The sequence below is a fragment of the Phaeobacter porticola genome (assembly GCF_001888185.1).
Classification (GTDB): domain Bacteria; phylum Pseudomonadota; class Alphaproteobacteria; order Rhodobacterales; family Rhodobacteraceae; genus Phaeobacter; species Phaeobacter porticola.
On sequence record NZ_CP016364.1, the window covers coordinates 3,124,239 to 3,179,368 of the forward strand.

Below are 55,130 nucleotides of genomic sequence, written 5' to 3' on the forward strand. Positions count from 1 at the left end.
GTGTTTCAGCCGCCTCCAAGACCGGGATTTTCCACAGCTCAGACAACAGTCGCAGCGTCGCCGCTGCATCTGATGATCCTCCCCCAATCCCAGAAGCAGGCGGCAGGTGTTTTTCCAACACCAAAGCCGCACCACGTCCCGGTGACAACATCTCCGCCGCTTGCATCATCAGATTGCCGACACCCGTTGGCACACCCGCAGCCATCGGTCCCACAACGCTGAGAGACAACTGATCAGAGCGCTCTGCAAAAATCCGGTCCCCGATATCGGCGAACACGACCAGCGAATCGAGCAGATGATAGCCATCAGCACGTCGGCCCGTCACATGCAGCGTCAGATTGATCTTGGCCGGAGCAAACCCCTCAACCGTCATGCGCAACCTTCAAAGGCGCAGCCCCTTCTTCGGCAAGCACCGCATCCAGGCCCAGCTCCAACTTACGGCGAATCCGCTCAGGATCCGCTTCACCATCGGTGTCTTCCGGGTCGATAAAGGACAAGGCCCGTTTCCACTGGAACTCAGCTTCCCGGGCGCGCCCTACGGCCCAATAAACATCTCCGAGATGATCGTTGACCACGGGATCGACCGGCATCAACTCAACCGCGGTTTCCATATGGCCAACTGCGTCCTGATAGCGACCAAGACGGTACAGCACCCAGCCAAGGCTATCGACGATATATCCGGCATCGGGGCGTGCGGCGACAGCGCGTTCGATCATCGACAGCGCTTCGTCAAGCTTTACCTGTTTCTCAACCAGCGAATAGCCAAGGTAGTTCAACACCTGCGGCTGATCCGGGCGCAACGTTAGTGCTGCACGGAAATCCGTCTCGGCCTGTTCCCAGTTCTTCAATCGCTCATGGCAGATACCACGGGCATAAAGCAGAAACCAACGCCCCTCGACACTGTCGTCCATAAGGCCCAGCGCCGTGTCATAGGCAGCAACTGCGCCGCTGTAGTCTTCCTGCTGCCGCAACAGGTCACCAAGATTGGTATAGACAGGAGCCTCGTTCGGGAAATCACGGGCCAGCTGTTGCAGCACTTCCGCTGCCGCATCTGGTTTGGCTGCGCGGCGCAGCGCCTCGGCGCGCCCCAATTCGGCCGCGTGGTAGTCAGGGTGATCACGCGGCACCTGTTTATAGAGGTCAATCGAGAGCGTGTAGCGGCCAAGCTGGTCAAACAACTCTGCCGCAAGCAGCAGCGCATCCACGTGATCCTCGCGCAAGGCAGCGGCAACACGGGCGTACATCAGCACGTAGTCATCCGCCATCTCGCCATTTAGCGCGGCACCCATGGTGAAGAACACTTCGGCAATGCCGTGTTTCGGATTGGCGGCCAGCGCGTAGGGCAGCGTCTCACCCGCCTTTAGACGCCGGGCCAGCGTGGCAAGACCGGGATCCAATTGACCGTTGAAGGCATCGGTCAGAACCTCCAGTGCCTGTTCATTACGCCCCAGCTGCGACAGGATTTCCAATCGGGCGATGACAGCGCGGCGCGATGTATTGGTCAGCTGGCCATCCTCGGCCGCAAACAGCGTCTCGGCCCCCTCGTAGTCGCCGACAGAGGCAAGCGCCAGCGCACGATGGTAACGTGCAAAGAGGCCAAGTCCTTCTTTCTTTGCCATTTCATCAAACTGCGCCAGCGCGTCCGAAACGGATCCAGCACCCAAATGCGCCCAGCCCAGCATAAGCCCGTCCACCAAGGCATTGATTTCATGCTGCGGTCCTTCGCGATCAATGATGGCCTGATAGGTTTCTTTCTGAACGGCATCAGCAGCCATCACGATATTGGCAACCTGACTGCGCGCGCCCATCTCCCGGAGTCGAGATGCCACCGATGCAGCCCCTTTGACATCCCCAAGCGCAAGGCGCGAAAAGACCACATGCTCCATCAGCAGCGGGTTCTGCGGGTCGCGCACCAACGCGCGGTTATAGTAATCGGCAGAAGCCTGATAATCGCTATCAAGCGTGGCCGCTCGCGCTGCCAAATACGCCCCGGCAAGCCCATCGGCCTGCACCAGGGTTGGCAGAGGAGTGACAGCGGCAAGAGCGGCTGCACAGGTCAGGCTGCGAAGAAATGGGACGGGCACGCGGGGCCTCCTCTTAATGACTGGTCGATATCTGCCTCGCCATAAAGCGTAGAGCGCCCTCCCCCAACACGCAATGGGGCAGCCCGTAGGCTACCCCTATTAATCCGGCAAGTACCTGCCGATATCCATCGCGATCTGATCACATGTTCGGGTAGTTGGGCCCGTCACCCCCCTGCGGTGTCGCCCAGGTGATATTCTGGCTCGGATCCTTGATATCGCAGGTCTTACAGTGAACGCAGTTCTGGAAGTTGATCACAAACTCCGGCTTGCCATCCTTTTCGACCACCTCATAGACCCCAGCAGGGCAGTAGCGCTGCGCTGGCTCTGCGTATTTCGGCAGGTTCACGTTGACCGGTGTGTCCAGATTGCCAAGACGCAGATGGCAAGGCTGGCTTTCCTCGTGATTGGTTGCCGCAAAGGCGACATTGGTTAGCCTGTCAAAGGACAGCGTGCCATCGGGCTTAGGGTAATCGATGGGTTTATGCTTGTCGGCCTCTTCGGTGGATTCGGCGTCATTCTTGCCGTGACCCAGCGTGCCGAACAGCGAGAAGCCAAGGGTATTGGTCCACATATCCAGACCACCCAACATGAGAGAGGCAGTCAGCCCCCACTTCGACCACATCGGTTTGACGTTGCGGACCTTTTTCAGATCAGCGCCAATCGCCCCCTCACGCACGTCGACCTCATAAGCTGCCAGTTCGTCACCCGAACGCTCCGCTTTGATTGCGTCAAATGCGGCTTCTGCTGCGGCCTTGCCCGACAGCATCGCGTTGTGGTTGCCCTTGATGCGCGGCACGTTGACCATGCCTGCCGAACAACCCAGTAGCGCCACGCCGGGCGCGACCAGTTTCGGCATTGCCTGCCAGCCGCCCTCGGTAATCGCACGCGCACCATAGGCCACCCGTTTGCCGCCCTTGAGCAGCTCGGCGACCATCGGATGATGCTTGAAGCGCTGAAACTCCATGTACGGATACAGATGCGGGTTCTTGTAGTTCAGGTGGACCACAAACCCCACGTAAACCTGATTGTTGTCGAGATGATAGATGAAGGACCCGCCGCCAGCATTGGAGCCCAGCGGCCAACCCATCGTATGGGTGACAGAGCCCTCTTTGTGCTTGGCGGGATCAATCTCCCAGATCTCTTTCATGCCAACGCCGTATTTCTGCGGCTCTTTGTCATCAGAGAGGCCGTATTTGGCGATCACTTCCTTGGAAAGCGAACCGCGCACACCTTCGGACAGGAACACGTATTTGCCGTGCAGTTCCATCCCCGGCTCAGTGTTGGGACCGTAAGAACCATCCGCCTCCAAGCCAAAGACACCGGCAACGACGCCTTTGACTTCGCCGTTGTCGCCGTAAACCAGCTCGGAACACGCCATACCCGGGAAAATCTCGACGCCCAGCTCTTCGGCTTGCTCCGCCATCCAGCGGCAGACATTGCCCATGGACACGATGTAGTTGCCGTGGTTGTTCATCAATGGTGGCATGGGGAAGTTGGGGATGCGAATCTGACCCGCTTCACCCAACATGTAGAAATTGTCGTCCTTGACCGGCACGTTCAGCGGCGCGCCTTTGTCCTTCCAATCAGGGATCAACGCATCCAGACCGCACGGGTCCAGCACCGCACCGGACAGGATATGCGCGCCCACTTCGGAGCCTTTTTCCAGCACCACAACCTGCAAGTCGCTGTCCAATTGTTTCAATCGGATCGCCGCAGACAGACCAGCCGGGCCTGCCCCAACGATCACAACGTCGTATTCCATCGCTTCACGTTCAATCTCGGCCATTGCGGGCTCCTTGGCTGTGGTTCAGGGCCAACCCATGCGGGTGGCGTGTCCTTGGCGTAATTTTGTTTCGCGGTTGCTTAGCGGGTGGCAGAGGCACTGGTCAATCCAAACTCTACGTTACACTGCTGTAGAACCCTCGATTGCGACAATTCGGGCGTCAGATTTCGTCATTTGGTAGCGAATTCCCGTCGTTCACCGTTTCTGAGGGCTTATCCCCCATCAGATAGCGCGGTCCCTGCCCTTTGGCAGCGGCCGCATCATCGGGATTGTACAGCTTGCAGGTGGGCAAGGACAGGCAGCCGCAACCGATGCAGCCGTCAAGGTTATCGCGCAAACGCTCCAGCGTTTCGATTCGGGCATCCAGATGGCTGCGAAAAGCGGTGGACAGATTGGTCCAGTCGGCCTTGGTCGGGGTACGACCCCCAGGCAGGCTTTTGAGAAAGTCGCGAATCTCCGGCAGTGTGAAGCCGAACTTCTGCGCGATCATAATAAAACTCAACCGCCGCAGATCCGCCCGGTGAAACCGCCGCTGCCCACCCGTATTACGCCAAGGCTCAACCAGCCCCTGTGCCTCATAGTAGCGGATTGCCGATACCGCCAGGCCCGTCCGCTCCGCCAGATAGCCGATGGTCAACCCGTGAGATGCAGCCATGAGATACTCCCTACCAGTCCCTGAGATTCCGTCGCGTCTCAGCCTGCGGACTGAGAAAAATCACAAAACACCAAAAAAGTGCTTGAGCTAAAGTTAGGTTTAGAAATTACGACTCTATCAGGCAAGAGAAAACACAAAGGAGCCTGACATGACCGTACGTCTTGAACACGCAAACATCACCGTGTCCTCTCCCGAGAGCACTGCCGCCTGGATGCAGGATGTTTTTGGCTGGCACATTCGCTGGCAGGGGGAGGCCATCAGCGGCGGCTACAGCCTGCACGTGGGCGAGGCTGACAGCTATCTGGCGCTGTACTGCCCCCCGGAACCCCTGGCCAAGGCCCCGACCAGTTATGCCATCAACGGGGGGCTCAACCACATCGCCGTTGTTGTCGATGATTTGGACGCCGTCGAAACACGGGTCCGCGCGGCTGGCTTCACGCCAGGCGAGCATCACGACTACGAACCGGGTCGCAGGTTCTATTTCCGAGACCGGGACAATATCGAATTCGAGGTGGTACAATATGATGCTTGATCTTCTTTGGCACAGCAGTCGCCCGCGCGCGGTTTTACCCACCCAGCGGCGGCACTCCCCCCCGACGATGCTCTCACAGCAGCGCGCGACGACACGCCAGCTGCAACGGATCCGACACTCTTCCCCGATCAGCCGTCTGATCAGCTTGCTGCAGCGGCTGGATCCCCGGCCACGGGTGCCCCGCCACAGCATCACCGGCAAAACATCCACCCTACCGGAGGTTCCCTGACCGCATAAAGACGCGGCCGCGATAGAGACAAAACCGGACCTAAGCTTGCCGACACATTGTCAGTTTTTTGCCACCCCTCAATCCGGGGAAGTCTAAAAAAGCGGAGTTTTCCGCCTGTTGGCATGAAATCGCTGTGGACAGGCAACCCCGCCCTCTTGCATTCGGCGGCAGGATTGGGTCAGGTAATTGCGACACAACCGGTTTGTCCCGCTGTCAGTTCGGCAGTGGGACAAACCGGTTTTCCTATAGACGCGAACCGCCACGACCGGTGGCAAAACCTGACACGATATCTGGACACAGACATGGAAAAGATCCCGATGACCCCCACGGGTCACGCCGCCCTAGAAGCTGAGCTGAAGAATCTGAAATCGGTAGAACGCCCAGCGATTATTAAGGCTATCGCCGAAGCTCGCGAACTGGGCGACCTGTCGGAAAACGCAGAATATCATTCCGCCCGTGAAAAGCAGTCTTTCATCGAAGGCCGCATCAAAGAGCTGGAAGGCATTCTCTCCCTGGCCGATGTGATCAACCCCGCAAAGCTATCGGGCGCGATCAAATTCGGTGCTAAGGTGACCGTTGTGGACGAGGACACCGACGAGGAAAAAACCTGGCAGATCGTAGGTGAGCATGAAGCCAACATCGAAGCGGGCCTGCTGAATATCAAATCACCCATTGCCCGCGCCTTGATTGGCAAAGATGAAGGCGACAGCGTCGAAGTTCGCACCCCAGGTGGGGATCGCGCCTATGAAATCCTCAAGATCGTTTTTGCCTGACCTCAGACCCCCGATCGGCGCCTGCAACGGGTGCCGATTGCTCCAGATCCACTGTCGTCTCCTGCGACATAAGCCACCCTTAGCCAACCTCTGTTTCCGAGCAACAGTATGACCCGTACCAGTTCCACCGCCGCCACGCCGCCCACCAGCGCCCTTGATACGTCGCCGGAACAATCGACCATTGGGGCAATCGAAGCCGCCGCACTTGGTCTCAGTGCACTGTGGTTTTTGGTGGTTGTGGCCATCTACGTTCTGGGCGGTGCGCAGGATCCCTCAGCGACTGTGGCGACCAGCTGGCCTGACGTGCTGCTGCGCGTTGCGGTCATTCTGCTGCCGGTACTACTGATCTGGGTAGGCGCCATAGCGCTGCGATCTGCGCGGGTAATGCGCGAGGAATCTGAGCGTCTGCACGCAGCCATCGACGGTATACGCAACACCTATATCGCTCATGCACAACAGGCTGCATCGGTCTCCGAACCCTCGGTTACCCGCAAGCTGGATGAAATCGCCGCCGCGACCCGCAAAACGGAAACCGCGTTGGCCACCTTTCACACCAGCCGCCGGGACCGCCCTATGCCCGGCATTTCGACACCCGCTGCCAACAGCGCGGACACGACGGACCAGGGCCTGTTAGCGCTGGGAACCCCAGCCGAAGATCTCGCAGCCCCGCTTCCGTCCGAGCAGCTGATCCGCGCATTGAATTTTCCTGAAACGGCCGAGGACGAAGAGGGCTTTGCCGCCCTTCGACTGGCCCTTCAAGACCGCAAGGCCGCGCAGATAATCCAAGCAGCACAAGACGTGCTGACTCTGCTCAGCCAGGACGGTATATATATGGACGACCTGCGCCCGGATATGGCCCGCCCCGAAATTTGGCGACAGTTTGCGCAAGGGACCCGTGGTCGCGCAGTGGCCGCCCTGGGCGGAGTACGTGACCGCAGCTCACTTGCGTTGACCGCAGCGAGGATGAAACAAGACCCGATCTTTCGCGATGCAGCACATCATTTTTTGCGTCGGTTCGATCAGATGTTGGCCGCATTCGAGGAAGACGCCAGCGACAGCGATATATCTTCGCTTGGTGATACCCGCACCGCGCGTGCCTTCATGCTCTTGGGCCGAGTCGCAGGCACCTTTGATTAGACGCGCCTGAACTTAGTTCCCCTAGACCCCGAAACTGGCATAGGGAATGAAACGCACGCGGTCTCCTGGCTTGATCTCGGCCGCACCATCCCCCAACTCCACCAGACCCTCGGCCCAGCTAAGCGAGCTGACACGCCCCGACCCTTCGGATTTGAACACCTCGACCTGTCCGGCACGAACACGGGCGCGCAAATACTCACGTCGCCCCGGTTTCTTGCGCTTTTCAAATGCAGCGGGCAGGTCGAATCCCTGTGGTACCTGCCAATTGGCCCCGGCCATTAGCGCCATTGCCGGACGTGCAAAAATCAGCGTGCACACCATGGCGGCAACCGGATTGCCAGGCAGTCCAAAAACTGGCGTCCCCCGCCACATCCCCAGCGCCAGCGGGCGACCAGGTTTCAAGGCAATCCGCCAGTGCTGCATGGAACCGTGTTCGCGCAAGATCGCGGACATGTGGTCCTCATCCCCGGCAGAGGCACCGCCACTTGTCAGGATCACATCGACATTTGCTGCCGCACGGTCAAGGTGACCGTGCAGAGCCGCACGATCATCCGCAGCTTTGCCAAGGTCAACCGAGACAAACCCCATCCGCGCCAAAAGCCCCAGAAGCATCGGGCGATTGGCATCAAATATCTGCCCGGCCCCTGCATCCTCTCCCGGCTCAACCAGCTCATCCCCGGTCGAGAGCACACCAACGCGCAGACGTTGGTAAACCGAGAGGTCCGCGACCCCCGTGGCAGATGCCAATGCAAGATCAGCCGGGGTCACCACACGCCCGCGGCGCAGGATCACCTCTCCGGCCTTGGCATCCTCGCCCGCCTTGCGGGTGTTGGAACCCTGTTTCAACGGGCCGTGAAACGCGATGCCCGAGCCGTCACAGGTGACATCCTCCTCCAGAATAACGGTCTCCACTCCATCGGGAAGCGCCGCACCGGTCAGAATGCGAATAGCATGCCCCGCAGGAACCCGATGATCATAGGTCTGCCCCGCAGCCGCGCGTCCCGAGATCAGGGGCAGGTGCTGTGGGCCTGCTGAAATCGCGCCAGCAAACCCGTAGCCGTCAACGGCGGTGTTCGGCTGCGGTGGATTGCTGCGCCGTGCTACCAGATCCTCGGCCAGTATCCGCCCCAATGCACCGTCCAGCGCGCAGGTTTCAACGGTGGTCACCACGCTTAATCGGTCGCGCAGATAGGCAAGCGCATCGTCCACAGGCGTCCAGTCAACCCCCGCGGGCAGGGCGAAACAATCATTCCGCAATGGCGGTGGGGCAAGGGTCATTTTGGTTCCACTCCCAGAATCCAGCCTTCTTCGGGCGCCTTGATATCAAGACGGTGCTCCAGTTCTGCCACAGGCAAGCGGCTGAGTTCCAGCGCGACCTGTTGGACCTGCCAGGCATCCTTGATGAGTCCGGCAGGCGGCTGACCCAGATTCAGCGAGGGCCAGATTTCCACAAAGGCGATTGGCCTGTCCAATACTTCAAAGGGCCAGGTCGCAACCTGCCCGGCAAAACGTCGCCGCAAACGCGCCAGAACAGGCAGACCCATCATGATCTGGCTTCCCACCGCACCCGCACCCGCCATCTGCCAGCATGTAAAGCTGCCTTTGGCCAGATACTCGACCGCGCGGCGCTCTGGGAACGGATTGCGATAGCTGTCCTTGCGACGTGGCAGGCCTTCAATATCACGCGCCAGCGCATTGGCCCAGAATGGCCCCCGGCCACCAAACCGGTGATTAATCTCTGCCGCGACATCAAAACGATTGTTGGTCTCAGGACAGTCCTCAACACGGGTTTCGAACCAGTTCCAGAGCGTCAGCGGATCACTAGAGCCGGTCAACGCCCGTGCAAACCCAGCAGGATAGCCAAAGGGAAAATCAAACCCCAACATCAGCCTACGCCCTGCTGCTAGCTCGGCTTCGATCAGCGTGATCAGCCAATCCTCGGCCTGTTGGCGGTTGCGCAAGTAGACTGGAGCCTCTGCAAGGCCAGCGTGCACAACACAGGTCCAGATGGCATCCTTGCATGGCGTCGGTCCACGGTCATTGCCACCGGACCAATCCACCATCGCAAAGCTCTGCCATGGGGTCACAGCCGCAGCTCAGCTGAGATAAAATCAGCGATCGCCACGGTGTCATCCAGATCAAAGACTGGCCCATCAAGATGCAGCGGGATATCGCTGGCCACAGCACGGATCGACGGATCACCCGGCGCAATCAATGATTGCCCTGCCGCGGTGCGATAGGCCTCGATCTTAGGGTGGGATTCACGCTTAAAGCCCTCGACCAGCACCAGATCCACCGGGCGCAGCCGCGCCAGCAACTCGGTAAAGCTGGGTTCCCGGGCACCGCGCAACTCTTGCATGATGGCAATACGGTTGGGCGAGGCCAGGATCACCTCAGCCGCACCCGCAGTTCTGTGCCGGTAACTGTCAGTGCCAGGCTGGTCCACATCCGTGGTGTGGTGCGCATGTTTCAACGTTGAAACGCTTAGACCGCGATGGCAGAACTCTGCCACCAGACGCTCCATTAATCCGGTTTTACCGCAATTTTTCCACCCGGTGACACCGTAGATCTTCATGTCAGCAACGCCTCTGCACGTTCCAGATCTTCTGGTGTATTGACGTTGAAGAACGGATCAAAAGGCTCTGCTACGAACAACGCTTCTCGCCCATCATGGCGGTCGGTCCACAAAACGACCTTGCGCAACCCATCCTCGAGTGCGGCGCGCAGATCGTCGCGCAGGGCAACAGGCCAAAGCCCAAAGGTCGGGTGGCGATTTACACGCCCCCTGCCGCCGGATTTCAGCGCCTCTTTCCCACTGCGCGGTGTTGTGGCGAGCACCAGCGGATGGGTCATGCCCTCTGCTGCATCCGTCAGCCGGGCAACCAGATCCATTGGGAAGAACGGCGTGTCTGCGGCAGCGGTAACGATCTCGTCCGCTCCCTGCTCTGCCGCCCAGTCCAGCCCCGCGAGAACACCCGCCAGCGGTCCGGAAAAACCGTCAACCGAGTCACCCAGAACCGGCAGACCCAGATCAGCGAAACGCGTGGGATCACCATTAGCATTGAGCGCGAGATCAGGGACCTGCGCTGACAGCCGGTCCACGACGCGCGACAAGAGGCTCTCGCCGCCGATCTCCAGCCGTCCTTTGTCGCCGCCGCCCATCCGAGTGGCCAGACCGCCCGCAAGGATCACGCCCAATATCTTCTGTTCTGCCATGTTATCCCCTTCCGCAGCCGGAAACATCGGTTTTCCGGCCCGAACTTCACGTGTAAATCGCCTAACCGTCCGAACTTTTCCGCCGATGTTTCTTGTGTTCTTCCGGCGCATTCTTCGGGTCAATGTCCCGGAGCAGACGGTCTTCGCCTGACAGGCAAATGAACCGCTTCCCTCGCATTCGTCCGATCAGAGTCAGGCCGACCTCGCGCGCAATTTCCACGCCCCACGCGGTAAATCCCGAACGCGAAACCAAAACAGGAATACCCATCATCGCGGTCTTAATCACCATCTCAGAGGTCAGGCGCCCAGTCGTATAAAGGATCTTGTCAGAAACATCTGTACCTGTGCTCTGTATCCAACCCGCGATTTTATCGACTGCATTGTGTCGGCCGACGTCTTCCATATAAACCAACGGACGATCCTGTTGGCATAAAATAGTGCCATGGATCGCACCGGCCTCCAGATACAGTGAAGGCGTGCGGTTGATCTTATGTGCCAGCGCATAAAGCCAGGAGCTCCGCACCTCAACTTCCGGCAGGCGAACGCCTTCCAGACCTTCCATCATATCGCCAAAAACTGTCCCGACTGCACAGCCCGATGTACGCGTCTTTTTCTGTAGTTTTTCCTCGTAAGAGGTCTCCACTTCGGTCCGCACCACAACTGTTTCCAGCTCTTCGTCATAGTCAATCGCAGTGATCACATCACTATCATGCAACATGCCCTGATTGCGCAGGAACCCCAGCGCCAGATAATCTGGATAGTCGCCAATTGTCATGGCCGTGACGATTTCCTGGCGGTTGAGATAGATTGTCAGCGGGCGCTCTTCGACCACGGAAATCTGCGTCACCATACCGCTGTGGTCGACACCCTCGACAGCCCGTGTCAGACGCGCATTCTCAGGGTTTGGTGCAATCAGATACTCGTCCAGAAGCGACGCGAGCTCCAAGCCGTCATCCACCTTCGTCAATTGCAAACCTCCGCTCGTGGCGCTATGCCAATTTCGAATAACCTAGGACCAGATCATGGCAATCACCACCACGAAATCTGCATTTTGGAAGGGGTTTCGTGATGGTGCACCCTTCATGCTGGTGTCGGGACCATTTGGCCTGTTGTTTGGCGTTCTGGCGGTAGAAGCCGGTCTGATTGTCCCAGAAGCAATGGTCTTTTCACTCTCGGTTTTTGCAGGTTCAGCGCAATTCACCGCCTTGCAGTTAATGCAGGAAAACGCGCCGTTGGTGATCATTCTGATATCTGCCCTGGCCGTCAATCTGCGAGTGGCGATGTATTCAGCCTCGCTCACCCCGTATCTGGGCGACGCGCCGTTGTGGCAGCGGGCCTGCGCAGCCTACCTGACAGTTGATCAGTCCTACGCACTGTCAATTGTGCAGTTTGAAACCCACCCGCAGATGACGTTGCCACAGCGTATGGCGTATTTCTTTGGCACCAACGGTTGCGTAGCACCGTGCTGGATGCTGGCGACCTTTGTCGGGGCTCTCGTCGGGGCGCAGATCCCTGCCAGTTGGGGGCTCGACTTTGTGCTGCCACTTGCGTTCCTGGCCATGATCGGCCCGATGCTGCGCACACCCGCCCATGTCATCGCATGTTTCACGGCCATACTGACCGCCCTGCCGGCAACTGCGCTGCCCTACAATCTGGGACTGATCGTAGCTGGACTGGTTGGGATGATGGCCGGTGCACAGGCAGAAGTCTGGATCGAAAAGCGCCGCGAAAATCGAGTTTTTGCAAAGGATACTGCATGACCCAGGCGCCGGATCAAGCCCTTCTGTGGACCATTATTATCGGACTTGCGCTCGGCAGTTTCGCCTTGCGTTTCGCCTTTATCGGGCTGATGGGTGGACGCACAATGCCGCCGTGGCTGATGCGCCACCTGCGCTACACCGCTGTGGCAATCATTCCCGCGCTGGTCGCCCCTTTGGTGGCATGGCCTACACCAACCGGCGGAACGCCCAGCCTGCCCCATATCGCGGTCGCCACCGCTGTCTTTGCACTTGGTTATCTGAGCCGGAATGTGCTGATCGCCATGGGGGGTGGCGCCGCTGGCTTCTTGGTACTGTTTCTGTTTGTAGGCTAAGGGCCACCAGAACAGGTCATGATACAACAAAAGCCGCAGGTAATCCTGCGGCTTTGCCAATTGCGATAGGTTGTATGTACGCGTGCGATTTAGCCGCCTGCGTTCAACACCGCGTTGTTCTTGGCCAGACCCTCTTTCAGATCTGCACTGTCGTTTTCACGATAACTGCGCGTTGTAACACCGGGCAATGTTGCAAATTGCTCCGACAGTTTGCCGGGATAGAACGTCACATCAATTGTCTCAAAGCCGGGAATTTTCTTCAGGATCGAGGCTGTGGCATTGGCACAAAAAGCACCGGGCACACGGCCATTGCGAGTGACCAGCTGATAGGCCCGCTGCGCCTGTTCTGGTGTCACCTCGACCGTCTGCACCACCACGTGATGGGTACTGCGTGCGTGCGATCCGCGATAGGCTTTTTCCACTCCGGGTGTAATGCCGTACAACACGTCGTCGCGCTCTGGCACCACATCCGCGTAGAAAGAGCCAGCTGGATCAAAAATCACCCGCTCGGACGCGTTAATCATCAGCGAGGTATGCGCGCCCTTCCCGGTACGATTGTTGATCATCGTATAAAGGGTGAGAGACGGCGGCCCACTGTCGCGATAGGCCACGCGCTGCAATGTCGCATCATCCGCATTGGGCTGCTGCTGTGCCGCACAAGCTGTCATCACCGCAAGCGCACCGGTCAGGGCTGCAATCCGCAGTCCTGTTGCCAGTCGGCGAACGCCCCAGCGTCCACAAAGATCAGTGTCCGTCACGGATCAGGTTGCGAATACGGCAAGGAACACCACAAAGATAAGCGCTGCGATGCAGAACCGTGTGGTGAATTTGAGGAAGCCGTTATAGGTTTTTTCCTGAACGGTAATATCCATCGAACCGTGTTTATGGTCAGCCATGTGTCCATTCCTATTCGCATCTGTTTTTCGCTGGATACTGGATTTCACAGGCCCTGTCACCACGTCAATCCCGCGCATCTTCGCCAAAAACGGGCCTGAACACCGCGTCGCAGGCGTCGTAGCCGTAGCCCCACCGCCAGCTCAACCCGCTACAAGGGCCTCCACCGAATCGCACCGCGTGGTACATGGCGCTGGCTATGGGTGTCGCAACCCCCCCCAGATCGGTCAGTCTCGTCTCTACACAGCTGCGTAGAGCCACATCCGCCTGCAGCCGGGCGATTTGGCTCGCAACCGCGTCTGTTGCCCCATCTGCATTATGATACCGGCGGTCATGGGCGACGCAGCAAGTCTCAAACGGTGGACCACCAGCTGCACCCAGGTTTGGATCTGGCTGGCCAGACAATTGTCGCCATATCGCGGAAAGCCCGCCACTGCACCCATCGGTGACAAAGGGGCTAGGTTTGTGTCCGGCTTCGCGGGCCACCTGCATCAATCCACGGTGCGCAGCGCCTTCTGACCGATTCCATAAACCGGGGGGCATATCATCAGACGCAATCGCCACCGATGCAGACAGGGCCTGCAGGACTGATAGCGCACCCGCAACACCATAGCGCCAGTCAGGTCTCAGCCGCATCGGCCTCAAGATCAGAGACAAGCCGGAACCCGATGCGGTTGGCCGGGGCGGCTTCGTTGCGCTTGGGCAGCGCCCGCAGCATCACGTTCAGCTGGCTGACATGCTGCACAAGCTGGGTGCGCGCACCGCTGGTATCGCTGCCATAATAGGTGATAATATCGGGATCGAAATAACCCATTCCTTCGATCCGCATCACACCGGCATCGCCGCCGGCAAACCCCATTGCGACCTCCTGTTCGCCGTCCAGCTGCTCTTCAAAGTTCTTGATATAAAGGATCAACCGCTCATACGCCCAGCGTGCAGCGCTTTTGTTGTCGACCGGTTTTTGCAGCGGCTCTGGCACCGTCACGATCCCATTGCAAGCATTAGGGTCGGAATGGACCTCGTGAACGCAGGGCAAAACGGCAGCCTCGGCAGCCTCGGCGCTGGTTGCGATTTCGTCAGTCATGACCTCTCCCTTTCTAGGGGCGATCACCCCTTACGCTGGTAGAGCCAGGCTCCGTCGGCACGGCGACTGCGATCAACCTGACCCAAATGGTACAGATGATTTACATGGGCCACCGCCTCGACCAAAGCAAGCCCGTATTCCCCGCCGCCGATCTTGCGCTTGAACAGCGGTCCAAAGCACTCAGCAGCAGTCCTCGGTTCATCCAGATGTTCCAGCAACCGCGCCAGCGCGCCGTGATGATTGTCGATCAGCTGCGTCATTCGATGCGGCAGGCCGAGAAATGGTAGCTTATGCCCGCCCAGGGCCAGCTGATCGGGCCGCGTCAATGGAGCCAGCCGCTCGCAGGCTTCCAGCCATTCGGCCACCGGATCCGCCATCGGCTCGGTGGCATAAACCCCGATATTGGGGCTGATAGAGGACAGGACTTGATCGCCGGTTATCACCAAATTGTCATCGCGGCTCCAGAATGTCGCATGTTCCGGCGCATGACCGTTGCCCATATGGACATCCCAATCACGCCCCCCCATGCGAAACACATCTCCCTGCTGAATACGGCTAAAACCCAACGGCATCGGGTAGACCGTATCAGCGAAATTGAAGGGTCGTTCCGCCACCCGTGCGTCGTAGATTTCGGGGGCCATGCCCGCGCTGCGGTAAAACCTCAGCGTTTCCTCAGGCCAGTTTTCCTGCACATCCAGCGTCAGCATGCGCGAAAACAACCACGCGGTCCGCGTGGTCACCAATTCAGCACCATGAACAGACTGAAACCAACCGGCATTGCCGATGTGATCAGGGTGATGATGGGTCACCACCACGCGGCCCACAGGTTTGCCGCCCAAAGGTCCCGCCATCAACTGCTCCCAGATACGGCGGGTCTTGTTAGAGGACATGCCGGTATCGACAATTGTCCAGCCATCGCCGTCATCCAATGCATAGACATTGACGTGATCCAGCTTCATTGGCAGCGGCAGCCGCATCCACAGGACCCCCTCGGCGACCTCAATCGCCTCGCCGGAGGCGGGGGGCTCGCTCCACGGACCTTGAGGGCGGGGGCTGGTCATCCGTCAGCCAACTCGTCCAGCGTGAGGGCGCGCGCACCCTCCGCCCCGGATTGCACATGGGCCAGCAATGACGCGTGTTCCGGCAGCAGTCGATTGATGTAAAAGCGGGCCAGCTTTTCGCGCGGCCCGCCCAGATCTGCCATCGCCGCCGCCAGATGATAGTGTCCCCCCAACACGCGAGCAAAGGCGTGAAGGAACGGTACGGCCCCGGCAAAACGGTCATCCATGTCCCCCTGTGCCGTAAGCCATTCGGTCCCCTCGCGCAGGGATTCGCAGGCCTGCCATACAGCTTCGGCCATATTGGGGTGCGTTGTGCGGGCCCGCTCTGCCTGCTCTTCGATCTCGTCAATCAGGCGATGGGCCATATCACCACCATCCATCATTTTGCGCGCCACCAGATCCATCGCCTGAATACCGTTGGTACCTTCGTAGATAGCGGTCACCCGGACATCGCGATAATACTGTGCCGCCCCGGTTTCCTCAATAAAGCCCATACCGCCATGCACCTGCACGCCAGTTTCAGCCACCCGCATACCCGTTTCGGTGCCAAAGGCCTTGGCGATAGGGGTCAAAAAGGCTGCCCTTGCAGCCCAATCCTGCATGCCGGTGGCAGTTTGCATATCAATGGCTTGGGCGCAGGCCAATAGGATCGCGCGTGAGGCAAACAAATCCGCCTTCATCTCCATCAACATCCGGCGCACATCTGCGTGGTCAACGATGGTGCCCGAGGCCGATCTGCCCTGCCTGCGTTCCAACGCGTAGGACAGCGCCTTTTGATACGCCGCACCGGCAATGCCAACCCCCTGCCCGCCGACACCAAGACGGGCGTTGTTCATCATGGTGAACATGGCCGCCAAACCACCACCGGGTTTGCCGATGATCCAACCAATGGCGTCATCATACTGCATCACACAAGTTGGCGAGCCGTGCAGGCCCATCTTATGCTCAAGGCTGACCACTTTTAGCGTATTGGCCTTGCCGGGATTGCCCTCTGAATCGGGTAGATATTTGGGCACCAAAAACAGCGAGATCCCCTTGGTACCAGGCGCTGCATCGGGCAGCCGCGCCAGCACCAGATGGCAGATATTTCCCGCAAAATCATTGTCCCCCCAGGAAATATAAATCTTTTGGCCACTGATCGCGTAGGTGCCATCATCCAGTGGCTCGGCCTTGGAAGTCAGCGCGCCGACATCCGAACCGGCCTGCGGTTCTGTCAGGTTCATGGTGCCCGACCACTCGCCGGAAATCAGCTTCGGCAAATACAACGCCTTGATGTCGTCGCTTGCGTGATGCTCCAATGCCTCGATTTGACCCTGACTCATTAGCGGGGCAAGTTGCAACGAGAGACACGCGCCAGACATCATCTCATTCACAGCTGTGGTCAGGGTCATCGGCAGCCCCATACCCCCGAACTCCTCGGATGCGCTCATCCCAATCCAGCCTCCGGCAGCGATGGCCGACCAGCCTTCGGCGTACCCCGGTGAGCTGCGCAGAACGCCGTTTTCCAGATGCGCAGGCTGTAAGTCCCCGCCACGGTTCAACGGCGCCATGATCTCGTCACATAGTTTACCGGCTTCCGTCAGGATCGCTGTCGTCACGTCTTCGCCTGCCTCAGCGAAACGATCCGTTGCAGTGATGTCGCTGAAACCAACGATGTGATCCAAAAGAAACTGATACTCAGGAACGGGCGCACGGAAGGTCATGTCTGGCCTCTTTCAAAGGGCGGGTCGGGGCAGCCTTGGCATCATTGCCCCAAACCTTTATGTTAAACGTCTTGTCCGATTACCTAACCGGGCCCCCTATTCAAGCAACCAAAACGCCGCGTCACCAACCATGCACAGTTCTCAAACCCGTATCCTGTCCGCAACGTCACAGGATATCCGCACTGCTGCGGATCTGCTCCACACAGGCGCATTGGTCGCGTTTCCCACCGAAACAGTCTATGGCCTCGGCGCTGACGCCCGCCAAAGCAATGCTGTCGAAGCGCTTTATGCGGCCAAGGGTCGGCCCAGCTTCAACCCGCTTATAGCGCATATGCACTCAATCGAGGCGGCACAGCGCCACGTAATCTGGTCTGACACAGCGAGCAAACTAGCAGAGGCATTTTGGCCCGGTCCGCTGACGCTGGTCTTGCCGCTGCGGCAGGGGCACGGGATTTCGCCACTGGTCACCGCCGGGCTGGACACGCTTGGCATTCGCATCCCGGCGCATCCGACAGCGCGCGCCCTGCTGGCTGCGCTCGACGGTCCCGTTGCGGCCCCCTCTGCCAATCCCTCCGGGCGGATCAGCCCAACCACAAGAGGACATGTGATGGCAGGGTTGAACGGGCGCATCGCCGCGGTGGTTGATGATGGTCCTTGCGGTGTTGGCGTGGAATCCACCATTGTGGGGCTTGCTGGCGACACCCCGCTGCTGCTTCGGCCCGGCGGACTGGCGCAGGAAGACATCGACGCCATCCTCGGCCATGCCCTAGCCCCGCGTGATGTTACAGACCCATTAACTGCACCGGGCCAGTTGCTGTCACATTATGCGCCGCAGGCCCCCGTGCGCCTTGGGGTAACCCAGCCGGAAAAAGACGAGCTTTACCTTGGCTTTGGGCCGGTTCCCTGTGATCTGAACCTGTCGATCAGCGGCAATCTGCGCGAAGCAGCGGCCAATCTCTTTGGACATTTTCACACGTTGGATGCCATGCAGCGTCCGATCGCCGTCGCCCCTATTCCCAACCACGGTCTGGGGGCCGCGATCAATGACCGGCTCGCCCGCGCTGCTGCTCCGCGCTAGCGTCGACCAAAAGGTGACAAGCGGTGCCCACAGCGATCTGCGGATCAGGCGTGACCGGCACTGGTCGACAGGGTCAGTGGATCCACCCCAAGCGAGCGCAAGGCGGCCTCCCATTTGGCATCATCAGGCAGTGCGAACACGACATCCGGCGTTGCCGCCGCGGTCAGCCAGCCATTGCTGGCGATTTCACTCTCCAGCTGGCCCGGACCCCAGCCCGCATATCCCAGCATAACCATCAACTGCTCCGGGCCTCGTCCGGCTGCGATATCCTCCAACACGTCCACTGTTGCGGTCATCGAAAAGGCTTCGGAAACCCTAAGCGAACTGACATTGGATTTATATTCAGGTGAATGCAGCACAAAACCGCGCTGCGTCTCGACCGGGCCGCCAAAGCGCACCGGCAACGCAGCCTCTTCGGCGCTGCGAGGGCTGATTTCCAGCTGTTCCAGCAGGTTCGACAGATCCACCCCTTCTGCGGGTTTATTCACGATCAGACCCATGGCACCGTCATCTTCGTGAGAGCACAGTAATATCAGCGAATGCTCAAACCGTGTGTCACCGATGCCGGGCATCGCAATCAGCAGTTCGCCGGTAAGATCCATTTGCACCTGTCGTCCTTTTGTTATTGCCGCCAGCTGTCACCAGTTGGCGTATCTGCACCCCATCACAATGGCCACCCGCAGGCAGAGGTTCAAGGCCAACCGACATCAAAGCCACGGCTGACTGCTGCTGACTTGAACGTGACTTGGCAATTCCGGCGGAAATGCGCATGTAAGCTGGCATGACCAGCTTCACCGCACCCTCCGCTATCGCGCGTTCTGTCAGAACACTCAGGGCAACCGCCCTGCTTCTTGGCTCGCTGGTGGCGACAGTCCTGTTGACCCTGCCTGCCGCGACACAGGCGGAACAAATGTCCGACATCGTGCAGCTGCAAATTCTGGATGGCGGCGCGACCAAACGTGGGACACAGATGGGCGCGCTACGACTGACCCTGTCGCAAGGCTGGAAAACCTACTGGCGCGCGCCTGGTGATGCAGGAATCCCGCCGCAGTTCAGCTGGAAAGGATCGCGCAATATCGCTTCGGTCTCGATAAAATGGCCAACGCCAGATGTGTTTCTCACCTCTGGCTTCCGCACAATTGGATATCACGATCAGCTTGTGCTGCCAGTCGAAATCACCCCGGCGAACCCAGGTCAGCCTGTTCGCCTAAAGGGGCGTATGCAGCTTGGGATTTGCAACGATATCTGTGTGCCTGCGGAATTACGTTTTGATCAGGATCTGAAACCGGGCAGTCGCCGCAATCCGGCGATTGTTGCTGCCCTCGCAGATCGTCCTCTGTCCGCCAAAGAAGCGGGTGTTCGAACGGCCAGCTGCGATCTGAAACCCAGCCGCTACGGTATGGAATTGACCGCACATATCACGATGCCCCCAGCCGGGGGGCAAGAGGTCGTGGTCATCGAACCTGGCGCGCCGACGCTGGCAACCACGGAAACGACCACCAAGCGTCAGGGCAATCAGCTGACCGCAAGAACGGAGATCATCTCTGCCGATGGCGGCCCTTTTGCCGTTGATCGTTCGCAGATGCGATTCACGGTATTGGGAAGCAACCGCGCAGTAGACATTCACGGCTGCACCCGGCACTAACAGGCAGACAAACCGACATATCGGACCCTGCCATGACCCGCAAAACCGCCGCGCCCAAATCTCCGCAACGACCCGTATTAGGGGCGCTTGCAGTGGTCTGTCATTCGCGTCAGGGTCGTGATCATGTGATCCTGGTTCAGCGTAAGTCACCTCCCAACGCGGGCTGGTGGGGCTTTCCTGGTGGCCATGTTGAACTTGGCGAAACCGCGATGGAAGCAGCTGCACGCGAGTTGCAAGAAGAGACCGGTGTAACCGCCACGCCCCGCCATGTGCTCACCCATCTTGACGTGATGCTACGCGATGACGCTGGCGTGGTTCAGCGGCAATATCTATTGGTTGCGGTGCTATGTGACTATGTTTCCGGTCAACCCAGCGCCGACGACGACGCGCTACAGGCCGAGTGGATCGCAGTCGAAACACTGTTGCAGGGCATGGCCGGAGATCCAGATCGGAGGCTGATTGATCAGGTTGCCGATGTGGCAGTGCTCGCCCAGCGCGACATGCAACGTCTCGCCCGCTGACTTGACTTAGACTCGACGCGCGCGCTTCGCCGTCAAACGACCAAGCAGGTAGCCCCCCAACGTTAATACCAGCGCGCCAAACAGGAAAAGCAGACCACCCGCCCTCACCGGATCCATATCAGCAAGAGCAGGCAGCAGGCTGCTAAGGATCGGGTGCACCACACCTGTTGCCATCGCATAACCAAGCGACAGCCCCAACCAGGTCACCTGCGCCCCACCCAGCCCGAAGGTCAGCCAGCGCAGATCACCCGCCTTCTGACGCGTCGCCCGACGTAAGGCGGCAAAGGGTCGCGCCACATCCGCCTGAACCGCAATCAACGCTGGCACGACCAACAGCACAAGGAACATCCCAAAACCAAGGCCATAGACCAGCGTGATCACCGTGGGTTTCAGAAACTGCGCCTGTTGGGAGCTTTCATACATCAGCGGTGCCAACCCAAGAACGGTGGTCAAAGTTGTGAGCATCACCGGCCGCAACCGATCCGCTGCGCCATCTATAATCGACGGGATCAGCCCGCGCTCTTCGGCATATTCATCTATGGTGGTCACCAATACAATGGAATCGTTGATAATGATCCCTGTCATCCCAAGCAGGCCAACCACCGTGAACATCGACAGCGGCACCTCCCACAGGTAGTGACCCCAAATCGTCCCGACCAAACCAAAGGGAATGATCGCCATCACCACCAAGGGGCGCGTCCAGCTGGCAAAAATCCACGACAGCACAAGGTAGATCCCTGTCAGGCACAGGATCAGCCCGGTACGCGCATCATTTAAAAAGTCGTTTTCCTGCTCGCTCAGCCCGGACAATCGCCAATCCACCTGCCTCTCACTGGCGATATTGGGCAGAATCTCGTCCTCCAGCGCTGTCACGATGGCTTCGGCACGGGTTGGGTCATCCTCGGATATATCGCCTGTAACGCTGATCACCCGCACGCCGTTTTCCCGCCGGACTGTCGAAAACCCGGTACGCTGTGTCACCGACACGATATCTGCAAGCGGCAAGTAGATCCCCGCCGGGCTGCGCATCAAAGTACGCTCCAGGAAATCCGCCGTCAGTTCACCCTCGGGCAGTTCCACCCGGATCGCCGCACTGCGCGGTCCATCGGGATAGGTCGCCGCCTCAATCCCGTTCAAACGCGCCCGCAAGGCCCGCCCAAGAGTCGCAACCGTGAAATCCAGCGCCCGTCCCTGCGGCGTCAGTTCCAGAACCAGCTCTTCCTTGTCATACGCCAGATTATCCTCAACCGCCGAAACTTCTGAATACCGGGTCAGCGCTGTTTTGAGATCTTCCGAAGCCGCTTTCAACACGTCCACAGCAGCACCACTGAACTCTACGTCCAGCGCATCGCCGCCCGGCCCGGATCGCCAGCCACGGAACGACAGCGTTTCGGCCAGCGGATGCCGCACCACGCTGTCCTGCAAGGCCGCCACAAAGGCAAAACTGGAATAGGGTCGCAAATCCGCATCGATCAGTTCGATAGAAATACCACCGAGAAGATCACGGTCCTTGGTGTCGACGCCCGCCAACCCGCGTCCAGCATTGCCGCCAACCTCTGCCATTACAAAATCAATCGGATTGCGCCCGTAGCGCTCTTCATATTCGGCACCAAGCGCATTCACAGAGCGCTGCATTTCGCGCATCATGGCCAGCGTATCGTCACGGTCCGCCCCTTCGCTCATGGCGAAATTACCGGTGACAGATCCCCGTTCCGGCGCGTTGAAAAACCGCCATTTGACCTCACCACCGATGAACAGTGCCATCTGGCTGGCCAGGATAACCAGCGCCCCAGCCAGCACGACATATCGGCCCCGCACCACCAGCGCCATGAGCGGGCGGAACAGATGATCACGCACTTTGCGAAAGCCGCGATTGACCACGCGGCTGGGCAGGTCATACCAGTGTTCCTTGGCACTATGGGCAAGCGCATGGGACAGGTGATTGGGCAGAATCAGGAAGCATTCGATCAGCGAGGCGGCCAACACAGCAATCACCGTCAATGGGATGTCGCGGATCAGATCGCCAAAGCGACCACCAATCGATACCAACCCAAAAAAGGCAATCACCGTGGTCAGCGTCGCCGCAAAAACCGGCATCGCCATGCGTCGCGCAGCGTTCTCGGCGGCAACAACAGGGTGCTCCCCTAGGCGGCGCGCACGAAAATCGGCGTGTTCCCCAACCACGATCGCGTCGTCCACCACAATGCCCAGCGTGATGATCAACCCAAAAAGGCTGATCATATTGATGGTCAGCCCAGCCATGTACATCAGCGCCACGGCCGCAAACATCGCCGCTGGTATACCTGCCGCCACCCAGAACGCTATGCGCGCATTGAGAAACAAAAACAAGAGCGCCAGAACCAATCCCAGCCCCATCAACCCATTGTCGAGCAGGATATCCAGACGTCCGGAAATGGCCTCGGCCCGCGTTCGTATCAGCGCCGCGCTGACCCCTTCAGGCAGGCTCGCCTGCATCTCCTGCACGACATCTTCGACCTGGTGCTGAATATTAATGGCGTCGCCCTGATCCGAACGATCTATCCGGATCGACATTGCCGGGTTTTCGCCCACAAAATACGACCGGTTGCGATCAACGCCCTCAACCCGGATTTGCGCAACATCGCCAATTGTCAGCGCCGACCCATCGGCGTTGGTTCGCAATACAATACCCGCCAGTTCCTCGGGGGTGCGTTTTTCGCTGCCGGTACGGATACGGGCATTGGCACGGCTTACATCACCGGCAGGATTGGCATCCACTTCTGCGGCGATGGCGGCGGCAATATCACTCATGGCGATGTCATGGGCGATCAGGCTGGCAGAGCGCACCTCCACCATAGTCTGCGGAGCGGCCACACCTCGAATGGTGGTTCGGGTGACGCCGACCTCAAACAGACGGGTGATCAGCTCATCCGCAAACAGCCCCAGCTGCCGCGGCGCAACTGGACCGGTGATGACCACATCTGTAACCCTATCGCGCCACGCACCGCGACGTACGTCTGGATCTTCGGCGTCTTCGGGCAGGGTTGTCACGCCGTCCACGGCGGCCTGCACGTCATCCGCAGCGCGTGCCATATCCCAGCCAGGTTCGAAATCCAGCGAAATACTTGCGCTGCCTTCTCGTGATGTCGCGCTGGAACTTTCGACACCATCCACAGCCAAGAGCGCAGGCTCAAGCGCCTGTATGATCGCACTGTCGATATCTTCCGGGCCTGCCCCCTCCCATTCCACAGAGACCGAGACCCGATCAATAATCACGTCAGGAAAGAACTGCGCCCGCATATTGGGAATTGCTGCGGCACCCAAAACCAGCAGTAAAACGAGCAACAGGTTCGAAAGCGTGCGGTGGCGTGTAAAATAGCTCAGAATACCGCCGGCGGATTTAGGGAGACTCCGCAGCATGGTGCCTAGCCTCCCATCCGAGTTTCAATGCGGTTGACCAGACGCATCGGCACCTTGGCTTCGGCAAGCTGTGCCAGCATTCGCGCCTTGACTGCATCGGGCATTCCAGTGTGGCCCTCGACCATAGCGACCAGTTTGGCACGATGGTCATCACTTAATTCAATCAGCTCTGCCTCTGCCGATGCGGTGGTATCCCCCTTTGCGACCTCTGCGCCCTGCCGAATTGGGCGAACCTTGATCCCGGCCCCAAGCAGCGGCGTCCGTCCGGTGACAACCTCCCGGCCCTCCAGCCGCTCCCCACGCAGGAGCACATCATCACCCTGGCGACGCACCAGTATTACCGGCAGGTCCTCCAATCGGTTGTCATCGCCCAGCACCAGCACCGTGCCGTCTGAACCAAGCGCCGAGGAGGGTAACCTTGCGACGTCAGCGACAATCGGTTCTTCGACGTGGACGGTGACAAAGTCACCGGGTTTGAACCCCGGTGCGGGGTTCAGCCGTGCGTAGATCAACCGACCAGCAAGCCCTTCGCCCGCCGCGCCACTGTCGCGCACAGCAGTTCCAGATGCCTTTAACGCTGCCCCACTCGCGTCCAGCGTGACCTCAACCGGCGCTGACAGCAGCTTTCCCTGCGCATCCAGCAGGCGGGCGTATTGAACCGTCGACACTCGAAACGCGACATCCAGCCGGGCTGGGTCAACCAGATCCGCCAGCTTTTCATTGGCTGAAACCAACCGTCCCTCGACAAGGTTGACCGACTGCAAAGTGCCATCAAAACCCGCAATGATCGTGGTATCGGCGAGATTGCGGCGGGCATCTTCCAGCGTGATGTCTTCCCGCGCCAGACGGGTGGCGGCTTGATCAATGCGCGCTTCGGCGAGTGAGACTGCCTGACGACGCGAGATCACCGATTGGCGCGCCTGCGCCGCGGCAAGCTCGGCCACCTCGACCGTAGCTGCGGACCCGACGCCACGGCGCGCCAAATCTTGCTGGCGCTCCAGCGCGCGAATGCGCAACTGCGCCTGATCCTCGGCCGCTGCCAGTTCGTCCTGCGCCAACGCCAGACCCCGCCGCGCTTCGCGTGTTTCCGCCTCTGCATCCATCATATCGGCCTCGACACGCTGCAACGCAGCCTGTGCATCCGCCGGATCAATCTGCACCAGCAAGGTTCCGGCAGTAACGTAGCCGCCCTCCTCAAACTCGGGTGCAAGTTGCAGCACACGACCAGCAGCAGCCGTGCGTAGTTCCAACCTGCGGCGACTTTCTATGCGGCCAAACGCGGTCAGACGGGGTTGAACCGATTTCAGCTCGGCGCGCTCTACATTGACCGCGAAAACACGCTCCTGTGCAGGGGGGGCTTTGCGCTCATCTCCCAGCCGACTTTGCACGGCTGACACCACCATCTGCACAGCAACAAGCAGCAGCGCTGCCGTAAGCGCCGCCAGAAATACTCCGATCACCGTCTGCCGCAAAAAGCGCATTCTTTATCCCTTAGTCGCCAATCAAGCCGCCAACAACACCCTTGAGCGTGTCAAAACACCCGTCTGCAAAGACGCCGGATTACCAGCTCTTACAAACCAATACGACATTACACGCAGTCACGGATCATTTCCGTCTCACTTTCGGCGCAAATGTTCATCAAGCCGCGGTATGATTTCCACAAAATTGCAGGGCCGATGCCGGTAGTCGAGCTGCTTCACGAGGATTTCATCCCAGGCATCCTTGCAGGCACCGGGACTGCCGGGCAGCGCAAAGAGATAGGTACCACCGGCAACGCCGCCCGTCGCGCGGGACTGCACCGCCGAGGTGCCGATTTTCTGCATCGACACAATGGTAAAAACGGTACCAAAGGCGTCGATTTCCTTTTCATAGACATCGCGATGCGCCTCAACGGTGACATCGCGGCCAGTCAGCCCGGTGCCCCCGGTCGAGATCACCACATCAATCTCCGGATTTGCGATCCAATCCCGCAGTTGTGCAGAAATCTCCGCCCGCTCATCCGGCAAGATCTTCCGATCCGCAAGGATATGCCCCGCCGACATCAGTCGATCCACGAGCACTTGGCCTGACCTGTCCTCGGACAATGAACGGCTGTCGGAAACGGTCAGGACCGCAATGCGAACCGGAATAAAGTCTTTGCTGTCGTCAAGTCGCGCCATTGCATTAGCCCTTATCTGCAATCTCTGATGAGTTGGATAACGCGACGAACACGTCGCGGCCACCTTGGTAATAGGGATCAGCCCGCCAACAACCGCGCCTTGATCTCCAGCAGATCAGCCCATGCCGCTCGTTTCTGAGTAGGCTGGCGTAGCAGATAAGCCGGATGAAACATCGGCATCACCGGCGTGCCCAGCGCCTCACCCCAAGTACCGCGAAGGCGGGTAATCCCCCGTTTTCCCAATAGCGCCTCGCAGCTGATATTGCCCATGGCGATCAGCAAATCCGGTTTAGCCAGTTCAATATGGCGTTCCAGAAAGGGCCCCATCATGGCAACTTCCACCGGCAGCGGATCACGGTTCTGTGGCGGCCGCCACGGCAGTACATTGGTAATATAGACGTTTTCCTGACGTGACAGCCCAATGGCCGCCAGCATCCGGTCCAGCAATTGACCCGCACGGCCAACAAACGGCTTGCCTGCGATATCCTCATCGCGGCCGGGGGCTTCGCCCACCACCATGACACGCGCGCCGGGTTGGCCGTCCGCAAACACCAAAGAGCGCGCGCCCTTTTTCAGATCGCAATGTTCAAACTGCCCCAACGCCCGGTGCAGGCCGCCCAAATCAACCGCGTCTTTTGCCATTTGGCGGGCGACGGCGACGGGATCGACGTCTTTGGGTTTGACCGGCTCCGCTGCGGCAGGCGACACCATTTTAGGAAGCCTTGCCTGCAATTCATAGCGATTAACCGGCGTCTCACAGATTGCATCCGTCGCGCCCAGTTCGATCTGCCATGCCAAAAGCGCCTGCGCGCTGTGATAATCCAATGCCGATTCCATGACCCCAAGCTACTCTGCCCTGCGACAGAGCAAAACACCTGCTTTGCGCGTTGAGAAAATCCTGCGTACCTTCCTTTGATCGCGATCCTTGACCCAAGCTCTGACACAGGCTCTGGCGCGGCTTGCCGGAACCAGCGACGCTGCCTATAAGGACGCCAAACATCGCGGAGCCAGCCCATGTCCAATGCCCCAACGTCGATTGATCCGATGGCCTTTTCGCAACGGCATCTTCTGGGCATTGAACAGCTGAAACCACATGAGATCACCGCGATCCTTGACCTTGCCGACAGCTACGCTGAACTGAACCGCCGCCCTGAAAAACATGCGGACGCGCTGTCAGGGCTGACCCAGATCAACATGTTCTTTGAAAACTCCACCCGCACGCAAGCAAGTTTCGAGATTGCAGGCAAGCGTTTGGGCGCTGATGTGATGAACATGGCCATGCAGGCAAGTTCGATAAAAAAAGGCGAAACCCTGATCGACACGGCCATGACACTGAATGCGATGCACCCCGACCTTCTTGTCGTGCGTCATCCGCATTCTGGTGCGGTAGATCTATTGGCACAAAAAGTGAATTGCGCGGTGCTGAACGCGGGCGATGGACGGCACGAGCACCCCACTCAAGCACTGCTGGACGCCCTGACCATCCGCCGCGCCAAAGGTCGGTTGCACCGGTTGAATATCGCGATCTGTGGCGATGTCGCGCACAGCCGCGTAGCTCGGTCCAATCTGATCCTTCTGGGCAAGATGGAAAACCGCATTCGCCTGATTGGCCCGCCGACACTGGTGCCCGGCCATTTTGCCGACTTCGGCGCCGAGATCTACGATGACATGCGCGAGGGCCTGAAAGACGTGGATGTCGTCATGATGCTGCGCCTCCAGAAAGAACGCATGGACGGCGGCTTTATCCCGTCGGAACGCGAATACTATCACCGCTACGGGCTGGACGCCGACAAATTGGCGCTGGCCAAACCCGACGCTATTGTGATGCACCCCGGTCCGATGAACCGGGGGGTCGAGATCGACGGCACTCTGGCCGATGACATCAACCGCTCTGTGATTCAGGAACAGGTGGAAATGGGCGTTGCCGTGCGTATGGCGGTCATGGACTTGCTGGCCCAAAATCTTCGCACCGCGCGCCAAACTGCCGCCGCGAGGCTGGCCTGAGCAAATGGCAGAGCTAGCACAAGCCTTGGTCATACCTGCGGGTGAACAGCGCGTGATCCATGTCTTTGATCTCAACATGCGCGCTGAACAAGCACGTTTTCTGCGTGAACCGGGTGCATTGGCTCAGGTTCTTGGGGTTGACGAGATTGACCTAGACCATGTCGAGATTTTCCCCATCAGCGACCTGGAGGGGCTCGGGCTTCGTGGTTATCTGCGCGACGGCTGTGGCATCAGCCCCGAACAACTGGCAGCTGACGCTCAGGCTTTGGCTGCGGTTGAAGACTATGTGTTGCTGCTGCGGTCGCGCGCACTGCGGGGCAAGGAAACCCAGCTGACACCGGCCAGCCAGATCCGTCATATCGGTGACTACCATGAAGCCGGAGCCGACTGGAGCAGCCTGCCGACGAACCCCGCAGAAACGCCAGAGAGCGCAAAACTCTACTCCGCCCAACGCCCCTCTCCCCGAGCAGCCCGTTCACGCGCGCGGCGCATCGGAGCGGCGATCTTTGCGGTGGTCATCGCGTTGATCCTGCTTGTTGTTCTGATGCTGGCAACCTGAGATGGCTGAAACTTCGTTCCCCCCCGACCGCCTAGCCTATTGGCGCAGCCACGCGTGGCTGGCCGTACTCGCCATGGTTGGCGCCATGGCCATTCTCTGGCTGATGGGAAACCCACATGTCTGGACCGGCGCAATCGGCGGGCTGGCCGCCATAGGAATGCGCGGCGGCTATCTGGCGTCCTATGAGATGACGCGTGTCTGGTCGCTGACTGCCGCCGCCATTGTCGGCCCCGACCAGCAGCAGATCCCGTTGAAAAATATCTCCGAGGTCAACCAGCTGGGCAGCTCTGTGCAGATTGTCACCCATGACGGCCATAAACATCTGATCAAATATCAACCTACCCCCGCCAGAACCCGTCAGACAATTGAGACCGCCCTATCCACCCTGCCCGAGAGATCCAGCGTATGACCACCCTCTTCACGAACGCCCGCCTGATCGACCCCGAAGCCGGAACTGATAATCTAGGCGCAATTCTGGTGCAGCACGGGCGGATTACCGCGGTTGAAAGAAATGTCACTCCCCCTGACCAATTGTTTCGCACGCGAAACATTAGGGCAGAGGATGTGACCCTAGTCGACTGTGGTGGCAAGTGCCTCGCACCGGGTATCGTTGATATCGGCGTCAAGGTCTGTGAACCTGGTGAACGCCACAAAGAAAGCTATAAATCCGCAGGTCTGGCGGCTGCCGCGGGTGGTGTCACCACAATGGTGACACGCCCCGACACGACGCCTGTGATCGACAGCCCGGAAACGCTGGAATTTGTCACCCGCCGCGCACAGGCCGACACCGCCGTCAACGTTCTGCCCATGGCTGCCCTGACCAAGGGGCGCGAAGGCCGTGAGATGACCGAAATCGGGTTTCTCATGGATGCGGGAGCCGTCGCCTTTTCGGACTGCGACCATGTTGTCGCCAATACCAAAGTGTTTTCCCGTGCCCTATCTTATGCCCGCAGCTGCGGCGCGTTGGTGATTGCGCACCCACAAGAACCAGTGTTGAGCAAAGGGGCGGCGGCGACATCGGGCAAATTTGCAACCTTGCGCGGACTGCCTGCCGTGACTCCGATGGCAGAGCGTATGGGGCTGGACCGCGATATTGCCCTTCTGGAGATGACAGGGGCGCGCTACCACGCTGACCAGATCACCACCGCCCGCGCCCTGCCTGCGCTGCAACGGGCCAAGGCCAACGGGCTCGATATTACCGCTGGAACGTCGATCCATCATCTGACCTTGAACGAGCTGGACGTTGCCGACTACCGCACCTTCTTTAAGGTAAAGCCGCCGCTGCGATCAGAAGAGGACCGGCTTGCGGTGATCGACGCGGTCCGCAGCGGTCTCATCGACGTGATCTCGTCCATGCACACACCACAGGATGAGGAAAGCAAACGCCTGCCGTTTGAGGAAGCCGCAGCGGGAGCCGTGGCTATGGAAACACTGCTGCCTGCGGCTTTGCGTCTGTATCACAATGAACAGCTTGACCTGCCGACGCTGTTCCGCGCCATGTCGCTGACACCGGCAAGACGGCTTGGCCTGGACTGCGGACGGCTGACCGCAGGCGCCCCTGCGGACCTGGTGCTGTTCGACGCCGATCAACCTTTTATCATGGATCGCTTTGCGCTTCAGTCGAAATCACAGAACACACCGTTTGACGGCCAGCGGATGCAAGGTAGGGTGCTGGCAACTTATGTGGCCGGTGAACCGGTCTATCGGAGAGACTGATGCCGCCAATTGACACCGCTGTTCCGCTGTTGCTGCTCTGGGCCGTGATCGGCTATGGCTTCGGGTCCATTCCGTTTGGGCTGCTGCTGACCCGTATCATGGGACTCGGCAATCTGCGCGACATCGGGTCGGGGAATATCGGCACCACGAATGTGCTGCGCACCGGGTCGAAAAAAGCCGCCGCGCTGACGCTCTTGCTGGACGGCGGCAAGGGCGCTGTTGCCGTGCTACTGGCCCGCGCTTTCGCCGGGGAGGATGCCGCACAGCTGGCTGGTCTGACTGCGTTTCTGGGGCATTGCTTCCCGATTTGGCTGCGTTTTCAAGGCGGCAAAGGTGTCGCCACCTTCCTAGGCCTGATGTTAGCGCTGGCCTGGCCCGTTGGCGTTGCCTGTTGTCTAACTTGGCTGGCAACCGCTTATTTCAGCAAGATTTCCTCGATGGGCGCGATCATGTCGGCGGTGGCAGCTCCCTTTTGGTGCTTGCTGCTGGGCGCCCCGGCGACCGCCGTGCTCGCATCTGTTCTGGCCGCCCTCATTCTGTTGCGACACAAGGAAAACATCCTGCGTCTGCGCTTGGGCACCGAGCCCAAGATCGGCCAGAAATAGCTGCCCTACCTAGACATCCAGCTGTTTCACCATGGGCCCTCATCCAAAGCGGATGGGGGCTTTTTTATTCGCGAGGCGTAGTCACGGGAATGTGGCACAGCGTCTGCGCAGAATAGCTGTGCGCCAATACACAAACAAAAGGAGTTGTTTTGAACGTGATCAACAGACCGCCCATATCTGTTCCATGACCAGGACGGTCATTTTTCAACAATCGCATTTTTATGACGTAACGCTTTGATCACTCCAACTCCGGATGCCCAGGCATCCAAAAAATCGAAAGGTTCATACCGATGAACACTGTAAAATCCATCCTTGGTAGTATCGCCCTCTCCGTTACTCTCGCAACCTCAGCACTGGCAGCAGGCGTAGACATCAATGCCTCATCTACCGGTCTGGCGATGCAGGGATATGACCCTGTCGCCTATTTCAACGCCGGTGAAGCGACCAAAGGCTCCTACAAGGTGACCGCGACCCACGAAGATGCCACATATTGGTTCACCACCGAAGAGAACAAAGCCCTGTTTGAAGCAACTCCAGATGCCTATATCCCGGCTTACGGCGGCTACTGCGCCTTTGGTGCCGCGATGGGCTTCAAGTTCGATGGTGATCCGCATCAATGGAAAATTGTTGACGATGTGCTGTACCTGAACCTGTCGAAAGACATTCAGGAACGCTGGGTGTCCGATATCCCAGGCTACATCGAAAAAGCCGATGTGAACTGGGATGAGATCGCTGACGCTGAACCGGCGGAGCTGCTGCAGTAAGCCTGTAACGGCAGATCCAAATCGCAGATGGGCGGCAGGATATCCTGCCGCCCATTCTGTTCTTGCCTCAGAGGGGACAGTCCCTCCGCGCAGGATATTACTTCGAGGCCAGCCGTTCGACCGCCTCGGCCGTGCGCTTGGTGTCGTTGTAAATCCCCAGCGCCAGATCGAGCGAGCCGGCGATCAGGATCACATAAAGAGTGCCCACAACTAGCACACCGAGTGCCGCGAGGATACCGCCGCCGCCCGGTTGCATGGTTGCCAGGACCGCGCCGCCGACAACTGCGAGCAGCAGCAGCACAACGTCGACACCAACCAGTTTCTCAAATGCAGAAATAGATAAGTTGTCCATATCAATATCTTTCTGAGCTATAGACTTCGCGTTCTTCTAGGGGGGCGAAATCGAGGGAATAAGTTCACAATTAGTATAAAAATCAATCATTTAGCGCAGAGAGAGAGCCTACCAACGTCCGTAAAACCAGTCGAGAACTCGCCGGTGTTGCCTGTAAAAAAAGGGCGCTTTTACAGCGCCCTTTGAGTGGTCTCAGCCTTGTGCCATATAGGTCTCAGTAGCTGTATTCAGAATAGATCCGGCTCAGATCACCGTTCCAGTCACCGGCGTAACGCTCCAACAGCTCATCCGCCGGGACTTTGCCAGTTTCGATACTGTCTTTCAGTGCATTCAGGAAATGAGTTTCATCCGGCACCAGCCCCCCGGCCCCGCCGCGCGCGCGGGATTTGAGACCCGCCTCAGAGATTGCCACCACTTCGCGCGCCAGATCATGCATTTTGATGTTGCCGACTTGCGCTTGCAGCCCCTGCTCCGACGCTGCGACACGCAGGGCCTCGCGGGTTTCGGCATTCCACCCCTTTGCCAAATCCCAGGCCGCATCAAGGCTGGATTGGTCATACATCAGGCCGACCCAGAAAGCCGGCAGCGCACATAGGCGACGCCATGGACCACCATCCGCCCCACGCATTTCCATGTATTTCTTGATCCGCGCTTCGGGGAAGGCGGTGGTCAGATGATCAGCCCAGTCGCTCAGGGTGGGGGTTTGCCCTGGCAACGCGGGCAGTTCTCCCTTGAGGAAGGCGCGGAAGGACATGCCAAGCGCGTCGATATACTCACCGTCGCGGTAGACGAAATACATCGGCACATTGAGCGCGTATTCGACCCAACGTTCGAACCCGAAACCCTCGTCAAAGACAAAAGGCACCATGCCGGTCCGGTCCGCATCCAGATCGCGCCAAACGCGCGAGCGCCAGGATTTGTGGTTGTTCGGCTCGCCCTCAAGGAAGGGCGAATTGGCAAAGAGAGCTGTTGCGACGGGCTGCAGCGCGATGGCCACGCGCATTTTCTGCACCATGTCCGCCTCGGATCCGAAGTCGAGATTGACCTGAACGGTACAAGTCCGGCGCATCATGGTGCGGCCCATAGTGCCGACCTTGCCCATATAGGCATCCATCAGCTTGTAGCGACCCTTGGGCATCAATGGCATTTCTTCGTGGGACCAGATCGGAGCCGCCCCCAGACCGATGAAACCGACGCCGATTTCATCGGCGATATCCTTTACCTCGCGTAGGTGGGTGTTCACCTCGTCACAGGTTTCATGGATTGTCTCCAATGGGGCTCCAGAGAGTTCCAGCGCGCCACCTGGTTCCAGCGAAACATTGGCGCCATCTTTTTCAAGACCGATCAAGTGGCCACCTTCACGCACCTCGGACCAGCCATGACGGTCGCGCAACCCCTCAAGAACGGCCACAATAGAGCGCGTGCCTTCAAACGGCAGCGGCTTCAGCGAGTCCTTGCAATAGCCGAATTTCTCATGCTCAGTGCCGATGCGCCATTGGTCACGGGGCTTGCAGCCAGAGGCGAGATATTCAGCCAGTTGTTCGTGACGTTCGATCGGCCCACCGCCGGATTGAGGGATAGACATCTGGGGCTCTCCGTAAGGTTGATCCGTCTTTCGCAGCAAGTCGTGGTCGGTATTTCCGGTGGTGTCAATGCAGCCTGTGCAGTGTTGGTCGTGTCGGAGCGCGCTCCCAGATCACGACCTGGTGAACGCCGCTTTTGTGCAATTCTGCCAACATCCGCTCCATACGCAACCCCGGCAGGGTTGCAAAGGCATCAAACAGCGCATCTGTGTTGGTGGCATTGACCGGTATCGCCAACGCCGCCTGCCCCGGTTGATCCAGCAACCAATGGGGTGGCCTTGCGGCATGATCAAGAGTCAGTCGCTCCAGTTCGGAAACCGCCACCGCACCGCCTGTCAAAGGGCCGAAATAGGCGATCTGCCCTTCGTCCACCTGCACAATGCCGGGGCCGCCGCCGCCCAGACGGAATCGCATCCGCTGCGCGCCGATGACCGCAATCACCACACCCAGCCCCAATATCCCCCAACCGGCCAGCGCCTGAATGCCATATGCGCCTAATGCCCAGGACAGGCCCAGGATGATAAGCAATGTTGCGGCAAGCATTTCACGCCACCGCCAAAGGGCGACGCGGGCTTCAGGTCGAATGAAGGTCATGATATAGGCGCTCCTTCCGTCGCTACAGGCATTGCCCTGTGATCAAACAGCACAAGAGAATAGCCGCTAATGGGCTGGAACCCGATGGCACGATACGCCCTTACCGCGGCCTCTCCGGCAGCGAACAGCACCGCCCGTTCCGTACCTTTTGAGCGTGCCTCCTGAAGATGCAACGCAAGGGCGCAGCGGGCATAGCCCCGGCCGCGTTCCTGTGGAGGTGTGTAGACGCCACCGATCTGCACCACGTTGGGCAGCTGGGCATTGAAGCCAGTCATGGCGACCCAGCGTCCCGCGATTTCTAGCACACGGTGACTGTCGCGCAGCAGGTAGCTGTCAATATCGCTTGCGGCCACGGCGACGGCCTCGGACGCCGGGGTGCCGAGAATTTCCTGATGATAGGCGGCGCGCCATTGGACCAACATCGGCCTGGGCGCGGCGGACAGGGGGTGTAGGGCTGCGCCTTGCAGCTGTGGACGGTCAAGGCCGCCCAGGTCCAACTGGTCCAATACCAATTCCAGCCCCGGCTCATCCCGGTTAAGACGCATAGGTGTTCGGTCCAAACCGGTCGCAGCAAGATACCGGCGCAGCTGTTCGGTTTCCCCAAGAACGCCGACTTGTTGCAGGTTTGTCTCCGCCAGACGCTGATCAACACGCTGTTGCAAGTGTTGCCAGTCAGCAGCAGTCGCCGCACCGGCCTGAATCAGCAAGGTGCCATCATTGGTGATCCCGGCCACACCGTCAGCCGACGTGCCACGTATCCAAACCTGCATCGCCTTGGGGGCGGTTCCGCCCAATCCGTGGTCGCGCAGATTGACGAGCAGAAACATGGAGCTGACCACATTTCGGTTCAAAAGGCCATGAATCGCGGCGAGATCACCGTCCTGTGCCAGCCGCCAGGTCATTGCCAGTCTCCGTAGCGTTGCTGCCACACAGTCAATGCGGCCACCGCTGCGGTATCAGCGCGCAGGATGCGCGGGCCAAGGCTCACGACATGGGATTGTGGCAGCGCATGTAGCCGCTTGCGCTCGCCCTCTGAAAACCCGCCCTCAGGACCGATCAGAATCGCCCAAGGCGCCTTTGCCTGCTCCTCTGTCGCGAGGGCCAGCGCCGCGCCCACCTCGCCCTCGTCGCAGAACATCAGCTGACGATCCTCGGGCCAGTGGTCCAACACGCGCGCCAGTTTCTGCAATTCGTCCACCTCCGGCACATAGGTGCCACCACATTGCTCGGCCGCCTCAACCGCATGGGCCTGAAGCCGGTCCTGTCGGATGCGGTCGGAGTTGGTGAATTCAGTCTGCACCGGCATGATTCGCGCCGCGCCCATTTCAGCGGCTTTTTCGACGATAAAATCGGTACGCGTTTTTTTGATCGGCGCAAATAGCAGCCAGAGATCGGGCGGCAGCATCAGCGGGCGGCTCTGCTCCTGACACAGCAGCACACCTGTGCGCTTGTTTGCTTCGGCGATTTCAGCACGCCACTCACCATCACGACCGTTGAACAGGGAGATATGGCCACCAACCGCCTGCCGCATCACCCCAAACAGGTAATGCGCCTGATCACGGTCCAGAGGAACCGTTTGCCCTGCCCCCAACGGGTGCTCTACATACAGTCTGATCTTTGCACTCATGAGGCATACATATGCAAGGCGGGACGCCAACACCAGATGGACAGGTCGCAGATGCGGTCAAAGGCAATTGGGTCGATCGCTACGCCCCGGAATGGAGCCGCCCGTACCTACGCCTCAGCCGGGCTGATCGTCCTATTGGCACATGGCTGCTGCTGATCCCCTGCTGGTGGGGGCTGGTGCTGGCAATTCTGTGGGATCAGACGCCACGCTGGAGCGATCTTTGGATATTTGCTGCCTGTGGGGCCGGCGCCTGGTTGATGCGGGGTGCGGGGTGTACATGGAATGACATAAGCGACCGCAATTTTGACGGTCAGGTCGAACGCACCCGGTCGCGTCCCATTCCATCCGGTCAGGTTTCCGTCAAGGGCGCAGTGCTCTGGATGGGGCTGCAAGCGCTGATTTCCTTTGGCATTCTGCTAAGTTTCAATCAGGCGGCCATTGCGATGGGGATCCTGGCGCTGTTCCCGGTGGCGATTTACCCATTCGCCAAACGGTTCACGTGGTGGCCGCAGGTGTTCCTGGGATTGGCCTTCAATTGGGGGGCGATGCTGGCCTGGGTAGCCCATACCGGCACACTCAACTGGCCGGCGGTGATGTTGTATCTGGCTGGGATTGCTTGGACTCTGTTCTATGACACCATCTATGCCCATCAGGATACCGAAGACGACGCGCTGATCGGTGTAAAATCCACGGCGCGACTATTTGGCACGGAGAGCCCCGCATGGCTGCGCCGCTTTATTGTAGCTACCGTCAGCCTGATGGCAGTGGCGGTGATCCTTGCGGTGCAGCCGAAGGGATCGGTCTTGGCGCTGATGCTGGCGCTGGTGGGCCCCTGGGCGATGGGATGGCACATGACTTGGCAGTTGCGGGCCTTTGATGCAGAAAAAGGTGAGCGTCTGTTGCAACTGTTCCGGTTGAACCGCGATACGGGCTTGATTCCGCTGATCTTCTTTGCCGCAGCGATGTTCGCATGATTGAACCCACCGCAGCCGCGCTGTAAGACAGATCAAAGCCGTCATTGACGGACGCCCTAACGGAGACCAGCCTGCCCATGCGACTGTCCTCGCTCTTAATTTCTGGCCTGACGTTTGTTGCCGCCGCTGCACTCAGCCTGGTGGTGGCGGGGTTTGCGGTGACGGGGATCGAGGCGGGTAGCGAAACCGCCGTGCGCCGTGCACTCGACAAAGCGGGCTACACATGGGCCGAGGTCACTGCCGACGGTCTGCGGGTGATCCTGAATGGCACCGCCCCGGATGAGGCCACGCGATTTGGCGCGACCTCCTTGGTTGGAGGTGTTGTTGATGCCGCACGGGTGATCGACGAGATGCAAGTCATCCCCTCAAGAGGCATCGCACCGCCGCGGTTTTCCGCAGAAATCCTGCGCAACGACAGCGGCATTTCCATCATTGGGCTTATCCCACGCACCACAAACCGTGAAACTGTGATCAATCAGCTCAATACAATTGCCGGTGCGGATCAGGTTGCTGACCTGCTAGAAACCGCCAATTACACAGCCCCAAAGGGCTGGATGCCCGCAATGGATTACGCGCTTGCTGCGTTGAGCCTGCTGCCGCGTTCCAAAATTTCTGTCGAAGCTGAGGAAGTCTCGATCACCGCGATTTCAGACAGTGTGGAAGCAAAAGAACAGATCGAGAAACGCCTGACCCGCATGGCGCCTGCCGGGCTGCGCCTGTCGCTGGATATTGCGGCGCCGCGCCCGGTCATCACGCCTTTCACCCTGCGCTACAGCATTGATGAGGCCAGCGGCCATTTCGATGCCTGCTCTGCCGAAAGCGAGCTCAGTCGCGACCGCATCCTGCGCGCCGCGACCAAGGCGGGTTTCAGTGGCGAGGTTGACTGCGTGATCGGCATGGGTGTCCCCTCACCCAATTGGGCACGGGCCGCTGAATTGGGGATCGCTGCGCTAGCAGAATTGGGCACCGGATCGGTGACGTTGGCCAATGCCGACATGACCCTGGTTGCCGCAGAAGGCATCTCACCATCGCTGTTTGATCATGTGGTGGGCGAACTAGAAAGCGCCCTGCCGCAGGTTTTTGCCCTTCATGCGGTTCTGCCGGTCCCGGCAAGCAATGCAGCTTCCGGCCCACCGGAATTCACCGCCACGCTCAGCCCAGAAGGACAGGTGCAACTGCGTGGCCGGATTTCGGATGAGGCATTGCGCCAGATCAGCAGCAGCTATGCCAAGGCGCGGTTCGGGTCAGAGAATGTGCACAGCGCCACGCGTGTCGTCGAGGATTTGCCGGCAGATTGGCCCGTGCGGGTTCTGGCAGGGTTGGAAGCACTGTCCTATTTGCAACGTGGGGCCGTCTCTGTGACGCCCGATAGCCTTGCCCTCAGCGGTATGAGTCACCGCGAGGACGCGCCCGCCGAGATCGCGAAATTGCTCTCCGCCAAATTGGGTGAAGCCGAGAGTTATGAGCTAAATATCACCTACGAAGAACCCCCAGAACCTGCGGACAAGCCCATGTCGCCTGACTTGTGCGAGGCAGAGCTGGCAGCGGTGCAACAGATTTCAAAGATCACATTTGAGCCGGGATCGGCAACAGTGGCCGCGGACAGCCGCGATACGCTCGACCAGATCGCTGAAATCCTATCGCGCTGTGACGGGGTACGACTGGAAATTCAGGGCCACACCGACAGTCAAGGTCGCGAAGAAATGAACCAATCACTGAGTCAGTCCCGGGCACAATCGGTTCTGAACGAGCTGCGCGGCCGTCGTGTCGTGACCAGCAGCTTTACCGCCAAGGGTTATGGCGAAAGCAACCCGATTGCCAGCAACGATACAGGCGACGGTCGTGAGGCCAATCGCCGGATCGAGTTCCGCCTGATCCGCCCCACCAATGACGCGACCAACGAAACCACTCTTGATGAGGCGGCCTCTGATCCCCAAGTGGCCCCCGACAGCGAACAGGAGACGTCCGGACAATGAACAGGACAGAGTTCATCATCACCACAGCCATTATCCTGTTTGTCGCCTTTGCGATGGGGTGGTTTGCCAATTGGCTGGTGCATCGCTTTACCCGCGTAAAGCAAAGCGATGTCGCGGATCTGGACCGGATGAGCCAAGAGTTGCACGAAGCCGAGGAAACCCGAGATCAGGCGATCACCTACCTGCAACAGCGCGAAGCCGAGCTGACCAATCAGTTAAGCCAGAGCGAAGCGGAACTACGGGCGACGATGGACGGGCTGCGTGATGCGCGCCGCGAAGCTGAGGAGCTGCGCGGACAGCTGCATAGTTAAACTTCTGCGGTAGCAATCTTGGTGGATGGGCGGCTCATCGCTCACCCGTGATGGCTTAGTCCCAGCGGGCCAGCGCATCTTCGTCGCTGTCTTTGGCCTCAACCCAGGCCCCCTCGCCGTCCTGGCGCATTTCCTTCTTCCAGAAGGGTGCGCGAGATTTGAGGTAATCCATCAAATATTCGGCGGCTTCAAAAGCATCTGATCTATGGCGCGCAGCGGTGGCCACCATCATAATCTGCTCGCCCGGTGTCAGGCGGCCATGACGATGAATAACCAAAACATCGGCCAGCGACCAGCGCTGCACTGCCTCTTGTGTGATTTGCTCTATCGCGCGTTCGGTCATGCCAGGATAATGCTCAATCTCCATTGCGACCATATCGCCACTGTCAGATCCGCGCACCACGCCGGTAAAAGTCACAATAGCCCCCGAGTTGGCCCCCACGGCAACAATATCCGCCATGAAGCGCTGGCTTTCCTCGCCCAGATCAAACCTGTCGTCTTGCACCGCGATCCGCATGAATTACCCCCCGGTCATCGGCGGAAAGAATGCCACCTCGCGCACGCCGTCCAGCGATGCGTCAAAATCCGACAGGTCCTGATCAAGCGCGACCCTAAGCGCCGACAAGTCAGCAAATGCTGCGGCATAGCGCAGGTCACGGGCGCTGAGTTCAGCAACCAGATCGCGCACATTTTCCGCGTCAGTCTCTATTCTTTCCTTGGGCAGGCCGATACGTTCGCGCACCCAGGCAAAATAAAGCACATCCATCAGCGCGTCTCCTTCAGATATGGCAATGCCTTTCGCAGATAGTCCGCGCCCGTAATCAGAGTCAGCGCCGCGGCGATCCACAACAGCCACAGCCCGAGCCGGCTGGTCCAAATCATGCCTTCGAATTTCCAGCGCAGGCCAAAGTTGTCACTGACCTCGCCCAACATAATCTGATCGACCAATGTTTGGTCCATCCCAAAGGATGACATCACCAGATAGTGTTCAAAGATCCCTTGAGAGAACAGCGTAGCGATTGCAATCATCTGGGCCGTGGTTTTCCACTTGGCAAGTTTGGTGACCTTCAGCGTGCCCGCCGTATCGCCAAGGAACTCTCGCAGGCCAGAAACAAACACCTCGCGAAACAGGATCACGGTGGCGGGCAGCACAAGCCAGGGCGTCCAATGCTCTGTCGCATAGCCGACTAGGATCATCAGCGCGATCACCACCATCGCCTTGTCGGCGATCGGATCAAGCATCGCGCCCATTTTGGTCTCCTGTCCCCAGGAACGGGCCAGATAGCCGTCAAACCAATCCGTGATTGCCGCACTGACAAACAAGATCAGCGCGAACCAATCAGCATAGGGTCGCGAAAAATAGAGAAACATAATCGCGAGGCCTGGCGCTGCCATCAGGCGCAACAGGGTGAGGATATTGGGCACAGTCCATTTCATGGCTGCACACTAGCCCGCAGTTTCACGAGTGGAAAGCAGAACCACTCATATTCTGGCGTGTAAGCCCTATATCCCATGCACAGTTTTTTGACCAGAAAGTCAGGACGTTGCAGCATGTGCGGCGCTAGGCAACGCAACCCTAGCCCTGCGCATGGAAGAAATCGTAGATCCGTTGGGCCAGTGCCGCCGAAACGCCCTCCACTGCCGTCAGATCAGAGAGGTTTGCGCGGCTGACTGCCTTGGCGCTGCCGAAATGTGCCAACAGCGCACGTTTACGGGCCGCGCCGACGCCGGGCACCTCGTCCAACGGGGTGGCGCCCATTGCCTTGGCCCGTTTCGCACGGTGCGTGCCAATGGCAAAACGATGCGCCTCGTCCCGCATCCGCTGCACAAAATAAAGAACCGGATCATTGCGTTGCAGCGCAAAAACAGGAGAGCCAAGACGGTGGAACTCTTCCTTGCCATGATCACGATCGACACCTTTGGCTACACCGATCATCGGAATGTCCTGTACGCCATGTTCAGCCATGATTTCCGCGACGGCGCTCACCTGACCTGCCCCGCCATCAATGAGCAACAGATCCGGCCAGAGACCCTTTTCCCGATCAGGATCTTCTTTTAACAGACGCGAAAAGCGGCGGTTCAGCACCTCCTTCATCATGCCGAAGTCATCGCCGGGGGTCAGATCGTCTCCCTTGATATTAAACTTGCGATAGGCATTTTTCATGAAACCATCTGGACCGGCCACGATCATGCCACCTACGGCGTGACTGCCCTGAATATGTGAGTTGTCGTAAACCTCAATCCGCTGGGGAGGGGCCTTGAGCCCAAACGCTTCGGCAACGCCGCGCAGCAATCTGGCCTGTGTAGCGCTTTCGGCCATCCGCCGCGCGAGGGATTCACGGGCGTTGCGCACAGCGCCAGCAATCAACTCCGACTTTTCGCCGCGCTGGGGCACAAGAATTTCCACCCGCCGACCAGCCTTGTCGCTAAGTGCCTGTTCCATCAGGTCGGTGTTCTCAATCTCATCCGACAGTATCAGCTGCCGAGGCGGTTCCTTGTTGTCATAGAACTGGCCCAGAAATGCCTCCATCACCTCGGCCGGGGCAACATCCCCGTTCAGGCGAGGATAGAAATCCTGATTGCCCCAATTCTGATTGGCGCGAATAAAAAACACCTGCACACAAGCCTGGCCGCTGTCGATATGCAGGCCAATCACATCCGCTTCGGCAACACCGCGTGGGTTGATCCCCTGCGAGGTCTGAACCTGTGTCAGCGCCTTGATCCGGTCGCGTAGCGCTGCCGCGCGTTCAAATTCCATCGCCTCTGATGCGATAGCCATCTGCCCGGCCAACTCTTCCTGGATCTTGGTTGAGCGGCCTGACAAAAACCGCTCCGCGTCGCGTACCGATGCCGCATAATCCTCGGCCGAGATCTCGCCGGTACAGGGCGCAGTGCAGCGTTTAATCTGATATTGCAGACAGGGGCGCGTGCGGCTCTCAAACATCGCATTGCTGCAATTGCGCAGCAGAAAAGCCTTCTGCAATTGGTTCAGCGTGCGGTTGACCGCACCAGCGCTGGCGAAGGGTCCGAAATAGCTGCCCTTCTCGCGCCTTGTACCACGGTGTTTCTTAATCTGTGGAAAAGCGTGGTCTTTGGCGACCAGAATATTGGGGAAGCTTTTGTCATCCCGCAGCAGCACATTGTATTTCGGCTTGAGCTGCTTGATCAAATTCTGCTCGAGCAGCAGCGCCTCGGTTTCCGTGCGTGTGGTCAGGAACATCATTGATGCCGTGCCTGCGATCATGCGCTCGATCCGGGGCGCATGACCGGGGCGGGCGTAACTCGACACCCGTGCGCGCAGATTACGCGCTTTGCCCACGTAGAGCACCCGGCTCTCGCTATCCAGCATCCGGTAGACGCCTGGTGAACTGTCCAGCGTCTTCAGATAATCCTGGACCACGACATAGCCAGTGCGCGGCGCCGTCTGGTCCGTTTGCGGTGAGCTGTCAGTCTGATGATCGGTCATATGAGTGATCTATGATTCCCCGGTCCGGTCTGCAATGTTAGCGCACCGGGATCAACATGGAACAAATCCACCGATGCTGTGGATAAGTCTGGTAGTATCTTATGGCTATCCGCGATTTTCCCTTATTTTCGGCTACTTTCCAGCGTTTGCCTAAAAAATAGGCGATCATTCAAGCTATTGATTTCATTGAAAAGAATTCCCATTACCAGACAAGTTTATGATTCCAAAAGAAAATTTGTAACGAATTTACGACTGGATAACGCTACGTGCACAACTTGGGAGTACCACTTTTGAACCGTGCCCGTATTTCAGTCATTCCAGCCCCACAACGTCCGGGGTTTCCCAGCTGAGATGCTGCCCGCTATCGATGCAAATCAACTGTCCGGTGACCGAAGGCGCACCCAAGAGGTAGCTTAGCGCAGCAGTAATATCAGCCGGCTCTGCGCCCCTCTGTAGTGGAGTATTTGCGCATTGGCGGGCGAACTGGCTTGTGCTCTGGCGGGGGCCTTTCAACGTGGGGCCAGGACCGATGCCGTTGACCCGGATGCGCGGTGCGAGCGCCTGCGCGCTGGTTCGCGTCAGGGTCCAAAGTGCGGATTTAGCCAATGTGTAGGTCATAAACTCCGGTGTCAGCTTGCGCACGCGCTGATCAATCATATTGATCACCAGTCCTGCCGCCACTGCTCGCCCCTGATCGTCCACCTGCTGTGGCAGAGCTTGAGCCGCCAGGCGCTGCGTCAGGATGAACGGTGCGCGCAGATTGCTGTCCATATGACGGTCCCAGCTGGTCCGGGTCGCCGTGTCTATACTGTCGTGTTCAAAGATGGATGCGTTGTTCACTAAGCAAGTGATCGGACCGCCCAAGGCCTCAGCTGCGGTCGGCAAGAGGGTTTCGGTCTGCGACTCTTGAAGCAGGTCCGCTTTTAACGTGATAGCAGTCCGGCCCAGGCCCCGGATATCGGCAGCGGTCTGCTCTGCCGCATCTGCAGAGCTGGCGTAGTGAACGGCCACATCATAGCCGCGCTCTGCCAGTTTCAGTGCCATTGCGCGCCCAAGCCGTTTGCTTGCGCCGGTTACCAATGCCCGCATTCTGCTCTCTCCTCATGTGCCAATCTGGCTATGAATTAGAACAGCTGCACCACATAGACCACATAAATGGCAGATAAAATAATGCCCCAGGTGCGGGTGATATCCATTTTGAAGAAAACAAACGGCACCAACAGCAGCGAGGCGGCCAACATCACCCACAAATCCATCCGCAGGAAGGAAGGATCAACGCTGATCGGGCCAACAAAAGTTGCGATGCCGATGATCGCAAGCAAGTTGAACATGTTTGAACCGATCACATTGCCTAGGGCCACATCCGCCTGACGGCGCAGTGCCGCCATCACCGTGGTCGCCAGTTCTGGCAGGGAGGTGCCAATGGCCACCAATGTCAAACCGATCACGGTTTCTGTCATGCCATAGGTGCGTGCAATGATTGATGCGTTGTCGACCAGCAAATCCGCGCCAAGTGGCAGGCCGATCAGGCCAAGCAACAGATAGATGCCGATGCGCCAAAAGGGCATATCCGGGTCGGCCTCTTCGATCTCTTCGAGATCGCTGTCCTTGCCATTGCGGCGGTGAGCGCGTGCCTCACGAAATGCCACACCCAGCACAGCAGACAAGGCGGCCAGCAGGATCACACCCGACCACATTGTAAAGGTTCCGCAAAATGCCAGACCGATAAAGAGCACCGTCGCAATCAACATGAACACATAGTTTTTGCGCGTATTGCATTCACTGGTGTGCAAAGAGCGCATCAACGCGGGAATTCCCAACACCATTAGGATATTTGCAGTGTTGGAGCCCACCACGTTACCCAACGCTATCCCATCAGCGTTTTCGCCCACCGCGCGTATGGCAATCAGCAGCTCAGGCGCTGAGGTACCAAAGGCCACAATCGTCAAGCTGACGATGAGCGCGGGAACCCCCAGTCGCAGGCTGAGGTTCACAGCGCCACGCACCAACGCATCCCCTGCCAGAAGCAGGATCACCAATCCAAGCCCCGAAAACAGCCATGGCGTCATTGTCGAGGCCCTCCCTTTTTTTTGCAGGCGCAGGGGCCTTTTCCGATCTTGAAACGACCACAACTGTTGCAGCGCCGCGAAGCCAGATGCCTGTGTCCAGGCATCCGCAGCTTGCCGAACATTGCCAGCACGGCCATGACGACCAGAAACAGGGAAACAATCTTAAATATCACGTCAAAGGCCAAACCGCGCGTATTCGGCGCGTTCTTCAATACCGCTCAGCGCATCTTGCGCGATCTGCACACCGATCCGACCCAGAAGCGGCTTCTTGATGCCATAGCGGCGGAACCGCACCTTCGGCCCAAACCGGGCCTGCATCTTGGGGCGCAGATGGCCGATGCCATCAATCAGACCAAGGGACACGGCGCGTCGCCCGAGCCAGATCTCACCGGTGTAGAGATCCTCACTGGTGTCCAGTTTGTCGCCACGGCGGTCTTTGACATGGGCGATGAAATTGTCGTGGATATCGCCCAGCAGCTGCTTAAGGCGCTTCACGTCCTCGGCATTTTCCGGGCGGAACGGGTCCAGCATCGATTTGCTGCGACCGGCCGTATAGACCCGCCGCTCGACACCTTGGCGCGCCAGCAGTACATGGGCGCCGAACCCCGCCGAGATGACACCGATAGAGCCCAGGATTGAGCTTTCGTCTGCCCAGATTTCATCTGCTGACGCCGCAAGCCAATAGCCGCCCGAAGCCGCTACATCTTCGACAAAGGCCACGGTGGGCACTTTCAATTCTTCTGACAGGCGGCGAATACGCGCACCGATCAGCGCGCTTTGCACCGGTGATCCACCAGGCGAATTGATTTCAAATGCAACGGCTGAGGGTTTACCTTTGCGAAAGGCTCGTTCCAGCACCGGGCCAAGCGCGGCATCATTCAGCGCACCGCGACCGGCCATGCCAATGGCGCCATTGAGGCGCACAACAGCAACCAGCGGTGGCTTGTTCAAGAAGGGCAATTTCAGGTTCATGTCGCCGATGTAGAATGCCGACTGACCTGAAACAAGGGATGGCGCCGGAACGAAGCAAGCGCAGCGGCAAAAAAGCCGCGCAGCTTGGGTAAAATTGCAACGTTCCCTCAATACGTGCGACGTCCGCACAGATTGCCTGCCGTTAGGGCAGCCCGGCAAGGCCTACCCCGATATCATGTGTTAGATGATCAAACCTCACCGCAGAGCTGCGACGGTCTGACCATATTGACGGGTCATTAGGACCGAATGCGCCATCCGGTTTTAAAGATCCACCATATCACGGCAAGGCAAAGTGCCGTAAATCCGCCAATCGCCAAGAGACTGAGACCGACAGACACGTCAGAGGTGCCAAAGAACGACCAGCGAAACCCTGAGATCAGATAAACAACCGGGTTGAACAGGGTGATCTTTTGCCAGATCGGCGGCAGCATCGAGATCGAGTAGAAAGATCCGCCCAGAAACACCAACGGTGTCACGATCAACAGCGGCACCAATTGCAGCTGTTCAAAGTTCTTGGCCCAGACGCCGATGATGAATCCAAGCAATGCAAAGCTGACGCAGGTCAGCACCATAAACAGCACCATGGCCAGTGGGTGTGCAATTGTCAGGTCCACAAACAGTGATGCGGTCACCAGGATCACAATTCCGATGAACAGGGCCTTGGTCGCCGCAGCGCCCACATAGCCGATCACAATCTCCAGAAAATTCACCGGCGCTGACAGCAATTCATAGATGGTGCCGATGAACTTGGGGAAATAGATCCCGAAGGAGGCGTTGGACGTTGCTTGTGTCATCACACTGAGCATGATCAGCCCCGGTACGATGAAGGCGCCGTAGGGCACGCCTTCGACCTGATCAATCCGGCTGCCGATCGCGGCGCCAAACACAACGAAATAGAGCGAGGTCGACAGCACCGGTGATAGAAAGCTCTGCATCAGCGTTCGGAAAAACCTTGCCATTTCAAAGCGGTAAATAGAAGCGATTGCTGCCCAGTTCATTTTTGCTCTCCTGAAACCAGCCCGACAAAAATATCTTCAAGGCTGGACTGTCGGGTCTGCACATCGGCCAGCGTCAGCCCAGCACGCGCCACATCGTTCAGCAGGGCCGTAATGCCCGTGCGTTCAGCGTTGGTGTCATAGGAATAGATCAGACCGGAGCCGTTTTCAGATAGGGTCAGCCCATAGGACTTTAGGCTATCGGGAACAGCTGCCAGTGGTTCGTTCAGCTGGACTTCCAGTTGTTTCTTACCGAGCTGCGCCATCAGCTGATCTTTGCCCTGCACCAGAAGGATTTCCCCGTTGGTGATAACTCCGACGCGATCCGCAATTGCCTCGGCCTCTTCAATATAATGTGTCGTCAAAATTATAGTAACGCCGTCACGCTTCAGCTCAGCCACGACATCCCACATGTCTTTGCGCAGCTCCACATCGACCCCCGCAGTCGGTTCATCCAGAAACAGAACCCGCGGTTCGTGGCTTAGTGCCTTGGCGATCAACACACGGCGCTTCATCCCGCCTGACAGTTCCTTGATCTGGCTCTTACGCTTATCCCAAAGTGACAGCTTGCGCAGGATGTCCTCCAGCAGCGCGTCGTTGCGCGGCTTGCCGAACAACCCTCTGGAAAATCGGATTGAGTTCCAGATCGTTTCAAACGGTTCCAAATTAATTTCTTGTGGCACGAGGCCTATCAAGCAGCGCGCTGCACGAAAGTCATCAATGATATCATGCCCACCTACGGAAACACGACCTGAGCTGGGCGTTGTAATGCCACAGATGGTCGAAATCAGTGTGGTTTTCCCGGCCCCATTGGGCCCAAGAAGGGCAAGGATCTCGCCCTGTTCGATATCAAGTGAGACACCTTTGAGAGCCTGGAACCCGCCCTCATATGTTTTTTCCAAATCACGGATGGATAGGATGGCTGACATTGCTGCCTCCCTTCAAAAGTAAACTCATCAGTTCAGCGTACGGTAGCGCCAACACCGCACAACCACCAGCGGGGAATGCCAAGTGTTTGTTTACCTGCGCGCATCGCATTGTGCATTTGTGCAGAGCGCAATTTATCTTGACGCCAAGATATGCTTACCCTATCCACTATCTCGACATCAAGATATGAGGGTGAAATGAATATTCTACTTTTTGGCGCCACAGGCGACGTTGGGCGCGCGACCTTGCAGCAGGCAGTGGAGCGCGGACATCATGTGACAGCAATTGCACGCAATCCAGATGCGCTTGGTCCGCTTGGCGATACCACAGTGCGGACTGTTGCACTGGACGTGCTAAAGGCTTCGCATCAGCTGACAGAGCTGACAAAAGACCATCAGATTGCCATCAGCGCGCTGCGCCCCGTATCTGGCGAGGAGCCCCTGCTGGTAGAGTTGACAAGAGCGGTTCTGAGGGCGGCCCAAGGTGGCAATATCCCGGCTTTGATTACCGGAGGAGCAGCCCTATTGAAGTTGCCGGATGGCAGTGGCCATACCGTGCTCAGCGCGCCAGGTTTTCTTCCCGAGGCATCGCGACACATTGCGGAAGCCTGCGCCGCGCAGGATCGCTTGCTAGAAGCCGCAACGGATGTGGAGTGGACCTGTTTGCGCCCACCTGCCCTGTTGCAAGAAGGTCCGCGTCGGAACCGCTACCAATGGGGCACGGACACGTTGATTACCGACGCCGATGGGCAGTCGAAAATTTCCTTTGCCGATTTTGGCGGCGCACTGATGGATCTGGCGGAACAGGCAAGCCGCCCAGAAAAACGGCTGACTGTTGCCTGGGGCAATCCCTAGTACGGCAGCCCGACATAATTCTCTGCCAGAGAGGCCTGCGCCGCATCAGAGGAGAACAGATAGTCTAAACCGGCTTGCTGTAACCGCAGATCTGCCGGCGACATGTCGGGGAAGCGATGCAGCAGGCCAGTCATCCACCAGCTAAAGCGCTCCGCCTTCCAGACACGTGCAAGCGCCTTCTCAGAATAGCTATCAAGCCCCGCGTCATCGCCGCGCAGGAAATGATCCGCCAGTCCTTCGTAGAGATAATGGATATCCGACGCCGCAAGGTTCAGCCCCTTTGCACCCGTCGGCGGCACAATATGTGCTGCATCGCCTGCAAGAAAGAGTGTTCCATAACGCATCGGTTCTGCCACGAAACTGCGCAGAGGTGCGATTGATTTCTCGATTGAGGGCCCGGTCTGCATCTTTTGTCCAATCTGATCGGGCAGTCGCCGCTTCAGCTCGCTCCAGAACGCATCGTCGCTCCAGTCCTCGACCCGGTCGGTTAGCGGTACTTGAATATAGTACCGGCTAAGACGCGCATTGCGCATGGAACAGAGCGCAAAACCGCGCTCGTGCCGGGCGTAGATCAGCTCGGCTGCGGCGGGTGGTGTTTCAGACAACACGCCCAGCCAGCCGAAGGGGTAGACCTTCTCATATTCTTGCAGAATATCTGCAGGGATCGATTTGCGACTAACCCCGTGAAAGCCGTCTGCCCCGACGATAAAGTTCGTGTCGATCCTGCATTTTTCCCCGTGCAACACATAGGTCACGTATGGATGACCTGTCATCAGATCATGCAGCGCCACATTTACCGCCTCGTGGATGATCTGCCCGCCCATGGCATCACGCGCGGCATAGAGATCGCGGGTTACCTCGGTCTGACCATAGACCATCACGGTCTGCCCCGGAGCGCTCGCCGCCAGATTGATACGATCCAATTGCCCCTGATGTGCGATATGGAACCCGTGATGGACCTCACCATCGCGGTCCATGCGTGCCCCTGCCCCGGCGCGACGCATCAGCTCGACAAAACCATGTTCAAGCACACCCGCGCGGATGCGGCTCAAGACGTAGTCGCGGCTCTGGCGCTCCAATACCACTGTGTCGATGCCAGCTTTGTGCAGCAGCTGCGACAGCAACAGGCCCGACGGCCCCCCTCCCACAATAACCACCTGCGTTGTCCGGCTTTGCATCTGCTTTTCTCCTGTTCGCAGTTTATATCCTGCCCTGAGAGCTGCCCAATGCGAATAGACCTAGGCGCCGAATTCTTGTATATTTCGTACATGACGAGTCAAAACTCCATTAACACTTATTCTCTGTTTGGTGAATTTTCCGAGCTGGCTGGCCTCATACATGTCGAGAGTATTAAAGCGCGATCCGCTCTTTATGACTGGTCATTGAAACCCCATCGACACGCGCGGTTGCATCAACTTCTGATCCTGACACACGGCGAAGGGGAGGCCACACTAGATGGAATAGATCTGGCACTCAGCCCGCCCTGCACCGTTAATATCCCCCCTGGCACCGTACATGGGTTTCGTTTTGCGATCGAAACCGAGGGCTGGGTGCTGACCCTAACCTCTGACCTTATGGATCAAATACTTAGCGACGGAGCTGATGTGAAAACCGTGCTGGATCGCGCCACCATCGCACCGCTGAACAATCATCTTCTGCAGCTTGTCGGGAGTATTCGAGAAGCAAACGATCTACAGGGTTTTGCGCGTGCGCAGATCCTCAGAGGGCTGGCTGGTGCGATTACGGGCTTGGTCGCGCAATCCATTGATGCCCAGCAAAACCGCCATGCAAGTCCAAAAACGCATCAATTGTTCGCGGGGTTTCAGTCTCTGGTCGACCGAGATTTCCGGCAACGTCGTCAGGTGAGAGACTATGCGGCAGAACTTGCCGTTTCGACAACTCACCTCAATCGCATCAGCCATCAGGCGACCGGGCAGTCTGCTTCTCGGTTGATCAACGAACGCATGCTGAGGGAGGCGAGGCGATTGCTGATTTACACCACACTTAGCGCGGCCCAGATCGCATATGAGCTTGGGTACTCTGATCCGGCCCATTTCAGCCGGGTCTTTGCCCGCAGTACTGGATTGCCACCGCACAAGTTCCGGCGGCGTGTCACCGAAGGTGTGTCTGGTGCGGGCAGCATGTAGGCATCATCCTGACGACAATCGATTAAGTCATGCCCACAGAAAAAATGCCGCCCCGGGTTAGGGGGCGGCGTTTTGTTTCACAGTCTAGGACAGTAGGCGTTACTGCCCTGGCCCCAGCTTTGACAGGCCTTTGAGGATATCGATGGCGTAGGCAAGCTGGTAGTCCTCTTCCCGGCGCTCAGCCGCGGCCTCAGCCTTGGCCCGATCTTCCTCGATCTGGCGGATCTCATCTTCGGAAAGGCTGTCATTGTTCAGACGCCCACGTAGATCGGCCTCAGACCGGGTACGGCGCGCGGCAGAGGTATCTTCCTCTTCCTGCTCCGCATTCGGATCACGGCGAGGCTGTTCGACCACGATGTCAGGTGACACGCCCAGCGCCTGAATCGAGCGACCCGACGGTGTGTAATAGCGTGCCGTGGTCAGGCGCATGGCACCATCACCTTTTAGCGGCATAACGGTCTGCACCGACCCTTTGCCGAAGGATTTCGTGCCGACAACAATCGCGCGACGATGGTCCTGCAAGGCGCCGGCAACAATTTCCGACGCAGAGGCCGAACCGCCATTTATCAGCACCACAATGGGTTTTCCGTCAACAAGATCACCCGGCGTTGCGTTGAACCGTTCACCGTCCTCGGGGTTGCGCCCACGGGTGGAAACGATCTCGCCACTGTCAAGGAAGCTGTCCGCCACCTTGATCGCCTGTGTCAGCAGGCCGCCAGGATTGTTGCGCAGATCCAGCACGATACCGTTGACATTGTCCATGCCACCGGCCTCTTCAAGCTGCTTTTTAAGCCCCGATTCAAGGTTTGGCGTGGTCTGATCGTTGAAGGTGGTCAGTCGCAGCACCACGGTATCGTCTTCGGTGCGGGCACGAACTGCTGTCAATTTGATTGTGTCACGAATGATCGAGACATCGAACGGTTCCGCCTCCCCTTCACGCACAACAGTGATAATGATCTCAGAGCCGACTGGCCCGCGCATCAGATCCACCGCTTCGTCAAGCGCGAGGCCCAAAACACTTTCGCCATCCACATGGGTGATGAAATCGCCAGACTCCATCCCTGCCTCATCCGCCGGGGTGCCGTCGATAGGCGAGACCACTTTGACAAAGCCTTCTTCCTGCGTGACCTCGATCCCCAGACCGCCAAACTCACCACGGGTTTGCACGCGCATGTTCATCGCGTCATCCGGGGACAGATAGCTGGAATGCGGGTCCAACGACGCCAACATGCCACCGATGGCTGCCTCAATCAGCTCTGTCTCGTCAACGTCTTCGACATATTGCACGCGGATGCGTTCAAAGATGTCGCCAAAGAGGTCCAGCTGTTCGTAAATGCTGGCCTCTTGGCTGCCTTCCTGGGCCAGAAGCGGCTCAGCTACATAGGTTGTGGCAATGAGACCTGCCAGCGTGCCGCCTATTGCGGCCATCGCAAATTTTCTCATGAACTAATTTCCATCCTTGTCGGTGCGGAACCAAGTTTCCGGGTCCACCGGACTGTTGTCCATTCTCACTTCTATATAGAGCGTTTCTGTGCGGTCAGTTCCAGCCCCTTCACCGCTTAGTGACAAAATGGTGCCGATTTCCGGGTTTTTTCCTCCCATGAGGCCAACCGGGGTACCTGCCGGGATAACCTCACCTGCTGCACCGTACACTTCTGCCAGTCCAGACAGTACAAACAACGTATCGGATTGTGGCTCCAGGATCACCACATTGCCCAGATCCAACAGCGGGCCCTGATAGCGAATGGTCGCCGCCGTTGGAGACGCGACCAGAGCACGCGGGCGTGCCGCTACCAACCAGCCGGGCCGGGCGATGCCAGCAGCGTCCTTGTCTCCGTACCCACGTAGGACGAGGCCTTCGACGGGCAATGGCAGCGCCCCGCGCAAGGTGCTGACGTCTGCATCGGTGGTTGCGATCTCGCCTTCGGCGATTTCGGCCAACCCGCTGGCAAACCCACTGAGGGTTTCAGTGGAAGAGATCAAAATAGCGGTCCGCACCGGATCCTGTGTGAAACGGCGCGGCAGATCGGTTCTGTCAGCAATCGCAGCCGAAAGCTGTACCCGCGCGTCCTGCACACCGTTTAAGCCGTCCTGAAGCGTATTGGCCGCACTCTGTTGCAACAGGCGCAGTGTCTGCACCTCCTCCAGATCACGGCGCAATGCTGTCGCACGGGATTGCAGCGCTGGTGTGACCTCCGCCAAGGTCATCGCCGAGCGCGCCGCGCCAAGAGGGCCTGCCGGATGCAACATCAGCACAGGTGGTGGTGAAGTTTCTATCGTCTGCAAGACGCCCAACAGGTCCGCCACATCGTTTTCGCGCGCCTTCAGCTGTGCGGCCAGCTGGCTTTCACGCTGCGCCACGCGACGCAGCCCGTCGCGCATAGCTGCAAGACCGGCCTCGTAGGCGCGTATGGTTTCGGTCAGGGCCGCCACCCGGTCGCGGGCGCCTTCCGCCTGTTGCAGGGCAATCGTCGCGGTCTCTAGCTGGCTTGCCGCTGCCTGTGCCGCGCGCGCAGGATCTCCGGACGCCTGAACGCCTTTGACCACCAGGGCACAGGCAAGCACAAGCAACACCAGATGCCCCCCCCCGCCAAAGATCGCTAAACGGGATCTCATACCAGCAAGCTCTGCCCGGTCATCTCATCCGGTTTGGGCAGGCCCATCAGATCCAGCAAAGTTGGTGCAAGATCAGCCAGACGGCCATCACGCAGATTGACCCCTTCAGCCCCCCCAACCAGCACAACGGGAACCAGATTGGTTGTATGCGCCGTATGCACCCCCCCCGTTACTGGATCAATCATCACTTCGCAATTGCCGTGATCCGCTGTGACAAGCATCACACCGCCAGCGGCACGCACGGCAGCTACAACCTCAGCCAGCCCTTGGTCCACTGCTTCGCAGGCCTTGATCGCCGCACCAAGATCGCCGGTATGACCAACCATATCCGGGTTGGCATAATTAGTGACAATCAGGTCATATCCCGCCTCGATGGCCTCAACAAACTTTGCGGTCACTTCGGGGGCCGACATCTCGGGTTGCAAATCATAAGTCGCCACCTTCGGCGATTTAGGCATGTAGCGGTCTTCGCCTTCTTCAGGATCTTCCTTGCCACCGTTAAGGAAAAAGGTGACGTGCGGGTATTTCTCGGTCTCGGCTAGGCGAAACTGTCGTTTGCCCTGTTTGGAGACCCATGCCCCCAGCGTGTTCACAATCGGCGCCTTCGGATAGGTAGTCTCCATGTAGGCATTATGCGCGTCTGAATATTCTACCATCCCTAATAGTGCCGCCAGGTCAGGTCGGTTTCCGGTCTCAAATTCTGCAAAGGTCGGCTCGCCTATGGCGCGCAGGATCTCGCGGGCGCGGTCAGCACGAAAGTTCAGGCAGAAAACCCCATCGCCATCTTGCACACCTGTGTAGCCCTCTATCACAGTCGCCTTGACGAATTCGTCCAGTTCATCACGGCCATAGCTTGCTTCAATCGCAGAGGATGCAGTCGCAGCAGTATACTGGCCCTTGCCGTTGATTATCGCGTCATAAGCCTGGCTAACCCGCTCCCAACGATTGTCCCGGTCCATCGCATAGTAGCGCCCGCTAACAGTCGCGATCCGCGTCCCACCAGCCATCTGGGATTGAAGTTGTTTCACGTAGTCGAGCGCGGATTTGGGTGCAACATCACGCCCATCGGTCATTGCGTGCAGCCAGACAGGTACACCCGCATCCCGGATCGCTTTGATTGCCGCAAGAATATGGGTGATGTGACCATGCACACCCCCGTCAGAGACCAGTCCCATAAGATGCGCCGCACCGCCTGATGTCTTCAGCTTGGTGATGAAGCCCTGTAACGCGGCATTGTCATAAAAGCTGCCATTCTCGATCGCAAGGTCGATCTGACCAAGATCCATGGCCACCACCCGGCCCGCACCTATATTGGTATGGCCCACTTCGGAATTGCCCATCTGACCTCTGGGAAGCCCGACATCCGGCCCATGCGTGATAAGCCGCGCCTTCGGCCCCTCTGCCATGATAGCATCAAATGTCGGGGTCTTCGCCTGCGCTGGCGCATTGGCTTCGCCGCTGTCGCTGCTGCCCCATCCATCAAGGATACACAGAACAACTGGTTTAGGGATCGACATGGTTTCAGGCTCCGGCTCTGACTGGTGTTACAGCCTTCTACAGTTTTGCCGAGGTGTGGGAAACCGTCGATCCGGTGCACAGGTCACGCATCGGCATGCAAGATGGCATCGCGCTCAGTCGAGCTGGTTTGCCGAGGTGAGATACTGACGCTCGATATCCAGCAATCGCTGTTTGCGCCACAGCCCGCCACCATAGCCGGTAAGAGAGCCATCCGCGCCGATCACCCGGTGGCAAGGAACAACGAGCGCGATTTGGTTGGCACCATTGGCACGGGCAACTGCGCGGGTGGCGTCTGGGCGTCCGATTTCACGGGCGATATCAGAATAGCTGCGCGTCACCCCTGGTGGAATTTGACGCAAGGCATCCCAGACCTGCTGCGTGAACGGGGTCCCGTGATAGGCCAGTGGGGTATCAAATCGGGCGGACGTACCGGCAAAAAACGCGTCCAACTCACACC

Annotated in this window: 58 protein-coding genes (2 of these 58 cut by a window edge); 19 read left to right on the plus strand and 39 right to left on the minus strand. The window is 58.6% G+C overall.

Annotated features, from left to right (window positions below; translation table 11 throughout):
• The 4 genes from PhaeoP97_RS14915 to soxR all read right to left on the minus strand — a co-directional run.
• A protein-coding gene (locus PhaeoP97_RS14915) for a 4-(cytidine 5'-diphospho)-2-C-methyl-D-erythritol kinase (protein ID WP_072505742.1) crosses the window boundary here: on the minus strand, positions 1 to 373 show its start. The gene continues 464 nt to the left of window position 1, outside the view; the window shows 373 of its 837 coding nt (coding positions 1–373); the start codon lies at positions 371 to 373; its stop codon lies beyond the left edge, outside the window.
• Positions 363 to 2,084 (minus strand): tetratricopeptide repeat protein, encoded by a 1,722-nt coding sequence (locus PhaeoP97_RS14920; RefSeq protein ID WP_072505743.1) that lies wholly within the window; start codon positions 2,082 to 2,084, stop codon positions 363 to 365. The genes PhaeoP97_RS14915 and PhaeoP97_RS14920 overlap by 11 nt, the downstream gene beginning before the upstream one ends.
• Before the next feature lie 139 nt (positions 2,085 to 2,223).
• A complete protein-coding gene (locus PhaeoP97_RS14925) occupies positions 2,224 to 3,870 on the minus strand; it encodes an electron transfer flavoprotein-ubiquinone oxidoreductase (protein WP_072505744.1) in 1,647 nt (548 codons plus the stop codon).
• 157 nt (positions 3,871 to 4,027) lie between these two features.
• Complete coding sequence (soxR, locus tag PhaeoP97_RS14930) at positions 4,028 to 4,522, minus strand: redox-sensitive transcriptional activator SoxR (protein ID WP_072505745.1); 495 nt, start codon at positions 4,520 to 4,522, stop codon at positions 4,028 to 4,030.
• A 148-nt stretch (positions 4,523 to 4,670) separates the two neighbouring features.
• On the opposite strand from soxR, the gene PhaeoP97_RS14935 reads away from it, so the two are divergent.
• From PhaeoP97_RS14935 to PhaeoP97_RS14945, 3 genes are all read left to right on the plus strand, one after another.
• Positions 4,671 to 5,054 (plus strand): VOC family protein, encoded by a 384-nt coding sequence (locus PhaeoP97_RS14935; RefSeq protein ID WP_072505746.1) that lies wholly within the window; start codon positions 4,671 to 4,673, stop codon positions 5,052 to 5,054.
• A 531-nt stretch (positions 5,055 to 5,585) separates the two neighbouring features.
• The gene (gene greA / locus PhaeoP97_RS14940) at positions 5,586 to 6,056 is read left to right on the plus strand and encodes a transcription elongation factor GreA (RefSeq protein ID WP_072505747.1); all 471 of its coding nucleotides are present in this window, start codon (positions 5,586 to 5,588) and stop codon (positions 6,054 to 6,056) included.
• 108 nt (positions 6,057 to 6,164) lie between these two features.
• Positions 6,165 to 7,193, plus strand: a complete 1,029-nt coding sequence (locus PhaeoP97_RS14945; protein WP_072505748.1) for a hypothetical protein — start codon at positions 6,165 to 6,167, stop codon at positions 7,191 to 7,193.
• Between the two features lie 21 nt (positions 7,194 to 7,214).
• On the opposite strand, the gene PhaeoP97_RS14950 is transcribed toward PhaeoP97_RS14945, so the two are convergent.
• From PhaeoP97_RS14950 to PhaeoP97_RS14970, 5 genes are all read right to left on the minus strand, one after another.
• On the minus strand, positions 7,215 to 8,471 hold the full coding sequence (locus PhaeoP97_RS14950) for a molybdenum cofactor synthesis domain-containing protein (protein WP_072505749.1): 1,257 nt from the start codon (positions 8,469 to 8,471) through the stop codon (positions 7,215 to 7,217).
• Positions 8,468 to 9,280: a molybdopterin guanine dinucleotide synthesis gene (locus PhaeoP97_RS14955; protein WP_072505750.1), complete on the minus strand. Its 813-nt coding sequence runs from the start codon at positions 9,278 to 9,280 to the stop codon at positions 8,468 to 8,470. Before PhaeoP97_RS14955 ends, PhaeoP97_RS14950 begins: the two co-directional genes overlap by 4 nt.
• Positions 9,277 to 9,768, minus strand: a complete 492-nt coding sequence (gene mobB, locus PhaeoP97_RS14960) for a molybdopterin-guanine dinucleotide biosynthesis protein B (protein WP_072505751.1) — start codon at positions 9,766 to 9,768, stop codon at positions 9,277 to 9,279. Before mobB ends, PhaeoP97_RS14955 begins: the two co-directional genes overlap by 4 nt.
• A complete protein-coding gene (gene mobA / locus PhaeoP97_RS14965) occupies positions 9,765 to 10,409 on the minus strand; it encodes a molybdenum cofactor guanylyltransferase MobA (RefSeq protein WP_072506511.1) in 645 nt (214 codons plus the stop codon). The genes mobB and mobA overlap by 4 nt, the downstream gene beginning before the upstream one ends.
• A gap of 61 nt (positions 10,410 to 10,470) precedes the next feature.
• Entirely contained in the window at positions 10,471 to 11,376 is a 906-nt protein-coding gene (locus PhaeoP97_RS14970; protein ID WP_420849010.1) for a formate dehydrogenase accessory sulfurtransferase FdhD, read from the minus strand.
• A gap of 55 nt (positions 11,377 to 11,431) precedes the next feature.
• Between PhaeoP97_RS14970 and PhaeoP97_RS14975 the strand changes: the two genes are divergently transcribed.
• A complete protein-coding gene (locus tag PhaeoP97_RS14975) occupies positions 11,432 to 12,169 on the plus strand; it encodes an AzlC family ABC transporter permease (protein WP_072505752.1) in 738 nt (245 codons plus the stop codon).
• Positions 12,166 to 12,501, plus strand: coding sequence for an AzlD domain-containing protein (locus tag PhaeoP97_RS14980; protein ID WP_072505753.1), 336 nt, complete (start codon positions 12,166 to 12,168; stop codon positions 12,499 to 12,501). Before PhaeoP97_RS14975 ends, PhaeoP97_RS14980 begins: the two co-directional genes overlap by 4 nt.
• An 89-nt stretch (positions 12,502 to 12,590) precedes the next feature.
• Here PhaeoP97_RS14980 and PhaeoP97_RS14985 read toward each other — a convergent pair whose 3' ends face one another.
• The 6 genes from PhaeoP97_RS14985 to PhaeoP97_RS15010 form a co-directional block, all read right to left on the minus strand.
• Positions 12,591 to 13,169: a hypothetical protein gene (locus PhaeoP97_RS14985; protein WP_420849011.1), complete on the minus strand. Its 579-nt coding sequence runs from the start codon at positions 13,167 to 13,169 to the stop codon at positions 12,591 to 12,593.
• Positions 13,170 to 13,262: 93 nt separating this feature from the next.
• On the minus strand, positions 13,263 to 13,397 hold the full coding sequence (locus PhaeoP97_RS14990; RefSeq protein ID WP_072505754.1) for an aa3-type cytochrome c oxidase subunit IV: 135 nt from the start codon (positions 13,395 to 13,397) through the stop codon (positions 13,263 to 13,265).
• Between the two features lie 64 nt (positions 13,398 to 13,461).
• The gene (locus PhaeoP97_RS14995; RefSeq protein WP_237028949.1) at positions 13,462 to 14,031 is read right to left on the minus strand and encodes a hypothetical protein; all 570 of its coding nucleotides are present in this window, start codon (positions 14,029 to 14,031) and stop codon (positions 13,462 to 13,464) included.
• Positions 14,015 to 14,479, minus strand: coding sequence for a DUF6173 family protein (locus PhaeoP97_RS15000; RefSeq protein ID WP_072505755.1), 465 nt, complete (start codon positions 14,477 to 14,479; stop codon positions 14,015 to 14,017). The genes PhaeoP97_RS14995 and PhaeoP97_RS15000 overlap by 17 nt, the downstream gene beginning before the upstream one ends.
• A 23-nt stretch (positions 14,480 to 14,502) precedes the next feature.
• On the minus strand, positions 14,503 to 15,540 hold the full coding sequence (locus PhaeoP97_RS15005; RefSeq protein WP_072505756.1) for an MBL fold metallo-hydrolase: 1,038 nt from the start codon (positions 15,538 to 15,540) through the stop codon (positions 14,503 to 14,505).
• Positions 15,537 to 17,243 (minus strand): acyl-CoA dehydrogenase family protein, encoded by a 1,707-nt coding sequence (locus PhaeoP97_RS15010; protein ID WP_072505757.1) that lies wholly within the window; start codon positions 17,241 to 17,243, stop codon positions 15,537 to 15,539. The genes PhaeoP97_RS15005 and PhaeoP97_RS15010 overlap by 4 nt, the downstream gene beginning before the upstream one ends.
• A 130-nt stretch (positions 17,244 to 17,373) precedes the next feature.
• Between PhaeoP97_RS15010 and PhaeoP97_RS15015 the strand changes: the two genes are divergently transcribed.
• A complete protein-coding gene (locus PhaeoP97_RS15015) occupies positions 17,374 to 18,321 on the plus strand; it encodes an L-threonylcarbamoyladenylate synthase (RefSeq protein WP_072505758.1) in 948 nt (315 codons plus the stop codon).
• Positions 18,322 to 18,365: 44 nt separating this feature from the next.
• Here the strand turns inward: PhaeoP97_RS15015 and PhaeoP97_RS15020 are convergent, their stop codons facing one another.
• On the minus strand, positions 18,366 to 18,923 hold the full coding sequence (locus PhaeoP97_RS15020) for a YqgE/AlgH family protein (RefSeq protein WP_072505759.1): 558 nt from the start codon (positions 18,921 to 18,923) through the stop codon (positions 18,366 to 18,368).
• 179 nt (positions 18,924 to 19,102) lie between these two features.
• Between PhaeoP97_RS15020 and PhaeoP97_RS15025 the strand changes: the two genes are divergently transcribed.
• Together PhaeoP97_RS15025 and PhaeoP97_RS15030 are read left to right on the plus strand one after the other, a co-directional pair.
• Positions 19,103 to 19,966: a protein-disulfide reductase DsbD domain-containing protein gene (locus tag PhaeoP97_RS15025; RefSeq protein ID WP_072505760.1), complete on the plus strand. Its 864-nt coding sequence runs from the start codon at positions 19,103 to 19,105 to the stop codon at positions 19,964 to 19,966.
• Positions 19,967 to 19,998: 32 nt separating this feature from the next.
• Entirely contained in the window at positions 19,999 to 20,487 is a 489-nt protein-coding gene (locus PhaeoP97_RS15030; protein ID WP_072505761.1) for an NUDIX hydrolase, read from the plus strand.
• Between the two features lie 6 nt (positions 20,488 to 20,493).
• Here the strand turns inward: PhaeoP97_RS15030 and PhaeoP97_RS15035 are convergent, their stop codons facing one another.
• From PhaeoP97_RS15035 to PhaeoP97_RS15050, 4 genes are all read right to left on the minus strand, one after another.
• Positions 20,494 to 23,886, minus strand: coding sequence for an efflux RND transporter permease subunit (locus PhaeoP97_RS15035; protein ID WP_072505762.1), 3,393 nt, complete (start codon positions 23,884 to 23,886; stop codon positions 20,494 to 20,496).
• Positions 23,887 to 23,891: 5 nt separating this feature from the next.
• A complete protein-coding gene (locus PhaeoP97_RS15040) occupies positions 23,892 to 25,367 on the minus strand; it encodes an efflux RND transporter periplasmic adaptor subunit (protein ID WP_072505763.1) in 1,476 nt (491 codons plus the stop codon).
• Positions 25,368 to 25,502: 135 nt separating this feature from the next.
• The gene (moaB, locus tag PhaeoP97_RS15045; protein ID WP_072505764.1) at positions 25,503 to 26,045 is read right to left on the minus strand and encodes a molybdenum cofactor biosynthesis protein B; all 543 of its coding nucleotides are present in this window, start codon (positions 26,043 to 26,045) and stop codon (positions 25,503 to 25,505) included.
• A 77-nt stretch (positions 26,046 to 26,122) separates the two neighbouring features.
• Entirely contained in the window at positions 26,123 to 26,881 is a 759-nt protein-coding gene (locus tag PhaeoP97_RS15050) for a uracil-DNA glycosylase (protein WP_072505765.1), read from the minus strand.
• A 207-nt stretch (positions 26,882 to 27,088) separates the two neighbouring features.
• Here PhaeoP97_RS15050 and PhaeoP97_RS15055 point away from each other — a divergent pair, with 207 nt between their 5' ends.
• The 6 genes from PhaeoP97_RS15055 (at position 27,089) to PhaeoP97_RS15080 (ending at position 31,692) form a co-directional block, all read left to right on the plus strand.
• Positions 27,089 to 28,048 carry an aspartate carbamoyltransferase catalytic subunit gene (locus PhaeoP97_RS15055; RefSeq protein WP_192849716.1) on the plus strand — a complete coding sequence of 320 codons (960 nt, stop codon included), beginning with the start codon at positions 27,089 to 27,091 and terminating at the stop codon, positions 28,046 to 28,048.
• Positions 28,049 to 28,052: 4 nt separating this feature from the next.
• The gene (locus tag PhaeoP97_RS15060; RefSeq protein WP_072505767.1) at positions 28,053 to 28,607 is read left to right on the plus strand and encodes a hypothetical protein; all 555 of its coding nucleotides are present in this window, start codon (positions 28,053 to 28,055) and stop codon (positions 28,605 to 28,607) included.
• A gap of 1 nt (position 28,608) precedes the next feature.
• The gene (locus PhaeoP97_RS15065) at positions 28,609 to 29,016 is read left to right on the plus strand and encodes a hypothetical protein (RefSeq protein WP_072505768.1); all 408 of its coding nucleotides are present in this window, start codon (positions 28,609 to 28,611) and stop codon (positions 29,014 to 29,016) included.
• Positions 29,013 to 30,323, plus strand: coding sequence for a dihydroorotase (pyrC, locus tag PhaeoP97_RS15070; protein WP_072505769.1), 1,311 nt, complete (start codon positions 29,013 to 29,015; stop codon positions 30,321 to 30,323). Before PhaeoP97_RS15065 ends, pyrC begins: the two co-directional genes overlap by 4 nt.
• Entirely contained in the window at positions 30,323 to 30,928 is a 606-nt protein-coding gene (gene plsY, locus PhaeoP97_RS15075; RefSeq protein ID WP_072505770.1) for a glycerol-3-phosphate 1-O-acyltransferase PlsY, read from the plus strand. Before pyrC ends, plsY begins: the two co-directional genes overlap by 1 nt.
• A 290-nt stretch (positions 30,929 to 31,218) precedes the next feature.
• Positions 31,219 to 31,692: a YHS domain-containing (seleno)protein gene (locus tag PhaeoP97_RS15080; protein ID WP_072505771.1), complete on the plus strand. Its 474-nt coding sequence runs from the start codon at positions 31,219 to 31,221 to the stop codon at positions 31,690 to 31,692.
• 97 nt (positions 31,693 to 31,789) lie between these two features.
• Here the strand turns inward: PhaeoP97_RS15080 and PhaeoP97_RS15085 are convergent, their stop codons facing one another.
• The 5 genes from PhaeoP97_RS15085 to PhaeoP97_RS15105 form a co-directional block, all read right to left on the minus strand.
• On the minus strand, positions 31,790 to 32,044 hold the full coding sequence (locus PhaeoP97_RS15085; RefSeq protein ID WP_072505772.1) for a hypothetical protein: 255 nt from the start codon (positions 32,042 to 32,044) through the stop codon (positions 31,790 to 31,792).
• Between the two features lie 214 nt (positions 32,045 to 32,258).
• Positions 32,259 to 33,629, minus strand: coding sequence for a glutamate--cysteine ligase (locus PhaeoP97_RS15090; RefSeq protein WP_072505773.1), 1,371 nt, complete (start codon positions 33,627 to 33,629; stop codon positions 32,259 to 32,261).
• A gap of 64 nt (positions 33,630 to 33,693) precedes the next feature.
• Positions 33,694 to 34,221 (minus strand): hypothetical protein, encoded by a 528-nt coding sequence (locus PhaeoP97_RS15095; protein WP_072505774.1) that lies wholly within the window; start codon positions 34,219 to 34,221, stop codon positions 33,694 to 33,696.
• Complete coding sequence (locus PhaeoP97_RS15100; protein ID WP_072505775.1) at positions 34,218 to 35,123, minus strand: GNAT family N-acetyltransferase; 906 nt, start codon at positions 35,121 to 35,123, stop codon at positions 34,218 to 34,220. Before PhaeoP97_RS15100 ends, PhaeoP97_RS15095 begins: the two co-directional genes overlap by 4 nt.
• Entirely contained in the window at positions 35,120 to 35,848 is a 729-nt protein-coding gene (locus tag PhaeoP97_RS15105; RefSeq protein WP_072505776.1) for a 16S rRNA (uracil(1498)-N(3))-methyltransferase, read from the minus strand. The genes PhaeoP97_RS15100 and PhaeoP97_RS15105 overlap by 4 nt, the downstream gene beginning before the upstream one ends.
• A gap of 11 nt (positions 35,849 to 35,859) precedes the next feature.
• On the opposite strand from PhaeoP97_RS15105, the gene ubiA reads away from it, so the two are divergent.
• The 3 genes from ubiA (at position 35,860) to PhaeoP97_RS15120 (ending at position 39,109) form a co-directional block, all read left to right on the plus strand.
• Positions 35,860 to 36,822 carry a 4-hydroxybenzoate octaprenyltransferase gene (ubiA, locus tag PhaeoP97_RS15110; RefSeq protein WP_072505777.1) on the plus strand — a complete coding sequence of 321 codons (963 nt, stop codon included), beginning with the start codon at positions 35,860 to 35,862 and terminating at the stop codon, positions 36,820 to 36,822.
• A 77-nt stretch (positions 36,823 to 36,899) separates the two neighbouring features.
• On the plus strand, positions 36,900 to 38,798 hold the full coding sequence (locus PhaeoP97_RS15115) for an OmpA family protein (protein WP_072505778.1): 1,899 nt from the start codon (positions 36,900 to 36,902) through the stop codon (positions 38,796 to 38,798).
• Positions 38,795 to 39,109 (plus strand): hypothetical protein, encoded by a 315-nt coding sequence (locus PhaeoP97_RS15120; RefSeq protein WP_072505779.1) that lies wholly within the window; start codon positions 38,795 to 38,797, stop codon positions 39,107 to 39,109. Before PhaeoP97_RS15115 ends, PhaeoP97_RS15120 begins: the two co-directional genes overlap by 4 nt.
• Before the next feature lie 55 nt (positions 39,110 to 39,164).
• Here PhaeoP97_RS15120 and PhaeoP97_RS15125 read toward each other — a convergent pair whose 3' ends face one another.
• The 9 genes from PhaeoP97_RS15125 to PhaeoP97_RS15170 all read right to left on the minus strand — a co-directional run bounded on the left by PhaeoP97_RS15125 (position 39,165) and on the right by PhaeoP97_RS15170 (position 47,540).
• Entirely contained in the window at positions 39,165 to 39,626 is a 462-nt protein-coding gene (locus PhaeoP97_RS15125; protein ID WP_072505780.1) for a molybdenum cofactor biosynthesis protein MoaE, read from the minus strand.
• Positions 39,627 to 39,629: 3 nt separating this feature from the next.
• Positions 39,630 to 39,875: a molybdopterin converting factor subunit 1 gene (moaD, locus tag PhaeoP97_RS15130; RefSeq protein ID WP_072505781.1), complete on the minus strand. Its 246-nt coding sequence runs from the start codon at positions 39,873 to 39,875 to the stop codon at positions 39,630 to 39,632.
• Positions 39,875 to 40,546 (minus strand): CDP-diacylglycerol--glycerol-3-phosphate 3-phosphatidyltransferase, encoded by a 672-nt coding sequence (gene pgsA / locus PhaeoP97_RS15135; protein ID WP_072505782.1) that lies wholly within the window; start codon positions 40,544 to 40,546, stop codon positions 39,875 to 39,877. Before pgsA ends, moaD begins: the two co-directional genes overlap by 1 nt.
• 139 nt (positions 40,547 to 40,685) lie before the next feature.
• Positions 40,686 to 42,575 (minus strand): excinuclease ABC subunit UvrC, encoded by a 1,890-nt coding sequence (uvrC, locus tag PhaeoP97_RS15140; protein WP_072505783.1) that lies wholly within the window; start codon positions 42,573 to 42,575, stop codon positions 40,686 to 40,688.
• A gap of 312 nt (positions 42,576 to 42,887) precedes the next feature.
• Positions 42,888 to 43,664, minus strand: a complete 777-nt coding sequence (locus tag PhaeoP97_RS15145; protein WP_072505784.1) for an SDR family oxidoreductase — start codon at positions 43,662 to 43,664, stop codon at positions 42,888 to 42,890.
• A 35-nt stretch (positions 43,665 to 43,699) separates the two neighbouring features.
• On the minus strand, positions 43,700 to 44,644 hold the full coding sequence (locus PhaeoP97_RS15150) for a calcium/sodium antiporter (RefSeq protein ID WP_072505785.1): 945 nt from the start codon (positions 44,642 to 44,644) through the stop codon (positions 43,700 to 43,702).
• Positions 44,645 to 44,818: 174 nt separating this feature from the next.
• Complete coding sequence (locus PhaeoP97_RS15160; protein ID WP_072505787.1) at positions 44,819 to 45,616, minus strand: S49 family peptidase; 798 nt, start codon at positions 45,614 to 45,616, stop codon at positions 44,819 to 44,821.
• A 236-nt stretch (positions 45,617 to 45,852) separates the two neighbouring features.
• Entirely contained in the window at positions 45,853 to 46,614 is a 762-nt protein-coding gene (locus PhaeoP97_RS15165) for an ABC transporter permease (protein ID WP_072505788.1), read from the minus strand.
• Positions 46,611 to 47,540 carry an ABC transporter ATP-binding protein gene (locus PhaeoP97_RS15170; RefSeq protein ID WP_072505789.1) on the minus strand — a complete coding sequence of 310 codons (930 nt, stop codon included), beginning with the start codon at positions 47,538 to 47,540 and terminating at the stop codon, positions 46,611 to 46,613. The genes PhaeoP97_RS15165 and PhaeoP97_RS15170 overlap by 4 nt, the downstream gene beginning before the upstream one ends.
• 195 nt (positions 47,541 to 47,735) lie before the next feature.
• Here PhaeoP97_RS15170 and PhaeoP97_RS15175 point away from each other — a divergent pair, with 195 nt between their 5' ends.
• Positions 47,736 to 48,392, plus strand: a complete 657-nt coding sequence (locus PhaeoP97_RS15175; protein WP_072505790.1) for an NAD(P)-dependent oxidoreductase — start codon at positions 47,736 to 47,738, stop codon at positions 48,390 to 48,392.
• Here the strand turns inward: PhaeoP97_RS15175 and pobA are convergent.
• Positions 48,389 to 49,570: a 4-hydroxybenzoate 3-monooxygenase gene (gene pobA, locus PhaeoP97_RS15180; protein ID WP_072505791.1), complete on the minus strand. Its 1,182-nt coding sequence runs from the start codon at positions 49,568 to 49,570 to the stop codon at positions 48,389 to 48,391. The genes PhaeoP97_RS15175 and pobA overlap by 4 nt on opposite strands.
• Positions 49,571 to 49,660: 90 nt before the next feature.
• Here pobA and PhaeoP97_RS15185 point away from each other — a divergent pair, with 90 nt between their 5' ends.
• Entirely contained in the window at positions 49,661 to 50,539 is an 879-nt protein-coding gene (locus PhaeoP97_RS15185) for a helix-turn-helix domain-containing protein (protein WP_072506515.1), read from the plus strand.
• Between the two features lie 99 nt (positions 50,540 to 50,638).
• Here the strand turns inward: PhaeoP97_RS15185 and PhaeoP97_RS15190 are convergent, their stop codons facing one another.
• The 4 genes from PhaeoP97_RS15190 to PhaeoP97_RS15205 all read right to left on the minus strand — a co-directional run.
• Positions 50,639 to 51,982, minus strand: a complete 1,344-nt coding sequence (locus PhaeoP97_RS15190; RefSeq protein WP_072505792.1) for a S41 family peptidase — start codon at positions 51,980 to 51,982, stop codon at positions 50,639 to 50,641.
• A gap of 3 nt (positions 51,983 to 51,985) precedes the next feature.
• A complete protein-coding gene (locus PhaeoP97_RS15195) occupies positions 51,986 to 53,155 on the minus strand; it encodes a murein hydrolase activator EnvC family protein (RefSeq protein ID WP_072505793.1) in 1,170 nt (389 codons plus the stop codon).
• Positions 53,152 to 54,672, minus strand: a complete 1,521-nt coding sequence (gene gpmI, locus PhaeoP97_RS15200) for a 2,3-bisphosphoglycerate-independent phosphoglycerate mutase (RefSeq protein ID WP_072505794.1) — start codon at positions 54,670 to 54,672, stop codon at positions 53,152 to 53,154. Before gpmI ends, PhaeoP97_RS15195 begins: the two co-directional genes overlap by 4 nt.
• Positions 54,673 to 54,786: 114 nt before the next feature.
• On the minus strand, positions 54,787 to 55,130 hold the final stretch of the coding sequence (locus PhaeoP97_RS15205) for a bifunctional transcriptional activator/DNA repair enzyme AdaA (protein ID WP_072505795.1). Its footprint extends 727 nt past the window's final position; 344 of the gene's 1,071 nt are visible here — the last part of the coding sequence; its start codon lies beyond the right edge, outside the window; it ends in the stop codon at positions 54,787 to 54,789.

Coding starts and splice junctions, on each gene's coding strand:
- PhaeoP97_RS15050 (WP_072505765.1), bottom strand. CDS start 26,881: ATGGAATCGGCATTGGATTATCACAGCGCGCAGGCGCTTTTGGCATGG.
- PhaeoP97_RS14935 (WP_072505746.1), top strand. CDS start 4,671: ATGACCGTACGTCTTGAACACGCAAACATCACCGTGTCCTCTCCCGAG.
- PhaeoP97_RS15170 (WP_072505789.1), bottom strand. CDS start 47,540: ATGTCAGCCATCCTATCCATCCGTGATTTGGAAAAAACATATGAGGGC.
- PhaeoP97_RS14995 (WP_237028949.1), bottom strand. CDS start 14,031: ATGCGGCTGAGACCTGACTGGCGCTATGGTGTTGCGGGTGCGCTATCA.
- ubiA (WP_072505777.1), top strand. CDS start 35,860: ATGCAAGGCGGGACGCCAACACCAGATGGACAGGTCGCAGATGCGGTC.
- PhaeoP97_RS15020 (WP_072505759.1), bottom strand. CDS start 18,923: ATGGATCTTACCGGCGAACTGCTGATTGCGATGCCCGGCATCGGTGAC.
- PhaeoP97_RS15085 (WP_072505772.1), bottom strand. CDS start 32,044: ATGGACAACTTATCTATTTCTGCATTTGAGAAACTGGTTGGTGTCGAC.
- PhaeoP97_RS15195 (WP_072505793.1), bottom strand. CDS start 53,155: ATGAGATCCCGTTTAGCGATCTTTGGCGGGGGGGGGCATCTGGTGTTG.
- pobA (WP_072505791.1), bottom strand. CDS start 49,570: ATGCAAAGCCGGACAACGCAGGTGGTTATTGTGGGAGGGGGGCCGTCG.
- PhaeoP97_RS15165 (WP_072505788.1), bottom strand. CDS start 46,614: ATGAACTGGGCAGCAATCGCTTCTATTTACCGCTTTGAAATGGCAAGG.
- PhaeoP97_RS15030 (WP_072505761.1), top strand. CDS start 19,999: ATGACCCGCAAAACCGCCGCGCCCAAATCTCCGCAACGACCCGTATTA.
- soxR (WP_072505745.1), bottom strand. CDS start 4,522: ATGGCTGCATCTCACGGGTTGACCATCGGCTATCTGGCGGAGCGGACG.
- PhaeoP97_RS15175 (WP_072505790.1), top strand. CDS start 47,736: ATGAATATTCTACTTTTTGGCGCCACAGGCGACGTTGGGCGCGCGACC.
- mobA (WP_072506511.1), bottom strand. CDS start 10,409: ATGGCAGAACAGAAGATATTGGGCGTGATCCTTGCGGGCGGTCTGGCC.
- PhaeoP97_RS15025 (WP_072505760.1), top strand. CDS start 19,103: ATGACCAGCTTCACCGCACCCTCCGCTATCGCGCGTTCTGTCAGAACA.
- PhaeoP97_RS15100 (WP_072505775.1), bottom strand. CDS start 35,123: ATGACCTGGCGGCTGGCACAGGACGGTGATCTCGCCGCGATTCATGGC.
- PhaeoP97_RS15005 (WP_072505756.1), bottom strand. CDS start 15,540: ATGACCAGCCCCCGCCCTCAAGGTCCGTGGAGCGAGCCCCCCGCCTCC.
- PhaeoP97_RS15090 (WP_072505773.1), bottom strand. CDS start 33,629: ATGTCTATCCCTCAATCCGGCGGTGGGCCGATCGAACGTCACGAACAA.
- PhaeoP97_RS14975 (WP_072505752.1), top strand. CDS start 11,432: ATGGCAATCACCACCACGAAATCTGCATTTTGGAAGGGGTTTCGTGAT.
- uvrC (WP_072505783.1), bottom strand. CDS start 42,575: ATGACCGATCATCAGACTGACAGCTCACCGCAAACGGACCAGACGGCG.
- PhaeoP97_RS15125 (WP_072505780.1), bottom strand. CDS start 39,626: ATGCGGATCGCGGTGCAAGACGACAGGTTTGATCTGGGCGAGGAAAGC.
- PhaeoP97_RS14950 (WP_072505749.1), bottom strand. CDS start 8,471: ATGACCCTTGCCCCACCGCCATTGCGGAATGATTGTTTCGCCCTGCCC.
- PhaeoP97_RS15000 (WP_072505755.1), bottom strand. CDS start 14,479: ATGACTGACGAAATCGCAACCAGCGCCGAGGCTGCCGAGGCTGCCGTT.
- PhaeoP97_RS15015 (WP_072505758.1), top strand. CDS start 17,374: ATGCACAGTTCTCAAACCCGTATCCTGTCCGCAACGTCACAGGATATC.
- plsY (WP_072505770.1), top strand. CDS start 30,323: ATGCCGCCAATTGACACCGCTGTTCCGCTGTTGCTGCTCTGGGCCGTG.
- PhaeoP97_RS14945 (WP_072505748.1), top strand. CDS start 6,165: ATGACCCGTACCAGTTCCACCGCCGCCACGCCGCCCACCAGCGCCCTT.
- PhaeoP97_RS14990 (WP_072505754.1), bottom strand. CDS start 13,397: ATGGCTGACCATAAACACGGTTCGATGGATATTACCGTTCAGGAAAAA.
- PhaeoP97_RS15145 (WP_072505784.1), bottom strand. CDS start 43,664: ATGCGGGCATTGGTAACCGGCGCAAGCAAACGGCTTGGGCGCGCAATG.
- PhaeoP97_RS14980 (WP_072505753.1), top strand. CDS start 12,166: ATGACCCAGGCGCCGGATCAAGCCCTTCTGTGGACCATTATTATCGGA.
- PhaeoP97_RS15150 (WP_072505785.1), bottom strand. CDS start 44,644: ATGACGCCATGGCTGTTTTCGGGGCTTGGATTGGTGATCCTGCTTCTG.
- pyrC (WP_072505769.1), top strand. CDS start 29,013: ATGACCACCCTCTTCACGAACGCCCGCCTGATCGACCCCGAAGCCGGA.
- PhaeoP97_RS14985 (WP_420849011.1), bottom strand. CDS start 13,169: ATGACAGCTTGTGCGGCACAGCAGCAGCCCAATGCGGATGATGCGACA.
- PhaeoP97_RS15115 (WP_072505778.1), top strand. CDS start 36,900: ATGCGACTGTCCTCGCTCTTAATTTCTGGCCTGACGTTTGTTGCCGCC.
- PhaeoP97_RS15040 (WP_072505763.1), bottom strand. CDS start 25,367: ATGCGCTTTTTGCGGCAGACGGTGATCGGAGTATTTCTGGCGGCGCTT.
- PhaeoP97_RS15190 (WP_072505792.1), bottom strand. CDS start 51,982: ATGAGAAAATTTGCGATGGCCGCAATAGGCGGCACGCTGGCAGGTCTC.
- gpmI (WP_072505794.1), bottom strand. CDS start 54,672: ATGTCGATCCCTAAACCAGTTGTTCTGTGTATCCTTGATGGATGGGGC.
- PhaeoP97_RS15010 (WP_072505757.1), bottom strand. CDS start 17,243: ATGACCTTCCGTGCGCCCGTTCCTGAGTATCAGTTTCTTTTGGATCAC.
- moaD (WP_072505781.1), bottom strand. CDS start 39,875: ATGGATGTGCTTTATTTTGCCTGGGTGCGCGAACGTATCGGCCTGCCC.
- PhaeoP97_RS15120 (WP_072505779.1), top strand. CDS start 38,795: ATGAACAGGACAGAGTTCATCATCACCACAGCCATTATCCTGTTTGTC.
- PhaeoP97_RS14925 (WP_072505744.1), bottom strand. CDS start 3,870: ATGGCCGAGATTGAACGTGAAGCGATGGAATACGACGTTGTGATCGTT.
- mobB (WP_072505751.1), bottom strand. CDS start 9,768: ATGAAGATCTACGGTGTCACCGGGTGGAAAAATTGCGGTAAAACCGGA.
- PhaeoP97_RS15105 (WP_072505776.1), bottom strand. CDS start 35,848: ATGAGTGCAAAGATCAGACTGTATGTAGAGCACCCGTTGGGGGCAGGG.
- moaB (WP_072505764.1), bottom strand. CDS start 26,045: ATGGCGCGACTTGACGACAGCAAAGACTTTATTCCGGTTCGCATTGCG.
- PhaeoP97_RS15055 (WP_192849716.1), top strand. CDS start 27,089: ATGGCCTTTTCGCAACGGCATCTTCTGGGCATTGAACAGCTGAAACCA.
- PhaeoP97_RS15095 (WP_072505774.1), bottom strand. CDS start 34,221: ATGACCTTCATTCGACCTGAAGCCCGCGTCGCCCTTTGGCGGTGGCGT.
- PhaeoP97_RS15185 (WP_072506515.1), top strand. CDS start 49,661: ATGACGAGTCAAAACTCCATTAACACTTATTCTCTGTTTGGTGAATTT.
- PhaeoP97_RS15065 (WP_072505768.1), top strand. CDS start 28,609: ATGGCTGAAACTTCGTTCCCCCCCGACCGCCTAGCCTATTGGCGCAGC.
- greA (WP_072505747.1), top strand. CDS start 5,586: ATGGAAAAGATCCCGATGACCCCCACGGGTCACGCCGCCCTAGAAGCT.
- pgsA (WP_072505782.1), bottom strand. CDS start 40,546: ATGAAATGGACTGTGCCCAATATCCTCACCCTGTTGCGCCTGATGGCA.
- PhaeoP97_RS15035 (WP_072505762.1), bottom strand. CDS start 23,886: ATGCTGCGGAGTCTCCCTAAATCCGCCGGCGGTATTCTGAGCTATTTT.
- PhaeoP97_RS15160 (WP_072505787.1), bottom strand. CDS start 45,616: ATGAACCTGAAATTGCCCTTCTTGAACAAGCCACCGCTGGTTGCTGTT.
- PhaeoP97_RS15080 (WP_072505771.1), top strand. CDS start 31,219: ATGAACACTGTAAAATCCATCCTTGGTAGTATCGCCCTCTCCGTTACT.
- PhaeoP97_RS15060 (WP_072505767.1), top strand. CDS start 28,053: ATGGCAGAGCTAGCACAAGCCTTGGTCATACCTGCGGGTGAACAGCGC.